General features: G+C 67.5%; 48 protein-coding genes and 1 tRNA gene (1 of these 49 cut by a window edge). 28 read left to right on the top strand and 21 right to left on the bottom strand.

Annotated features, from left to right (window positions below; all coding sequences use genetic code 11):
• A protein-coding gene (locus ACYQ26_RS04880; protein WP_459807590.1) for an FRG domain-containing protein crosses the window boundary here: on the top strand, positions 1 to 485 show its 3' portion. The gene continues 409 nt to the left of window position 1, outside the view; the window shows 485 of its 894 coding nt (coding positions 410–894); the start codon falls outside the window, past its left edge; its stop codon occupies positions 483 to 485.
• Here ACYQ26_RS04880 and ACYQ26_RS04875 read toward each other — a convergent pair whose 3' ends face one another.
• The 4 genes from ACYQ26_RS04875 to ACYQ26_RS04860 all read right to left on the bottom strand — a co-directional run bounded on the left by ACYQ26_RS04875 (position 486) and on the right by ACYQ26_RS04860 (position 4,568).
• The gene (locus ACYQ26_RS04875; RefSeq protein ID WP_459807588.1) at positions 486 to 623 is read right to left on the bottom strand and encodes a hypothetical protein; all 138 of its coding nucleotides are present in this window, start codon (positions 621 to 623) and stop codon (positions 486 to 488) included.
• 217 nt (positions 624 to 840) lie between these two features.
• Entirely contained in the window at positions 841 to 2,760 is a 1,920-nt protein-coding gene (locus tag ACYQ26_RS04870) for an ATP-binding protein (RefSeq protein ID WP_459807586.1), read from the bottom strand.
• 56 nt (positions 2,761 to 2,816) lie between these two features.
• Positions 2,817 to 3,629 carry a cohesin domain-containing protein gene (locus tag ACYQ26_RS04865; protein ID WP_459807584.1) on the bottom strand — a complete coding sequence of 271 codons (813 nt, stop codon included), beginning with the start codon at positions 3,627 to 3,629 and terminating at the stop codon, positions 2,817 to 2,819.
• A 246-nt stretch (positions 3,630 to 3,875) separates the two neighbouring features.
• The gene (locus ACYQ26_RS04860; RefSeq protein WP_459807582.1) at positions 3,876 to 4,568 is read right to left on the bottom strand and encodes a DUF7344 domain-containing protein; all 693 of its coding nucleotides are present in this window, start codon (positions 4,566 to 4,568) and stop codon (positions 3,876 to 3,878) included.
• Between the two features lie 327 nt (positions 4,569 to 4,895).
• On the opposite strand from ACYQ26_RS04860, the gene ACYQ26_RS04855 reads away from it, so the two are divergent.
• Positions 4,896 to 5,237 carry a DUF7113 family protein gene (locus ACYQ26_RS04855; RefSeq protein ID WP_459807580.1) on the top strand — a complete coding sequence of 114 codons (342 nt, stop codon included), beginning with the start codon at positions 4,896 to 4,898 and terminating at the stop codon, positions 5,235 to 5,237.
• Between the two features lie 258 nt (positions 5,238 to 5,495).
• On the opposite strand, the gene ACYQ26_RS04850 is transcribed toward ACYQ26_RS04855, so the two are convergent.
• Both ACYQ26_RS04850 and ACYQ26_RS04845 read right to left on the bottom strand, forming a co-directional pair.
• On the bottom strand, positions 5,496 to 6,776 hold the full coding sequence (locus tag ACYQ26_RS04850) for a DNA double-strand break repair nuclease NurA (RefSeq protein ID WP_459807578.1): 1,281 nt from the start codon (positions 6,774 to 6,776) through the stop codon (positions 5,496 to 5,498).
• 111 nt (positions 6,777 to 6,887) lie between these two features.
• The gene (locus tag ACYQ26_RS04845) at positions 6,888 to 7,304 is read right to left on the bottom strand and encodes a thiol-disulfide oxidoreductase DCC family protein (RefSeq protein WP_459807577.1); all 417 of its coding nucleotides are present in this window, start codon (positions 7,302 to 7,304) and stop codon (positions 6,888 to 6,890) included.
• Between the two features lie 177 nt (positions 7,305 to 7,481).
• Between ACYQ26_RS04845 and ACYQ26_RS04840 the strand changes: the two genes are divergently transcribed.
• Both ACYQ26_RS04840 and gpmI read left to right on the top strand, forming a co-directional pair.
• On the top strand, positions 7,482 to 9,113 hold the full coding sequence (locus ACYQ26_RS04840) for an HTTM domain-containing protein (RefSeq protein ID WP_459807575.1): 1,632 nt from the start codon (positions 7,482 to 7,484) through the stop codon (positions 9,111 to 9,113).
• 65 nt (positions 9,114 to 9,178) lie between these two features.
• A complete protein-coding gene (gene gpmI / locus ACYQ26_RS04835; RefSeq protein WP_459807573.1) occupies positions 9,179 to 10,705 on the top strand; it encodes a 2,3-bisphosphoglycerate-independent phosphoglycerate mutase in 1,527 nt (508 codons plus the stop codon).
• Between the two features lie 26 nt (positions 10,706 to 10,731).
• Here the strand turns inward: gpmI and ACYQ26_RS04830 are convergent, their stop codons facing one another.
• Positions 10,732 to 12,255, bottom strand: a complete 1,524-nt coding sequence (locus ACYQ26_RS04830; RefSeq protein WP_459807765.1) for an NAD(P)H-dependent oxidoreductase — start codon at positions 12,253 to 12,255, stop codon at positions 10,732 to 10,734.
• A gap of 204 nt (positions 12,256 to 12,459) precedes the next feature.
• Here ACYQ26_RS04830 and ACYQ26_RS04825 point away from each other — a divergent pair, with 204 nt between their 5' ends.
• The 5 genes from ACYQ26_RS04825 to ACYQ26_RS04805 all read left to right on the top strand — a co-directional run bounded on the left by ACYQ26_RS04825 (position 12,460) and on the right by ACYQ26_RS04805 (position 18,496).
• Complete coding sequence (locus ACYQ26_RS04825) at positions 12,460 to 12,864, top strand: hypothetical protein (protein WP_459807571.1); 405 nt, start codon at positions 12,460 to 12,462, stop codon at positions 12,862 to 12,864.
• 260 nt (positions 12,865 to 13,124) lie between these two features.
• Positions 13,125 to 15,758, top strand: a complete 2,634-nt coding sequence (locus ACYQ26_RS04820; protein WP_459807569.1) for an alkaline phosphatase PhoX — start codon at positions 13,125 to 13,127, stop codon at positions 15,756 to 15,758.
• 25 nt (positions 15,759 to 15,783) lie between these two features.
• Complete coding sequence (locus tag ACYQ26_RS04815; RefSeq protein WP_459807568.1) at positions 15,784 to 16,593, top strand: hypothetical protein; 810 nt, start codon at positions 15,784 to 15,786, stop codon at positions 16,591 to 16,593.
• 151 nt (positions 16,594 to 16,744) lie between these two features.
• On the top strand, positions 16,745 to 18,031 hold the full coding sequence (locus tag ACYQ26_RS04810; RefSeq protein WP_459807566.1) for an O-acetylhomoserine aminocarboxypropyltransferase/cysteine synthase family protein: 1,287 nt from the start codon (positions 16,745 to 16,747) through the stop codon (positions 18,029 to 18,031).
• Between the two features lie 78 nt (positions 18,032 to 18,109).
• Positions 18,110 to 18,496, top strand: a complete 387-nt coding sequence (locus tag ACYQ26_RS04805) for a DUF7522 family protein (protein WP_459807564.1) — start codon at positions 18,110 to 18,112, stop codon at positions 18,494 to 18,496.
• A gap of 100 nt (positions 18,497 to 18,596) precedes the next feature.
• Here ACYQ26_RS04805 and ACYQ26_RS04800 read toward each other — a convergent pair whose 3' ends face one another.
• Complete coding sequence (locus ACYQ26_RS04800) at positions 18,597 to 18,818, bottom strand: hypothetical protein (RefSeq protein ID WP_459807563.1); 222 nt, start codon at positions 18,816 to 18,818, stop codon at positions 18,597 to 18,599.
• Between the two features lie 187 nt (positions 18,819 to 19,005).
• Here ACYQ26_RS04800 and ACYQ26_RS04795 point away from each other — a divergent pair, with 187 nt between their 5' ends.
• Complete coding sequence (locus ACYQ26_RS04795) at positions 19,006 to 19,557, top strand: DUF5813 family protein (RefSeq protein WP_459807562.1); 552 nt, start codon at positions 19,006 to 19,008, stop codon at positions 19,555 to 19,557.
• 306 nt (positions 19,558 to 19,863) lie between these two features.
• Here ACYQ26_RS04795 and ACYQ26_RS04790 read toward each other — a convergent pair whose 3' ends face one another.
• On the bottom strand, positions 19,864 to 20,094 hold the full coding sequence (locus ACYQ26_RS04790; RefSeq protein WP_459807560.1) for an Lrp/AsnC ligand binding domain-containing protein: 231 nt from the start codon (positions 20,092 to 20,094) through the stop codon (positions 19,864 to 19,866).
• A 208-nt stretch (positions 20,095 to 20,302) separates the two neighbouring features.
• Between ACYQ26_RS04790 and ACYQ26_RS04785 the strand changes: the two genes are divergently transcribed.
• Positions 20,303 to 21,028, top strand: coding sequence for a potassium channel family protein (locus ACYQ26_RS04785; RefSeq protein WP_459807559.1), 726 nt, complete (start codon positions 20,303 to 20,305; stop codon positions 21,026 to 21,028).
• A complete protein-coding gene (locus ACYQ26_RS04780) occupies positions 21,028 to 21,258 on the top strand; it encodes an Lrp/AsnC family transcriptional regulator (RefSeq protein WP_459807558.1) in 231 nt (76 codons plus the stop codon). Before ACYQ26_RS04785 ends, ACYQ26_RS04780 begins: the two co-directional genes overlap by 1 nt.
• Before the next feature lie 263 nt (positions 21,259 to 21,521).
• On the opposite strand, the gene tmk is transcribed toward ACYQ26_RS04780, so the two are convergent.
• Complete coding sequence (gene tmk, locus ACYQ26_RS04775; RefSeq protein ID WP_459807763.1) at positions 21,522 to 22,127, bottom strand: dTMP kinase; 606 nt, start codon at positions 22,125 to 22,127, stop codon at positions 21,522 to 21,524.
• 125 nt (positions 22,128 to 22,252) lie between these two features.
• Here tmk and ACYQ26_RS04770 point away from each other — a divergent pair, with 125 nt between their 5' ends.
• From ACYQ26_RS04770 to cofC, 3 genes are all read left to right on the top strand, one after another.
• On the top strand, positions 22,253 to 23,146 hold the full coding sequence (locus tag ACYQ26_RS04770; RefSeq protein ID WP_459807556.1) for a complex I NDUFA9 subunit family protein: 894 nt from the start codon (positions 22,253 to 22,255) through the stop codon (positions 23,144 to 23,146).
• A gap of 267 nt (positions 23,147 to 23,413) precedes the next feature.
• The gene (locus ACYQ26_RS04765) at positions 23,414 to 24,592 is read left to right on the top strand and encodes a tubulin/FtsZ family protein (protein WP_459807555.1); all 1,179 of its coding nucleotides are present in this window, start codon (positions 23,414 to 23,416) and stop codon (positions 24,590 to 24,592) included.
• A gap of 264 nt (positions 24,593 to 24,856) precedes the next feature.
• On the top strand, positions 24,857 to 25,555 hold the full coding sequence (gene cofC / locus ACYQ26_RS04760; protein WP_459807553.1) for a 2-phospho-L-lactate guanylyltransferase: 699 nt from the start codon (positions 24,857 to 24,859) through the stop codon (positions 25,553 to 25,555).
• Between the two features lie 35 nt (positions 25,556 to 25,590).
• Here the strand turns inward: cofC and ACYQ26_RS04755 are convergent, their stop codons facing one another.
• Positions 25,591 to 25,749 carry a hypothetical protein gene (locus ACYQ26_RS04755; RefSeq protein ID WP_459807552.1) on the bottom strand — a complete coding sequence of 53 codons (159 nt, stop codon included), beginning with the start codon at positions 25,747 to 25,749 and terminating at the stop codon, positions 25,591 to 25,593.
• A 139-nt stretch (positions 25,750 to 25,888) separates the two neighbouring features.
• On the opposite strand from ACYQ26_RS04755, the gene cofG reads away from it, so the two are divergent.
• Both cofG and ACYQ26_RS04745 read left to right on the top strand, forming a co-directional pair.
• A complete protein-coding gene (cofG, locus tag ACYQ26_RS04750; protein ID WP_459807550.1) occupies positions 25,889 to 27,064 on the top strand; it encodes a 7,8-didemethyl-8-hydroxy-5-deazariboflavin synthase subunit CofG in 1,176 nt (391 codons plus the stop codon).
• A 96-nt stretch (positions 27,065 to 27,160) separates the two neighbouring features.
• Positions 27,161 to 28,138 carry an AAA family ATPase gene (locus ACYQ26_RS04745; RefSeq protein ID WP_459807548.1) on the top strand — a complete coding sequence of 326 codons (978 nt, stop codon included), beginning with the start codon at positions 27,161 to 27,163 and terminating at the stop codon, positions 28,136 to 28,138.
• Here ACYQ26_RS04745 and ACYQ26_RS04740 read toward each other — a convergent pair.
• From ACYQ26_RS04740 to ACYQ26_RS04720, 5 genes are read right to left on the bottom strand one after another with little or no spacing between them, the layout of a single operon-like run.
• A complete protein-coding gene (locus ACYQ26_RS04740; protein WP_459807546.1) occupies positions 28,124 to 29,557 on the bottom strand; it encodes a hypothetical protein in 1,434 nt (477 codons plus the stop codon). The genes ACYQ26_RS04745 and ACYQ26_RS04740 overlap by 15 nt on opposite strands.
• Positions 29,554 to 30,942 carry a DUF58 domain-containing protein gene (locus tag ACYQ26_RS04735; protein ID WP_459807544.1) on the bottom strand — a complete coding sequence of 463 codons (1,389 nt, stop codon included), beginning with the start codon at positions 30,940 to 30,942 and terminating at the stop codon, positions 29,554 to 29,556. The genes ACYQ26_RS04740 and ACYQ26_RS04735 overlap by 4 nt, the downstream gene beginning before the upstream one ends.
• Complete coding sequence (locus ACYQ26_RS04730) at positions 30,939 to 31,727, bottom strand: DUF7269 family protein (RefSeq protein WP_459807542.1); 789 nt, start codon at positions 31,725 to 31,727, stop codon at positions 30,939 to 30,941. Before ACYQ26_RS04730 ends, ACYQ26_RS04735 begins: the two co-directional genes overlap by 4 nt.
• The gene (locus tag ACYQ26_RS04725) at positions 31,724 to 33,496 is read right to left on the bottom strand and encodes a DUF4129 domain-containing protein (protein ID WP_459807540.1); all 1,773 of its coding nucleotides are present in this window, start codon (positions 33,494 to 33,496) and stop codon (positions 31,724 to 31,726) included. The genes ACYQ26_RS04730 and ACYQ26_RS04725 overlap by 4 nt, the downstream gene beginning before the upstream one ends.
• The gene (locus ACYQ26_RS04720) at positions 33,493 to 34,596 is read right to left on the bottom strand and encodes a M48 family metalloprotease (RefSeq protein ID WP_459807538.1); all 1,104 of its coding nucleotides are present in this window, start codon (positions 34,594 to 34,596) and stop codon (positions 33,493 to 33,495) included. Before ACYQ26_RS04720 ends, ACYQ26_RS04725 begins: the two co-directional genes overlap by 4 nt.
• 203 nt (positions 34,597 to 34,799) lie before the next feature.
• Here ACYQ26_RS04720 and ACYQ26_RS04715 point away from each other — a divergent pair, with 203 nt between their 5' ends.
• The 3 genes from ACYQ26_RS04715 (at position 34,800) to mptA (ending at position 38,439) form a co-directional block, all read left to right on the top strand.
• Positions 34,800 to 36,053 (top strand): tRNA (N(6)-L-threonylcarbamoyladenosine(37)-C(2))-methylthiotransferase, encoded by a 1,254-nt coding sequence (locus ACYQ26_RS04715; RefSeq protein WP_459807536.1) that lies wholly within the window; start codon positions 34,800 to 34,802, stop codon positions 36,051 to 36,053.
• A gap of 323 nt (positions 36,054 to 36,376) precedes the next feature.
• Complete coding sequence (locus ACYQ26_RS04710; protein WP_459807534.1) at positions 36,377 to 37,108, top strand: LolA-like protein; 732 nt, start codon at positions 36,377 to 36,379, stop codon at positions 37,106 to 37,108.
• Between the two features lie 386 nt (positions 37,109 to 37,494).
• Positions 37,495 to 38,439: a GTP cyclohydrolase MptA gene (gene mptA / locus ACYQ26_RS04705; protein ID WP_459807532.1), complete on the top strand. Its 945-nt coding sequence runs from the start codon at positions 37,495 to 37,497 to the stop codon at positions 38,437 to 38,439.
• Between the two features lie 15 nt (positions 38,440 to 38,454).
• On the opposite strand, the gene ACYQ26_RS04700 is transcribed toward mptA, so the two are convergent.
• The gene (locus ACYQ26_RS04700) at positions 38,455 to 39,258 is read right to left on the bottom strand and encodes a TrmB family transcriptional regulator (protein WP_459807530.1); all 804 of its coding nucleotides are present in this window, start codon (positions 39,256 to 39,258) and stop codon (positions 38,455 to 38,457) included.
• 80 nt (positions 39,259 to 39,338) lie between these two features.
• A complete protein-coding gene (locus tag ACYQ26_RS04695) occupies positions 39,339 to 41,012 on the bottom strand; it encodes a DUF255 domain-containing protein (protein ID WP_459807528.1) in 1,674 nt (557 codons plus the stop codon).
• A gap of 163 nt (positions 41,013 to 41,175) precedes the next feature.
• On the opposite strand from ACYQ26_RS04695, the gene ACYQ26_RS04690 reads away from it, so the two are divergent.
• Positions 41,176 to 41,820, top strand: coding sequence for an FxsA family protein (locus ACYQ26_RS04690; protein ID WP_459807527.1), 645 nt, complete (start codon positions 41,176 to 41,178; stop codon positions 41,818 to 41,820).
• 68 nt (positions 41,821 to 41,888) lie between these two features.
• Positions 41,889 to 41,962 (top strand) — tRNA-Ile (locus ACYQ26_RS04685).
• A gap of 258 nt (positions 41,963 to 42,220) precedes the next feature.
• Here the strand turns inward: ACYQ26_RS04685 and ACYQ26_RS04680 are convergent.
• On the bottom strand, positions 42,221 to 43,288 hold the full coding sequence (locus ACYQ26_RS04680) for an anthranilate phosphoribosyltransferase (protein ID WP_459807525.1): 1,068 nt from the start codon (positions 43,286 to 43,288) through the stop codon (positions 42,221 to 42,223).
• 740 nt (positions 43,289 to 44,028) lie between these two features.
• On the opposite strand from ACYQ26_RS04680, the gene ACYQ26_RS04675 reads away from it, so the two are divergent.
• The gene (locus tag ACYQ26_RS04675; protein WP_459807522.1) at positions 44,029 to 44,751 is read left to right on the top strand and encodes a fumarylacetoacetate hydrolase family protein; all 723 of its coding nucleotides are present in this window, start codon (positions 44,029 to 44,031) and stop codon (positions 44,749 to 44,751) included.
• 193 nt (positions 44,752 to 44,944) lie between these two features.
• Here the strand turns inward: ACYQ26_RS04675 and ACYQ26_RS04670 are convergent, their stop codons facing one another.
• Positions 44,945 to 46,675, bottom strand: a complete 1,731-nt coding sequence (locus ACYQ26_RS04670) for an L-lactate permease (RefSeq protein ID WP_459807520.1) — start codon at positions 46,673 to 46,675, stop codon at positions 44,945 to 44,947.
• A 255-nt stretch (positions 46,676 to 46,930) separates the two neighbouring features.
• Between ACYQ26_RS04670 and ACYQ26_RS04665 the strand changes: the two genes are divergently transcribed.
• Together ACYQ26_RS04665 and ACYQ26_RS04660 are read left to right on the top strand one after the other, a co-directional pair.
• The gene (locus ACYQ26_RS04665; protein ID WP_459807518.1) at positions 46,931 to 47,434 is read left to right on the top strand and encodes a LutC/YkgG family protein; all 504 of its coding nucleotides are present in this window, start codon (positions 46,931 to 46,933) and stop codon (positions 47,432 to 47,434) included.
• Entirely contained in the window at positions 47,427 to 49,652 is a 2,226-nt protein-coding gene (locus ACYQ26_RS04660; protein ID WP_459807516.1) for an LUD domain-containing protein, read from the top strand. The genes ACYQ26_RS04665 and ACYQ26_RS04660 overlap by 8 nt, the downstream gene beginning before the upstream one ends.
• A gap of 77 nt (positions 49,653 to 49,729) precedes the next feature.
• On the opposite strand, the gene ACYQ26_RS04655 is transcribed toward ACYQ26_RS04660, so the two are convergent.
• Complete coding sequence (locus ACYQ26_RS04655) at positions 49,730 to 52,720, bottom strand: FAD-binding and (Fe-S)-binding domain-containing protein (RefSeq protein ID WP_459807514.1); 2,991 nt, start codon at positions 52,718 to 52,720, stop codon at positions 49,730 to 49,732.
• A gap of 482 nt (positions 52,721 to 53,202) precedes the next feature.
• Between ACYQ26_RS04655 and ACYQ26_RS04650 the strand changes: the two genes are divergently transcribed.
• The 3 genes from ACYQ26_RS04650 (at position 53,203) to aceB (ending at position 56,312) form a co-directional block, all read left to right on the top strand.
• The gene (locus ACYQ26_RS04650; protein ID WP_459807512.1) at positions 53,203 to 53,571 is read left to right on the top strand and encodes a VOC family protein; all 369 of its coding nucleotides are present in this window, start codon (positions 53,203 to 53,205) and stop codon (positions 53,569 to 53,571) included.
• A 441-nt stretch (positions 53,572 to 54,012) separates the two neighbouring features.
• Positions 54,013 to 54,780, top strand: coding sequence for an IclR family transcriptional regulator (locus tag ACYQ26_RS04645; RefSeq protein ID WP_459807510.1), 768 nt, complete (start codon positions 54,013 to 54,015; stop codon positions 54,778 to 54,780).
• A gap of 221 nt (positions 54,781 to 55,001) precedes the next feature.
• A complete protein-coding gene (gene aceB / locus ACYQ26_RS04640; RefSeq protein WP_459807508.1) occupies positions 55,002 to 56,312 on the top strand; it encodes a malate synthase AceB in 1,311 nt (436 codons plus the stop codon).
• Positions 56,313 to 56,595 lie beyond the last annotated feature (283 nt).

The following is a 56,595-nucleotide window of genomic DNA, read 5'->3' as shown; positions in this document are numbered from 1 at the left end:
AGCTCCACGAGAGCCTGCCGGATCCGTATCGGCGCGTCCTCGAGCGGACGCCGACGGACGTGCTCGACATCCACCTGCTCTCGAACGCGACGCTCGAGTCCGACGCGGCCGACGCGGCGTCGGATCCGGCGCGGAACCTGAACGACGTCGCCCGACTGGACGAACTCTGGCGCGAGCGCTGGGGCGTCGACGCCGACGCGGACCCCGACGGCCAGTACGTGCTGTTTTTCAGACCGCCGGCGATCGACGACCGCATCGCCAACCAGTCGGCCGTCTTCTCGTTCCAGTCCGACCCACGACTGGCGCTCGATTCGTGGCTCGAGAATCGGCCCGACTGCTACCGGAAGATCATCGTGCCGGGCGACCGCAAGCTCGAGTTCCGCGACAAACTCGACCAGATGAACGTCAACCACCGGACGCTGTTTCCGGGGCTCGAGGGGTTGACGACGTGGCTCAAACAGTACTACCGGCCGACACCTGACTGATCACCGACGCAGCGCGGCGACGGCCAGTTCGAGGAACTCCAGAAACGAGGCGGTCGGCGTCCCGGGCATGTACATCGGCGGTTCGGGTCGCTCGAGTCGAACGCCGGTGATCGGATCTCTGGATTCGGGTGCGTCCATGAACCCGTTTTGCACCGGACGCATTTACGATTTTCCAGATATAGTTTGCAGATACTAAATCAATAATCGTCATTGTGAAAGCGGCGCGCGGAAGTCGGAGTCAGGACGGGTCGCGAAACTCGAGTAAGTACAGCGAAGAAGGACGGACGTGTTCGCGGCAGTGACGACAGCCAGAGTGCGAGCGCGATGATCGGGCTGGTCGCGAGGACAGCGGCGGTCAGTCTCGCCCGTGCCGGGTCAGACACTTCGAGAGGCCGATCAACTCGACGGGCTCGGAGTTGTCCGGCGAGTAGACGACCATCTGCCCCTTCTCCATGTAGGGGACCTTCGACTCGAGGTTGCTCGGGATGTTGACGCTCTTGATGGCGTCCTCGTCGCCCAGGTTCAACACGACGGTCGTGTTGATCTGTTTGAAGACCGCGTCGTCGATGTCCTGGGGATCCTGCGTGATGAGAAAGAGACCGAGCCGCTCCTTGCGGCCCTGTTTGGCGGCTTCGGTGAACTTCGTGATGACCTTTCCCGCCTGCACCGAGTCCGCGTCGGTCAGGAAGTTGTGGGCCTCGTCCATCCCGAGCACGAGCGGCGTCTCCTTGATCCGGTCGTAGGTCGGGTCGTTCGAGAGCTTCTGATCGATCAGCAGCGAGGAGAGCGCGAGAACAACGGTTTCGGCGGCTCGCGTGTCGTTGATGTGGTAGGTCGGGACGACCGAGAGCCCGCCGGGTCGGACGAACTCGTGGACCAGCTCGGTAATCGGCCGGGCGTCCTGATCGAAGACGTGGTCGAATCCCAACACCCGTCGGCGGACGGCGTCGAACGTCGCCTCGTGGACCCGGCCCGACTCGTCTAACTCCTCGCGCAGGGCGGGGTCGTCGAGGAACGTCGTGAACTCCTCGTAGGTCGCGTCCGCGCCGTACTGCTTGCGGAATCGCGGGAGGAGGACACTCACCAGCGCGCCGTACTGGTTGTCGTTCAGGCCGCTCCCGGCCACGAGCCACGGGTTCTCGTGGACCATCTCGAACGGGATGGTGAACTCGACCTGCTCCGCGCGGTGGTGACCCGCCGAGTACGAGGCCGACCCCACCTTCGGCACGAACGCCGTCGTGTCGTCGATCCCGCCGTAGGCGACCCCCTCGCGCTCGAGACGCCGGGCGAACTCGTCGTCCAGCTCGGGGTTGTCGTCGTGCATCTGGGCGTACTCGTCCTGCGGGTCGAACTGGACGACCGCGGGCTGGACGGAGCGGCCGTCCTCCATCGGATACGTCCGTTCTTCGGCGAGGTACTGACGCAGAATGTTCTTCGCGCCGTGGGTCTTCCCCGATCCGGTGCCGCCGGCGATCAGGGTGTGCCGGAAGACGAGCGGATCGCCGGAGTCGTAGTCGTCTTTCAGCCGGTAGTCGATCGTCGGCGGCGAGGCCGCGGTCTTCACTTTCTCGCCGCCGACCGAGAGGTGGCCCAGGAAGACGCCGTTCTCGGGCATCTTCAGCCCCGTCTTGATCTCCTGGGAGTCGGTCGCCTGCTGGACGACGGTCTGGGGTTTGGGGACGCGGTCGGTCATCCGCCGCTTGAGCTCGCCGTCGTCGTCGTAGAGGACAGCTACGGGCTCGAGTTCGGCGACGAACTTGTAGTCGGCCTCCTCGACCCCGTCGGTCCGCATCGCGCGGCGGGCGTGGATCTCGGTCGCGTCGTCAGCGTGGTACTGCTGGGCGTACTCCAGCCCCGTGATCCGGCAGAACAGCGTCTCGCCGTCCGGATAGGGCGCCACGAGGTAGCTCCCGATCCGGATCGAGGAGCGGTTGCCCCGCGTGATGTAGGCCCGCAGCGAGGTCTCGTCGCCGTCCTCGGCGATGCGCAGCCCCTGGGAGACGCAGATCGCGCCGATGCCGACGTCCTCGCCGCGCGGTTCGACGCTGGTCGACTCGAACTCGGCCGTTTCGCCGGCGCCGGCGTCGCCGTTCGTCTCGGCGCTCGAGGGCGACGTCGACGTCGAGTTCGAGGTCGCGGGTGCGTCCGTACGCGTTCCGTCGGAGTCCGGCGCGGACGCCGATGCGCTCGCGTTCGCACCGGTCGTCTCGTCGGCCGCCTCGGGATCGGCGTCCGAATCGGCGTCGAAGTCGCCGAAGTCTCCCAGATCGGTCATATCACTCCCATCCGGCCCATCACTAAAACGCGTTTCCCTCCAGTTCGGCGGACTGTTTACCGTCGCGACCGGTTCCGACGGGCGACGAGCGCGCTCGCGATGAGGAGTGCGACGCCGATACCGACGGTTCCGGCAATCGTGAATCCGGGGATCGTCTCGGTCGCGCCGGTGGTCCCGGCGGATCCGGACCCGGTCGACTCGTTTCCGTCGCCGCCTTCGCCGTCGCCGGCAGTGGAATTACCGTCGTCAGTCGGCTCGAGGTCGAACCGCTCGGGATCCGGGTGGTCGAACGACGACGGCGGTACCCGCTCGCCGCCGCCGTCGATCTCGATCGTCGTCGGCTCGTCGACGACGGGCGTCGGCCACTCGCTCGTGAGGGAGACGTCGGTCGCGTCGAACGCGAGTTCGGTCGTCGCGGCCGGGGCGTCCTCGTCGATCTCGACCGTCACCGTCGCGATCGGTCCGACGCCGCTCGCGCCGCCGGCGGGCGGATCGCGTCGCTGCTCGAGGACGGCCGTGCCGTTCCCGTCGGCGATCGTTTCGGCCGTCCGGACGCTCGTGTCGTTCCCCCCGTCTGCGAGCCACGGGCCGGCCTCGACGTCGACGACCGAGAGGTAGTCGGGGTGGTACTGCGCGACCAGCCGCACGGCCTCGACGCCGGCGTCGTGGCTGCCGGCGCTCTGGAGGACGACCTCGAGTTCGACCGTCTCGCCGGGGGCGGCCTCGATCGTTTCGGGCTCCGACCAGACGATCGCGGTCTGATCGCCCGCGGCGGCGATTCCGACGGCGGTCGTCGCACAGAGGGCGGCGACGACGATGACGAGGCAGGCGAGCGAGGCGAGTCGCCGCCCTCGAGTCGACCCGGTCATCGTCAGGTGGCGGTGGCACGAACGGGGACGGCCGTCGGCCGGGGTCGTGATCGCGGGTACTCGACGCTGCTTTCGATCGACTGCATTCGACGTACCGTTGGCCGACGAGCGGTTTAGCTTCTCGGTGTGACGCGCAGACGTCGGTCGTCTACCCTTCGGGCGCTCGGCTGGCGTTCGGACGCAAAAACGGTTCGGCGACGGCCGACTCGCTCGACGGTGCAATCTCGGTGCCGGCGCCGACGCCGGTTACGGGATGAGCGACACGGCGTCCGTCGTCGGGGTGGCGGTGACTAGGCCGGTGTCGGGGTCGTACTCGAGGACGCCGACCGCGTCGAGGGCGGGCAGGTGGGCGTGGTGGAGTTCGATCTTCGCGGTTTCCGTCTCCGAGGGGCCGGGCGATTCGCGAGCGGCGAGCTCGGCGGCGAGTCGCTCGATCGACAGCGAGCCGTCGTTCTCGTGGACGATCCGGACCAGCTGAAGGCGGACGGGATCGACGACCCGCTGGAGCAGTTCGTCGTCCGCGGGGATGTCGGATTCGCCGTCGGCACCGGCCGCGTCGGTCTCCTCGAGGAGCGACGCGATCGCCGCCGGGCAGAGCTCCGGCTCCGCGACGAGTTCGACGCCCGCGTCGGGATCCCACTCGACGATGCCGCAATCGGCCAGCCGCGGCAGGTGATTGTGGAGCAGGCTGAGCCGAATCTCGTGGCGGGCCTGGCCGGTCGGCGCATCCGGCGCCTCCCGGCGGACCAGTTCGGAGGTGAGTTCGAACAGCGAGTAGCGGTCGTCCTCACCGGCGTCGTCGACGGGGCCATCGCCGCCGGTCAGGATCTCCAGCAGGTACACCCGCCGCGGATGGCTGAACGCCTCGTACTGTTCCGGTGGAACCTCGTCGAGCGGGGCCCGCCCGCTGGTGTCGCCGAGGTGAGCGTCCGAACTCATTACGCCATGCAAGCAGAGCAAGGGGGATAAGCACGTTTCCAAAACGATTTGGGTACGGAATGTGATATTACTTCCGTAACGCCCCCGTAATCGAGCTAACTGCCCGAAACCTCGGGGTAGAGGGTTCGTTCACCGTTCGGCGAACGTATTATCATCAGGATATTGTCTCCTTCCGGATGGGTTCGCGAGCCGTCGGGTCGAACGACCGCGACGCGTAGCATCGTATTACTCCGATCGTGCGGTGCGAGCGGGCGAGCGTCGCGTTCGCGGACCTCTTCGGCGCGTCCGCCCCGCGGTCTTTTTGCGTCCGCGCGTCGTAGGATCGGTATGATCATGGTACGCGGTCGCGCCGGCGGCACTGAGCTCACCGGAACGCTGTACGAGCGGGGTGAGCGGGCGCCGTCGTTCCGCGGCGCGCCCGATCAGGACGCCGCGTACGTCTGGGTGTGCGACGAGTTCTACGAGGTCGACACGGGGGGCTCGATCCAGCGCGTCGACGACCGGGAGGTCAACGTCGCCTTCGAATCGCCGATGCCCCGCGGGTTCGACACGCGGGACCAGGCCCTCGAGAACGCCAAGGAACACGTCCGGACCCAGTTCGCCCGCATCGGCGTCGATCCGGCCGACGTCGACCTCGAGGTCGAGAAGGCGGAGCCGCCGACCGAGTAATCGTCTACTAGGCGGCTAACGAGTCGTTTCGTCGCCGCAAGCCGGTTTTCGTCCTGTCACGCATCGCTTCTCGAGTCCCAACGGGGAGCAGGAACCAACCGGACGCGACGTCGCGCCGACGTCGAACGCGTGGGTGCCGACGCCAGCGGCGACTCCGCTCGAGGCGAACGGCGACTGCTGCACTCGCACTCGAAGCCGTACCCGACGGGCCACCCCGACTCAGGGCCAGGGCCCCGGATCGAAACGTAGACGACGGTGTCAGTACGCGTCCTCGTCCCACCGCTGATCGTCGTAGGTCCGGTCCTGACTCGTGTCGAAGGCCGTCTCGAAGGACTCCCGCAGCGACCGCTTCTCCGAGCGGCTGATCCGCGCGAGTTCGTCCGCCTTCTCGACGATGGTCGGCGGCCCGTGTGCGACCGCGACGTCCTGGAGCACCTGCATCGTCAGCGCCTCGCGAGTTTCGGGGTCGCGCGTGAAGGCGTAGGGCGCTTCGACCCGATAGATCAGATCGTCGCGGGGGTCGTAGACGACGAAGAAGGTCACCTCGTAGTCCTCAAGCGAACGGTGACGCTCGACGCCGAGCGCGTCGCCCTCCGCCGAGAGCGCCTCGTCGACGCCGCCCCGCGAACGGAACCAGTTCGTGTAGGTCAGCGCCGACGTGTCCCGGTCCCAGCGCTTGCCGTCGACGTCGTCGACGTACTCGCCGCGCTCGAGCAGGCGGGTAAAGAGCGCCGAATCGTCCGCCCAGGGGACGCTGATCTCGGCATCGTGTTTCCCCTTCAGCGTCCGCGTAATGACGCGGGTCGCCGGGTTCTTGACGAAGCCGATCAAGGGAACGCCCCGGTCGACGAACTCCTCGACCAGCCGGATGTAGTTCTCCAGCACCGTCGTCGGCCGCGGATCCTCGAGCAGGAAGTCCGCGAGGTCGGGGTGTTGGTCGGCCCAGCGGAGCAGCCCGCGGGGGTAAAGCGGGCCGTCGAGGACGAGCAGGTCGTCGACCTCGTCGGCGTGGTCGCGGGCGTGCGTGCTCTCGGCCAGGTAGAGCGCCAGCGCGTGGACGACGCCCTCGGCGAACCGCGGCAGCGGCGGGATCTTCACGGCTCGAGAGCGGCTGTAGCCCTCGTCGAACTTGCCCCACGTTTCGTCGACGGTCATCGTCTCGTCGTTCGAGTGGACCGTCGCGACGACGGTCCGCGAGCGGTGGAGGTCCAGATCGGAGGGGGTCGCGCTCATGGCCGCCTGCGCGATGTCGATGACGAGTCCGTTTTTGAAGGTCGTCGGGTTGATCGTCCCCGCGTCGAGGCCGTGTTCGGTGGGGAACTCCCGGTCCCGCAGCGCGACGTCCTCGCAGTCGACGAGTCGACGAGCCTGCTCGTCGACCGGTTCGACGATCCGTCGCCCCTCGCGGGAGACGAGGGGATCGAGGAACTCCTCCCAGACCGTCTCGGCGAACGCGCGGCGGTCGTCGGCGTCGGCCCCGTGGTCGATCCGCCCCGCCAGCCGCGCGATGCCGTCGAAGTGGACCGGATCGAGCGTCATGCGAGGGGGCTCCCGCCCCACCGGCAAAAAGCCAGTGGTCGGGACCGTCCGGACGACTGACCGCTCGCTGCGCTGATATCGGCGGGTAACGGACGCGAAGCGGGGGCGTAGCTACTCGAGAAAGCGGGAACGAACGTCGCCAGTCGGCATCATGCACTGGTCTTTCTTGCCGAACAGGCGGTAGCGGTTGGCGGCGACTAGATCGTACGCCAGATCGCGGATCGGGCGCGGCAGGTGCCGGAACGGGCCGAGCAGGGCGTAGACGCCGCCGAGCAACTGCGCGATGCGGAGGACGGCGGCCGACTTCACGTAGCAGTCGTCGCCCTCGATGAGGACGATCGACTCGAGGTCGTCCGTCGGGAGGTCGTGCTCGGCGAGCAGTTCCGTCGCGACGTCGGACTGCAGCGAGGCGAAGTAGAACCGCTCGTCGGTGTCCCGCGGGACGAGAAACTGGACGAAGCCGTTACAGAGGTTGCAGACGCCGTCGAAGAGGACGATGGGGGCTCCGTCGGGAACGTCGGCGCTCATCGGGTACCGACCGTTGGGAGCGGCGACAATTCAGGGTTCCGGTCGCTTCTCATCCGGGTACCGCAGGTCGATACCGAACATGAACGGCACGACCGGTGATGCAGCCTGAAACGCTTCTTTCAGCGTTCAACAAACTTATGCCGATCTACACGAGAGACGGCACAGACGACGTAAGCAATGGCCCGTTACCCCGCCGCCGCGCAAACCTCCCTGTCGGCCGTACTGGACCGCCTCTCGATCGCGATCCAGCGACGTATCGCGATCGATCCGCGCGCGCTCGCCGCGTTCCGGATCGCGGTCGGCGCGCTGTTGATCGCCGATCTGGCGCTCCGGGCGCGAAACCTCGGGACCTTCTACACGGACGCCGGCGTGCTCCCGCTGCGGGCGCTGTTTTCGGACTACGCGCCGGTGTACACCCTGCACGCGATCTCCGGCGCGGCGTGGGTGCAGGCGATGCTGTTCGCGATCGCGGGCGCGTTCGCCCTCGCGCTTCTACTGGGGTATCGGACGCGGGTCGCGACGATCGTCTCGTGGCTGCTCCTGCTGTCCCTGCACGCCCGGAACCCGATGGTGCTCAACTCCGGCGATACCTTGCTGCGGATGCTGCTGTTCTGGGGGATCTTCCTCCCGTTGGGCCGGCAGTGGTCGATCGACGCGCGGCGGCTCGAGCGGACTCGAGACGGGGAAAGCACCGCCGATCGATCCGAAGACGGCGGCGATTCGGGACCGTCGATACCGGGAATCGTGAGCGTCCCAACGATGGCGATCCTGCTGCAGGTCCAGTTGATGTACCTGACCAACGCCGTCCACAAGACGCGAAGCGACAAGTGGATGGGCGGCGACGCGGTCGTCCACATCTTCCAGGCCGACCACCTCACGATCCTGCTCGGGGACGTCCTCGCGGATCAGCACGCGCTGCTGGAACTGTTCACCTACGCCTGGATGGCCGTCATCCTGCTCTCGCCGCTCTTGCTCTTGCTCAGCGGTCTCGGGCGCGCCGCGTTCGCGTCGGTCGTAATGGGCATGCACCTCGGGATGGCCACGACGCTGCAGATCGGCCTGTTCCCCCTGATCTCCGTCGCTGCCCTGCTGCTGTTCCAGCCGCCGATCGTCTGGGACGGTGCCACCGCGCTCGCGACGCGAATCGGCATCGCGGCGCCGCTCCGGCGGGGACTGGATCGACTCCAGCGGACCGCCCCGCGGGTTCCGCTGCCGGACGTGCCGGCGGTTCCGGCGGCGGCCGACCTCCCGTCGGCGACGCGGACGGCGCTCGCGTCGGCGGCGAGTCGCGGCCGCGTCCTGTTCTCGACGGTCATCCCCTGGTTCCTCCTCGTGCTCGTCGTTCTCTCGAACGCCGAGGCGGTCGACTACGCCGAGGTGCCAGACGTAGGCGACGAGGTCCTCGAGACGGTCAACGCCGACCAGAGCTGGCGGATGTTCGCGCCGAACCCGACCTCGACGACGAGGTGGCTCGTCGCCCCGGCCGAACTCGAGAACGGCTCGCGGGTCGACGCGTTCGGCGGGGGCGAGGTCGACTGGGATCGGCCGCCGAGCGCCGACAAGCTCTACGACACCGCCCGCGAGCGCAAGTACGTCTCGAACATGCGCTACGCGGACAACGAGAACCACCGCTCGTACTTCGCGAACTACCTCTGCGAGCGGTGGAACCGCAGCCACGAGACCGGCCTCGAGAACGTGACGGTCTACGGGCTGACCGACAACGCAGGCCCGTACGACGACGAGCCGGATATTTCCAGGTACAAGAAAATCGAGTACGACTGTTCCGGGCCGTTCGTCCAGAACGAATGACCGTTTCCGTCGCCCGATTCGCCGACAACGACAGTTAGTTACGCCGTGCGGCTGATCCGTCGCACATGGACGCTGCACTGATCGTCCTCGACGGCTGGGGGCTCAGCGACGACGAGTCGACCAGGGACGCGGTCGCCGCGGCCGACACGCCGACGTTCGACCGGCTCGCCGAGGCCGGCGCGTACGGCACGCTCGAGGTCGCGGGCCGGCGCGTCGGCCTACCGGACGGCCAGATGGGCAACAGCGAGGTCGGCCACCTGAACATCGGCGCCGGGCGGGTGGTCTACCAGGAGTACACCCGGATCTCCGATTCGATCGCGGACGGCTCCTTCCGCGAGAACGAGGCGATCAACACGGCCTTCGACGAGGCTCTCGAAAACGACGGCAAAATTCACTTCGTCGGGCTGGTCAGCGACGGCGGAGTCCACTCCGATCAGGAGCACCTCCACGCGCTGATCGAACTCGCCGGCGACCGCGACGTCGAGGCAGTCACGCACGCGATCACGGACGGTCGGGACACTTCGCCGACGGGCGGACGCGACTACCTGTCGACGCTCGAGGACGTCATCGACGAGCACGGCACGGGCCACGTCGCGACGGTCACGGGGCGCTACTACGCGATGGACCGCGACCAGAATTGGGACCGGACGAAACGGGCCTACGACGCCATCGTGAACCGCGAGGGCGACTGGACCGCCGAGTCGGCCGTCGAGGCTGTCGAGCAGTCCTACGACCGCGACGTGACCGACGAGTTCGTCGAGCCCACGTTGATAGAGGGCCAGCCCGCCCTCGAGGACGGCGATTCGGTCGTCTGGTTCAACTTCCGCTCGGACCGGGCCCGCCAGCTGACGCGGATGCTCGCGGACATCCGGCCCGGGGACTGGGCCGACGAGTTCGAGACCAGCCCGCCGGACGCGGAGGTCGTGATGATGACTCAGTACGACAAGACGTTCGACCTGCCGGTCGCCTATCCGCCGACCCAGCCCGAGCAGGTGTTAGGCGAGGTGCTTTCCGACGCGGGCAAGACGCAGCTGCGGATCGCCGAATCGGAGAAGTACGCCCACGTCACCTACTTCCTGAACGGCGGCCGCGAGGTCGAGTTCGACGGCGAGATCCGGCAGATCGTCGAGAGTCCGGACGTGCCGACCTACGACGAGCAGCCGGAGATGAGCGCGCCCGAGGTCACGGATACCGCGATCGACGTCATCGAATCCGACGATCCGGACGTGCTCGTGCTCAACTACGCCAACCCCGACATGGTCGGTCACACCGGCGACTACGAGGCCGCCATCGAGGCCGTCGAAGCGGTGGACGAACAACTGGGGCGGCTCGTCGAGACCCTCGAGGAGTACGGCGCCCACGTCCTCGTGACGGCCGATCACGGCAACGCCGATAACATGGGGACCGAAGCCGACCCCCACACCGCGCACACGTACAACGACGTGCCCCTCGTCTATCTGGCTCCCGACGGAAGCGACGGCGGTCGGACGATTCGGCGCGGCGGCACGCTCGCCGACATCGCTCCCACGCTGCTCGAGTTGATCGACGTCGACCAGCCGCCGGAGATGACCGGCGAACCGCTGCTCGAGTAGCCAGCGGGCCGATACCGAGGTCGATCTCACGCCAGATTGAGCAGCGGTACGACGCCGAACCAGACCAGGAAGGTGAGCGAGGCGGCCATCAGGCCGTCGATGCGAGCCGGCTCGAGTCGCTCCCACAGTCGGTTCCGGAGGAGCCAGACGAGCCCGAGCGCGTGGGGAACGCTAAGCGCGACGAGCGGGCCGTAGGCGCCGCCGGCCACGTCCAGCATCGCCCAGCCGACCCCCGTCAGACAGGCGAGGATCGCGATCCCGGTCGCGATCCTCGCGGCCCCGTCGATGCCGAACCGGACCGCGATCGTCTCCTTCCCGGCCGCGCGGTCGGCCTCGCGATCCGGGACGCCCGCCAGCGTGATCGACGGCAGCACCGACAGCAGGAACGGCACCGAGAGCAGCCACGGAAGCGGGTCGTTCGGGGCGCCCCCCAGGAGGACGTAGCCGACCAGCAGGACCCCGGTGCTGTGTGTGACCGCCACGTCGAGTTCGCCGAGCGTCCGGTACGATAACTCGAGCGGCGGAACCGTGTATCCGAGCGCCAACACCCCCAGCGCGATCATGACGACCGCCGTCGAGACGGGCGAGCCCGGACCGACCGCGAGGGCCGCTCCGCCGGCCGCGACGGCCAGCACGAGCGCGACGCCGATCCCGCGCCGGAGGTCGTCGAACTCGAGGGACCCGTCGACGAGCACCCGCGAGCCGCCGGTGAACGGGCCGGCGAACGCGTTCTCGCGGTCGGTCGGGTAATCGAAGTACTCGTTGGACAGCACCGTCCCCGCTTCGAGGAAAAAGAGGAAGGCGAAGCCGAGCCAGTACGCGGTCGACGAGAGCGCCTCGCTCGAGCCGACGGCCGCCAGCGCGCCGATCGTGTACGCCACCCACGCCATCGGGTAGAACTGCAGTCGCAGCGCCTTCAGCCACGACGTCGCCCGCCGACGGATCCGCGTCGCCCGCGAGTCGGGCCCGGTCGCGAGGCGTCGGCCCAGTTCGGCCGCCTCCTCGAGCCACCGCTCGCGTTCCGCGGGCGTCGACTCCGTCACGGGTCCGAGGTTCGTGACCCGCGTCGTCCGAACGCCGGCGTAGCCCAGCGTCGCGCGCTTGACGGCGTTGGTGCCCGGTTGGCGGTAGATCCAGCGGTAGACCCACGGCGGCATGTCCATCGTGACGATCAGTTCGGCGGTCTTGTCGTCCAGCAGTCCCTCGTGTCCCGCGCCCTCCCCCTCGTCGTACTCGACGAACGCGAAGCCGGGGGTGAGAACGCGGTCGAAGAACCCCTTCAGCCGCGCCGGCATCGTCCCCCACCAGTTCGGGTAGACGAAGACGAGGTGGTCCGCCCACTCGATCAGTTCCTGCGCCGCCCGAAGATCCGGCTCGAGGGGCTGATCGGCCGGCGAGACCTCGCGGACGTCGGGATCGAACTCGAGGTCGGCGACGGCGAGTTCCCGGACCTCGCGACCGGCCGCCTCGGCACCGTCGCGGTAGGCGTCGGCCAGCGCGCCACAGAGGCTATCTGTCCGTGGATGACCGAGGACGATCAGGACGTTCATCGGGTCGTGAACGCCCGTGACCACGGCGGCCGTCTAAAAAGCGACGCCTGCCGTCCAACGGGCGGCAACTCGATCGGGTGCGTCGGACCGGGCGGCCGACGCGGAGCGGTCGGGCACACGGTACCGCTACGAACTCCTCGCGAGCACACAATAGCACTCATATCAACGTTCAATATCGTTTGACCGCCGAGTGAGTCCACGGCAATGTCCACGACCGATTCCACTCCCGACGGCTCGGTCGTCGAGGAATACGTCCTCGGCGTGCGCATCCTCGAGACCGACGGCCCCGACGAGCGGTACCGATTCGACGCGCCCGAACACACCGAAATCGCGTTCGACTCCCTCGAGGACGCTCGGCTGTACGCCGACGTCTACTTCGACGTGAACGGATTCGTCGAGGAAAACACGGGCGAACGGGGCGTCCCGCCGGAGGTCGTCCAGGGCGGCAAAGACACGCTCGCCGCGTATCTGGTCACGTGTCCGTGGGCCGACGTCAACTGGGTCGCGTCGTTTTACGGCGTGACGGTCGAGGAGATCGAACGGTACTGCACGTGGGTGTGCGACCGCGCCGACGAGATCCGGACCGCGGCGGCGCGGGATCTCGAGTAGCGTTCGGCCTCGCTTCCGCTCCTTTTCACCGCGGATCGACGGTGATCGACGACGATCGAAGCCGGAGAGCGATACGAAGCGTCCGACGAACGCGTCACTTCGATCGGAACGGCGATCGGCTATACATTCTCAATACTGATATTGACGTCTCCAGACGAATCAGTCGGGTATACTATTCACTGCAGACCTAGCTTGTCTACACAGCCGTAATTCGGTATATTATAAACCGCTATTAGTTAATTGCAGGATTCTCCGCCTGCATGGTCGAATTTACCAGGCGGAAGCTGATGGCGACCTCGGCGGCGGCCGCCGCCGGGATCGGCGCGATCGGTACGGTAACCGGACAGGACGGCGACGGCGATACGCCCGGCGCGCCGCGGATCAACGGCGAGCTCAAGCGGCTCGCGACGACGGCCCACGGGGCCGAGGTGACCGGTCCGTTCGTGTTCGAGAACGGCGAAGTGCTGTTCAGTCTCCAGCACCCGAGCCGCGAGAACCCAGCGCCGTACGACACGGCCGCGGTCGGCGTCCTCGCGGGACACCGGTTCACGTTCAACGGGAAAAACGACTTCTCGGAGCTCGAGCCGCCGCGTTCGAACGAGGCGCAGGGGCGAGTGCAGGTCGCCGGCGGCGAGTACGACATCCTCGTACAGGAGGGCGACGAGATCAACGGCGGCACCGAGCGGTGGGGACACCCGCAGACGCCCGACGGCACCGACGTCGCCGACTTCGTCGGCAGCCGGTACGGCGACGTCGGCTACAACCCCGACATGAACTTCTTCGTCCCCACCGACGAGGACGGGCTCGAGGGCTACCTCTTTACGAACAACGAGACGAGCCCCGGCTGCGTCAGCCGGACCCCGATCGGTCGCGGCGAGGACGGCTGGGAGGCCGACCACGACGGCGCGATGGAACTCGAGAACCTCGAGTCGTTCCGCGAGATCGGCGGCACCCGCATCAACTGTTACGGCGACCTGAGCCCGTGGGCGACGCCGATGTCCTCGGAGGAGGACTACAGCCACCCGCGCGTCTCCGGTTCGGCGACGGTCAGCGACGTCGTCGACGCGGGAAGCGGCGTCGGGATCCGCGGCGCGGCGGCGTTCTGGAACCGCCCCAACCCGACCGATATCGGGGGCGTCCTCGGCGACGACGGCGATCTGTTCGACGAGAGCTGGTACCCGCAGGGAACCTGGGCGCTGGGCGGCGTCGAGATGCAGGCGTACTACCTCGGCGCGGAGCCGGTCGACCAGGACGGCGAGACGAACACGACCGAGCCGATCGGGGACGGTTATCCTAACCGCTACCGCTACGGCCACATCGTCGAGATCACCGAGCCGACGAGCGACGAACCGACGCCGGTCAAACACTACGTCATGGGCCGGGCCGCCTTCGAGTGCCCCGAGTTCCTGCCCGACGAACGGACCGTCTACCTCGCCTCCGACGGCGCGAGCAAGGGCCTCTACAAGTTCGTCGCCGAGGAGCCGATCCCGAGCTACGACGATCGGATGAACGTCCGCGGGACGCTGTACGCCGCCCGCGTCACCAACGACGCGGCGGCGAAGAACGAGCCGCCGGCCGAGGTCGACCTCGAGATCGAGTGGCTCGAACTCGGCACCGCGAGCAACGCCGAGGTCGAGTCCTGGATCGCCGACTACGACGACGTCACGCAGGTCGACTACCTCGAGACCCACGCCGAGACCGACTGGCAGGAGGACCTCGAGACGGCGCTGCGCGAGGCCGACGAAGAAGTCGCGAAAAACGGCAACCGGGACTACATCACCGACGAAGAGATCGTCGAGTGGGCACGGCAGTACGAGGAGAACGGCCCCGACGGCGTCGACGAGGAACTTCGCCGCGTTCCCTTCCTCGAGACGCGCGCCGCGGCCAAGGAGATCGGCGCTACCGTCGAGTTCCGCAAGGCCGAGGGGATCGACTCCCTCGACGACGCCGGACCGGGCGACTACCTCTACATTGGCATCTCGGAGCTCAACGACAGCATGAGCGACACCGAGGGCGACGTTCGCATGGACCGGGTCGACGGGGGCGTCGTCTACCGCGCCGAACTCGACTCGGACTACGACGTCTCGACGCTCGAGCCCGCCGTCGTCGGCCCCGACGCGACCGATTCCCAGTCGGTCCTCGACGCCGCTCCCATCAACGTCGACAACGTGATGGTGCTCGATGACGGGCGAGTCCTCCTCTGCGAGGACAAGGGCAACTTCGGCCGGTCGTACACCAACGACGCGCTGTGGGTCTACGAACCGCCCGCGACCCTGCAGGTCGACTCGCTGGCGGTCAGCCACGACGCGACCGGCGAGGTCGACCTGACCCTCTCCTCGCTGGCCGACGGGATCGCCGGCGGCCGCATCACCGTCACCGTCGAGCACGAGGACGTCGCGAAGATCGTCGACGCCAGCTACCACGACGGCCTCGAGCTGACCGCCGAGCCGACGATCGAGGACGGCGGCTCGACCGTCGAGTTCCGCTTCGCGGACCTCGAGAACGCCATCGACGGCGACGCGGTCGACGTGACGCTGGCGACGCTCGAACTCGAGGCGGTCGGCACTGGAACGACCGACATCACGGTCGAGGTCGACGCGCTGGACGACGATTCGGGGGCGGCCGTCGAACCGCAGCGCCGGCCCGGCGTCGTCGTGACCGGACCGCCGCCGATCGGCGGCGACTCCGGATCGGGCAACGCGCCGACCGATCCCGACGGCGACGGTAAGTTCGAGGACGTCAACGGCAACGGTCGCTTCGACTACGACGACATCGTCGTCCTGTTCGAGCACCTCGAGGACGACGCCGTCCAGCTGAACGAGGCGGCCTACGACTTCAACGAGAACGGCCGCATCGACTACGACGACGTCGTCGAACTGTACGAGGAACAGTGAGCCGACCAGGGGACATCGGGTACATATGACCACGCACTCACAGTCGGCCGCGACGCTGGCCGCGCTCGCGACGGTCGCCGCACTGGTCGCCGCGGCCGCAGTTCCGCTCTCCGCGGGCGCGGTCGCTGCTCCCGAACCGGGTGGCGACGCTGCAGCCGCGCCGGCCCTCGCTTCGACCGGCTCGAACGCCTCGAGCGCGGCGAGCACAGCGAGCGAGCCGACGCTCGTCGTCGACGACGCGACGGTCGATCCCGACGGGACCGCGACCCAGCGAATCGCGCTGACCGACGCCCCCGACGGACTCGCCGGGTTCGAACTCACGCTCGAACTCGAGTCCGACGTCGCGACGGTCGCGGGCGCCAGCTACCCCGACCACTTCGGGATGACGACCGACCCCGTCGTGGGCGCGGACAGCCGGACGGTCACCGTCGAGGCGGTCGATCTCACCGACGAGATCGGGGCCGGCGCGTCCGACGTCACGCTGGCGACGCTCGAACTCGAGGGCGTCGAGGACGGCGCGACGGAACTGCGCGTCACGGAGATGCAGATCGACGCCGACGGCGGCGACGCCGTCGACCCGTCGCTCGAGGCGGGAACGGTGACCGTCGGCGGCGCGGACTCGGCGGCCGGCTCCGGCGACTCGAGCGGCTCGAGCGCGCAGGATGGTACCGGAACGGAGACGGCGTCCGGCGGCAGCGCCACTGACGGCGGTAGCAACGGTACTGACGGCGGCTCGAGTCCCGCCTCCATCGCGGAATCGGTGCCCGGCTTCACGGGCGGCGTCGCGATCGCAGCGATCGCCGTCCTCGCGGCGACGATCGCCCGTCGAACCTGAGTCCGTCTCGCGCCCCGTCCCGAACCGGTTTTCTTCGCCGCGCATCGACTCGAGACGTCCGCTCTCGTCCCGTTCCCCGTTCGCCGACCGAACGACGGCGCGAACGTGATCGGCTAATAATTTTACGTTACTGGAGCGAAACGGACGGGTCATGGGAGACGATAGCGACGATCACGAGTTCGCCACCGACAGCGTTCACGCCGGCCAGGAGCCGGACCCGACGACCGGCGCTCGAGCGCCGCCGCTGTACCAGACGACCTCCTACGAGTTCGATGACACCGAGCACGCCGCCGCGCTGTTCGGCCTCGAGGAGACGGGCAACATCTACTCGCGGATCATGAACCCGACGAACGCGATGCTGGAGGAGCGCATCGCGACGCTCGAGGGCGGGGTCGGGGCGCTCGCGACGTCGTCTGGAATGGCCGCGTTCGACCTCGCGACGTTCATCCTCTGCGACGTCGGGGACAACATCGTCTCCTCGTCGTCGCTGTATGGCGGGACTTACACCTACCTCACTCACACCGTCGCGAAGCGGGGCGTCGAGACGAAGTTCGTCGACACGCTCGACTACGAGGCCTACGAGGAGGCGATCGACGACGACACTGCCTTCGTCCACCTCGAGACGATCGGCAATCCGGCGCTGGTGACGCCCGACATCGAGCGGATCGCCGACATCGCCCACGACCACGACGTGCCGCTGTTCGTCGACAACACGTTCGCGACGCCCTATCTGTGCCGGCCCTTGGAGCACGGCGCGGACCTGGTCTGGAACTCGACGACGAAGTGGCTCCACGGCGCGGGGTCGACGGTCGGCGGCGTGCTGGTCGACGGCGGCTCGTTCCCGTGGCCGGAGGGGGACTACCCCGAGATCACGGAGCCGAACCCGGCCTACCACGGGGTCAACTTCTACGAGACCTTCGGCGAGGCGGCCTTCTCGGTGGTCGCTCGCACCCGCGGGCTGCGCGACCTGGGCAATCAGCAGTCGCCGTTCGACGCCTGGGTCACGCTGCAGAAACTCGAGTCGCTGCCCCTGCGCATGGAGAAACACTGCGAGAACGCGATGGCCGTCGCGGAGTACCTCGAGGATCACCCGGACGTCGAGTGGGTCAACTATCCGGGCCTCGAGAGCCACGAGACCCACGAGGAAGCCAGCGAGTACCTCGAGGGCGGCTACGGCGGGATGATCACCTTCGGCCTCGAGGGCGGTTACGACGCCGCCGAAACCGTCTGCAACGAGGTCGACCTCGCGAGCCTGCTGGCCAACGTCGGCGACGCGAAGACGCTGATCATCCACCCGGCGAGCACGACCCACCAGCAGCTTACGGAGGAGGAGAAACTGGCCAGCGGCGTCACCGACGACCTCGTGCGCCTCTCGGTCGGCATCGAGGACGTCGACGACGTGATCGCGGATCTCGATCGGGCGATCGCACAGGCGTAACCGGCTGCGCGGGCGGGGGTTTGCACCGCGCTACGAGCGGCCCCCGCCGTTAAGACGCGGGCCGTTGAGACGCCGCGTATGGCTACGGGATTGCTTACGCCGGCAGCGGCGGACCGGATCGTCACCACGTGTCGGACGGCCATCGGCGACAGCCTCCGCTCGGTGACCTACTTCACCCGCGACGACTACGAGCAGGTGTACCTGCGCGACGACTTGGAGCGGGACGCGGATCTCTCGACGTTCATCGGCCACGAGTGGCGGGGCTTCAAAACCGCCCGGACGGCCTACGAACGGTCGGAACTGGGCGATTACAACTACACGATCCGAGTGTTCGACAACGGCTTTCTGGTCCGGGTGACCAGCGACAGCGACGGCGTTTTCGTCACCACCGACGGGCTGACCATGAAGGACTTCGAGGAGGTCGCGACGGCGGTCAACGCCTTCCTCGACGAACGCGACGGTTGAAGCGAGAAGGGACCGGCGCCGGCCGAGCGACGCCGACGCTCGTCGTACCCGGACGCGATCGCACGATTGGGCGATCGGCCGAACGGACGGACGAAACGATTCAGGTCGACCCGTCGGTGCCGCTCGAGGGAGCCGGCTCCGGAACCTCGGATTCGGTGTCGACGCCGGTCCCGGAGCCGTCGTCGGCGCCGCGGTCGCGTTCCGTCCGCCCGTCGGCGCCGCGGCTCGCGTCGCCGATCGGCAGGCCGGACCCGAGTTCGCCGTCGACCCCGAGCAGGCGAGCGAACCGGCGTCGTTCCGCGGCGTGTCTATCGAGAGTCATGCCGACTGAAAACGTCGATATCCGTTGTAGTAATGGGGGCCATTTCCGGAAGAAATCGACGGCTTCGGCGTGAAACGATCCGAAACGGTCCGCCGAATTCGGGGGTAGGTGCGGCGAAACCCGACCTCGCGGCCGAATCGGCGAGACAACGTAACGCCCTTTTCCGCGACACCCGTTCGGGACGATAATGACCGACCTTCCAGACCCCGTCGCCCGCGAACTCGAGTCCCACGACGCATTCGAACCGGCCCCGGACGCGGCGGACGCCTACCGACTCACGACGACCGTCTTCGAGACGACCGTCACCGCCGACCCGGCCGAGGGGAAACGAGACGGCGAGTTCGCCGTCACGGTCACCCTCCCCACGCTGGACGCCGCCGTGGCCGACGAGAGCGTCGCCGAGGTCGTCGAGGACGGCTGGTTCGAAACCCTCGAGCGCCGCCTTCAGGACGTCTTCGGCGTCGCCCACACGAGTACGTACGACGAGCCGACCGTCGAACGCGGGGCCGAGGACGTCACCGTCACGCTCGAGTACCTCGCCTGGGACGCCGGCGAAGGCGTCGAGGACGCCAAGGCGCTCATCGAGTTCGTCGAAGGGACGTTCGCCCAGGGGATCATCCCCGGCTACGAGTACCGCGGCCCGGCCGCGACGCTGCTCGAGAACGCCCAGGATCGCGGTCAGCAGGCGGCAGAAGGCGGTCCCGACGACGGAAGCAGCAGCGGCGGCATGCCGATGTGAGGGAGACGAAGCGATCAGAAACCGAGTTCCTTGGCCGAGAGTACGACGCGAGCACTGCGAGTGTCGTACGATTCGGGGAAGGGCAGGCCCCGTACCGCTACCGACCGCGAGCGAACGCAGTGAGCGAGCGGGCCGACGACCGACGTGGAGAGCGCGCCGCGCTCGGAACGGAGGGAGGAGTGCTTTTCAGCCACGTTTTGCTGAGTGCGGTCGCTGCGCAACCGCACGTGGTTCGAGACGCCCAAGGCGTCTCGTCATCACGGAAGACGCTCCGCGCCTTCCGAACGACAGCGCAAAAGTTGGGTCTTAGTCCATCGCGATGTACGTCTTCGTCTCCGTCACCCCGTCGAGGCCCTGCATCTCCGAGGAGACGGTCTCGAGAATGTTGTAGACTTCGTCGGCGTCGACTTCGGCGATGATGTCGTAGTTGCCCGCGACGATGTGGGCGGCGGAAACGCGCTCGAAGTCCCGAATTCGGGAGAGCAGGCCCTCGGATTTCCCGGCGGCGGTCTTCACCATGATGTACGCGTGAACCATCGTGGTGGTGTGGTACTCTGTCACAAGACTAAAGCTTTTGCCCGCCGTCCGGTCGCGGGCGTCGGCGACTGCGGGTGGAGTCGAGCCACGTCGGCGTCGGCGTCTCTTTCGCCGGGTAGCGCCGCATCGCCCGCTCGAGAGCGCGACGGAAGGTATGGTGTGTGACACCGGGGCAAGCTTATTGACGGGGGGCGGCGTACCTCGTGGCATGCGGTTCGTGATCATCGGCGCCGGACGGGTCGGACTGCGCGCGGCGCGGGTCCTCCGCGAGGAGGGCCACGACGTGACGCTCATCGAGCGCGACGAGCCGAAGGTCCGGCGCGCTCGCAACGAGGACTTCCGCGTCGTCGAGGGCGACGGCTCCCGCGAGGACGTCCTCGAGGAGGCCGGCGTCCCCGACGCGGACGCGCTGGGCGCGCTGACCGGCGATCTGAACGTCAACTTCACCGCCTGCATGATCGCCAACCACTACGGCTGTCGGACGATCATGCGGATCGACGAGGCCTACCGCGAGGGGATCTACCGCAAGTACGCCGACGCGGTCGACGAGGTGATCTACCCCGAACGGCTCGGCGCCATCGGCGCAAAAAACGCCCTGCTGGGCGGGACGATCCGCGCGATCGCGGACATCGCGCCGCACCTGCAGGTGGTCGAACTGATGATCACCGACGACGCGCCGGTCAACGGCTACACGATCAGCGAACTCGAGTTGCCCGCCGACGCTCGCGTGCTCGCGTTCGGGAAGCGCGAGCACGCGCTCGCCCTGCCGGACGCGGACGAATCGCTCGAGTCGGGCGACCGGCTCGTCGTGCTGGCCGATTTCGACGTGTTGAGCGAGGTGCGACAGCTGTTGGTCGGCGAGTCCGAACGCGAGGCGATCGCGAACGCAAACGAGGGGACCGATTCGGTCTCCGGCTCAGGAGGTGCGAACTGATGGTTACTGCATTCGTCATGGTCAAAGCGAACACGGGCGAGGCGGATCGACTGCGAGACGAGATTCTGTCGATCGAGGGCGTCGAGTCGACCCACATCGTCGCCGGCGACGTCGACCTCATCGCCAAAGCGCGGGTCGAGACGCCGGCCGCGGTCAAGGAGATCGCGGCGACCCAGATCCAGGGGATCGAGGGGGTCGAGGATACGCAGACGTACATCGCGATGGACTAAGGACGAAATTTTACGCTACGGTCTGCGACGGCGACGGCAGCAGTGCTGCCGCACGCCGTCGCGTCCCTCGGTGAAATTTCGATCAAAAGCACTCCTCCCTCCGTTCCGAACGCGCCGCGTTCTCCACGTCGGTCGTCGGCCCGCTCGCTCACTGCGTTCGCTCGCGGTCGGTAGCGGTACAGCGCCTGCCCTCCCCCGGGTCGCGCGACGCTCGTGATACTCGAGTCACGCTCCCGGCCAGAGAAACGAGTTCGGCCAGCAGCTCACTCGCTATCGATTGTGTCGGCCAACGCGTTCGTCACGTCCTCGAGCACCGCGTCCGGCTCCTGCGTCGCGTCCACGCGAACGAACCGCTCGGGCTCGCGCTCGATCAGTCGCTCGTAGTTCGCCCGGACGTCGGCGAGGTAGTCGGCGTGTTCGAACTTGTTGGTCGCGCCAGCCCGCTCCGCGGCCGTCTCCGGGTCCAGATCGAGGTAGATCGTCAGATCAGGCGTGATCGAAAACGGTTCGTGGACGTCGACGACGTACTCGAGGGGGTCCTCGAGGCCGTAGTCGCGCTCGCTGTCCGCGAGCGTCGCGCCCTGGTAGGCGAAGCGGGAGTCCGAATAGCGGTCCGAAATTACGAGGTCGTCGCGCTCGAGGGCCGGTTCGATCACCCGCGAGAGGTGCGCCGCGTGGTCGGCGGTGTAGAGGAACAGTTCCGCCAGCGAGTCGGCGTCGTCGTCCTCGATCGAGCGGTAGACGGCCTCGCCGTACCAGGAGTCGTCCGTCGGTTCGCGGGTGAAGACGGCCTCAGGGTAGCGCTCCCGGAGGGCCTCCCAGACCGTCGTCTTGCCGCTGCCGTCCAGTCCCTCGAGGGTCACGAGCATGCCCACTGGTCGGTGCGGGCGGTACAAGGGAGTAGCGATGGCTCCGCGTCCGTCCGCGGTTCGATCGCCGACTGGTCGGCCGCTGACCGGTCGGTTATTTGTCGTCTGCGACCGAACGAATCGGTATGAAGGTCCTCGTCGCCGGCGGCACCGGCTTCATCGGCACGAATCTCTGTACGGAACTGGCGGAACGCGGGCACGAGGTGACGGCGCTGTCGCGCGATCCCGACCGGAACGGACTGCCCGAGGACGTCGCCCTCGCGATGGGCGACGTCAGCGCCTTCGACTCGATCGAAAGCGCGGTCGACGGCCACGACGCCGTTGTCAACCTCGTCGCGCTCTCCCCGCTGTTCGAGCCGCGCGGCGAGAACGCCCACGAGCGCGTCCACCTCGACGGCACCGAGAACCTCGTGCAGGCCGCCGAAGAACACGGCGTCGACCGGTTCCTCCAGTTGAGCGCGCTCGGCGCCGACCCCAACGGGCCGACCGACTACATCCGCGCGAAGGGGAAAGCCGAGAACGTCGTCACCGACTCGAGCCTCGCGTGGACGATCGTCCGGTCGTCGATCGTCTTCGGCGACGGCGGCGAGTTCGTCGACTTCACGAAACAGTTGACGACGCCGTACGTCACCGGCCTGCCGGGCGGCGGCGAGACCCGCTTCCAGCCGATCTGGGTCGGCGACCTCGTCCCGATGCTCGCCGACGCGCTCGAGGACGACGCTCACGTCGGCGAGGTGTACGAAATCGGCGGCCCGCAGGTCGTGACGCTCGCGGACGCGACGGAACTGGTCTACGCGGCGGAAGGAAAGGACGTGACGATCGTCCGGATTCCGATGGCGCTGACCAAACTCGGCCTCGCGGCGGTCGACGCCGTCCCCTTCGTCCCCTTCGGCGCGGATCAGGCGCGCTCGCTCGAGTTGGACAACACCGTAGCGGACAACGACGCGACCGCGTTCGGCGTGACCGCGGACGACATGACGACGCTGGGTTCGTACCTCGGGTTGCCCCACGCCGAGTGAGCGTGACCGTCCGTCGCCGAGAACCCCCGTCAGCGGCCGGGTAACGAGTCGTTACGCGCAGCCCTCAAACGAACACGACCGATTGAGAAGTATAAAGCCGCTGTCCACTCTCGGCCAGAAGTGTTTTCAGTGTTCGAAAAAGAGTGCGAAAATCGTCGCTGTCGACTTGTTTCGACGGATACTAGATTATGAGAGAAATTCACATTATGGAAAGACTTATGCCCTTCATCACTCTGGTACCAATTCAACGGAGCCCCCTGACAAACAATGAAGTTGGCGATGATCGGATTCGGACAGGCCGGTGGCAAAATCGTCGATCGATTCCTCGATTACGACGATCGGACTAACAGCGGGATCGTCCGCGCGGCGATCGCTGTCAACTCCGCGAAAGCGGACCTCATCGGTCTCGATAATATTCCACAGGAGAACCGCGTACTCATCGGGCAGGCCCGCGTGAAGGGCCACGGGGTGGGTGCGGACAACGAACTCGGCGCGGAAATCGCCGAGGAGGACATCGACGAGGTCCAGAACGCGATCGACTCGATCCCGACCCACGAGGTCGACGCGTTCCTCGTCGTCGCCGGGATGGGCGGCGGCACGGGCTCGGGCGGCGCGCCCGTCCTCGCGAAACACCTCAAACGGATCTACACGATCCCGGTCTACGGACTGGGCATTCTGCCGGGCACGGACGAAGGCGGGATCTACACGCTGAACGCGGCCCGCTCCTTCCAGACGTTCGTCCGCGAGGTCGACAACCTGATGGTCTTCGACAACGACTCCTGGCGACAGACCGGCGAGTCCGTCGAAGGCGGCTACGAGCAGATCAACGAGGAGATCGTCCGGCGGTTCGGCATCCTCTTCGGCGCCGGCGAGGTCGGCGAAGGTGAAGAGGTCGCAGAGAGCGTCGTCGACTCCTCCGAGATCATCAATACGCTCTCGGGCGGCGGCGTCTCGACCGTCGGCTTCGCCAGCGAGGAAGTCGACCTGAATACGAGCGGCGGCCTCCTCTCTCGGTTCACCGGCGACGACGGCGGCGACGACGACCTCGACGCGGCGAACACGACCAACCGCATCACGAGCCTCGTCCGGAAGGCCGCGCTCGGTCGCCTCACGCTCCCCTGCGAGATCGAGGGCACCGAACGCGCCCTGCTGGTGCTGTCCGGTCCCTCGGAGTATCTCAACCGGAAAGGCATCGAACGCGGGCGGAAGTGGCTCGAAGAGGAAACGGGCAGCATGGAGGTCCGCGGCGGGGACTACCCGCGCGAGGAACCGGAAGTGGCCGCTGCAATCCTGCTCTCGGGAGTCACCAACGTCCCGCGGATCAAGCGCCTGCAGCAGGTCGCGATCGAGGCCCAGGACAACATCGACGACATCCAACAGGAAAGCGAGGAGAACCTCGAGGAACTCGTCGAAGACGACGAAGACGAACTCGAGCCGCTGTTCTAGACGGCTCGAGTTCGAGAGTCCGAGAGACACAGCGCGCGGACGGCGAAATGCGGCACGGTGCAGTTCGATTGCCGTCGACGGGCGGAGCGGCGATCGTGTCGGGGGGCACGAACACGGTGCGATACCGACGGACGTCACGACCATCCGCGGACGGGACGAGAACGGACGGCGGTGAGCGAGCGAACGACGCCGCTCCCGATTGCAGTCCGATTCGTCCCGGAGTTCGACGTTCTTTTAGGCACGTACGGTCAATGCTCGCCGACCATGCGCGTCGTCGTCCCGTTCGCCGCGGAGTCACCCAAGACGCGACTCAGTCCCGTGCTTACCGGGCGCGAGCGTCGATCGCTCGCACGGGCGATGCTCGCGGATGTCCTCGACGCGATCGTCGCGGCGGGCCACGAGCCGACCGTCCTCTCGACGGCGCCGATCGACCTCGAGAACGATTTCGAGTTCGCGCTCGCTGACGAGGTCGTCGCGGCCACCGCGGTCGCGGTCGACGACCGGCCGCTCACCGAGGCGGTTAACGCGCGGCTGCCGGCCGGGACGGGCGACGGGGAGTCGAACGACGACCCCGACCTAGCCCCCGTCGGCGTCGTCATGGCCGACCTCGCGCTGACGACGCCCGCCGCCCTCGAGCGGTTGCTCGCGGGCGAGGCGGACGTCGCGATCGCACCCGGCCGGGGCGGCGGGACGAACGCGCTCGCGGTTCGCCATCCCGAGTTTCGGGTGGACTACCACGGCGCGTCGTACCTCGATCACCGCGAGATCGCGGCCGACTGCGGTGCGACCGTCGAAATCGTCGATTCCTTCCGACTGTCGACCGACATCGACGAGCCGGACGATCTGGTCGAGGTGCTCGTCCACGGGACGGAACACGCGCCGGCCAGGCTCCGATCGTTCGGCTTCGAACTCGCGGAGCGGGACGGGCGCGTCACCGTCGCTCGCGGCGACGATTCGGCGTGAACGGAGCGGAGAACGGAACGGTCAGTCGTCTATCGTCAGTCGGCCGTCGTCTCGCCGTCGGGGCGCGCCCAGCGGCGGAGGCGGTCGGCGTACGTCCGCGCGCCGAGCCCCGCGAGGAACGACAGGAAACTCGGCACCAGGATCCAGAGGAGGTCGGGGTGTTCCGACCCGGTGTGTAGTGCAGCGTCGAGCATACACGTTCGCCAAGGGCCAGCGGTACCATAAAGGGCGGCGATCCGTCGAGAGCGCGACGGCCGGCGTTCGGCAGACCGCGTTGGCGTCCGCCGCCGGGACGGAAAGGCCTTATGTGCGACGCGCCGACACTCGGAGGTAATGATTCCCGGGGCGAGCGAGTACGGCGTCGATATATCGATCGACGAAGACGCCGTCGACGAACTGCTCGAGGTGACGCCGGCTGACGTCGAGGCGCCGTCGGCGCTGACCTTCGCGCGAAACGTGTTCGTGCCGCTGACGACGGCCTGCCGGTACACCTGCACCTACTGTACGTACTTCGATCCGCCGGGACAGGCCTCCCTGCTCTCGCTCGAGGAGGTCCGCGAGATCTGTCGCGAGGGCGCCGCCGCGGGCTGTACGGAGGCGCTGTTTACCTTCGGCGACGACCCGGACGACCGCTACACCGAGATCCACGAGCAACTCGCCGAGTGGGGCCACGACTCCATCCACACGTACCTCCGGGAAGCCTGCCAGGTCGCTCTCGACGAGGGCCTCCTGCCCCACGCTAATCCGGGCGACCAGACCCGCGAGCAGATGGCAGCGGTCGCGGACGTCAACGCCAGCATGGGCGTGATGCTCGAGACGACGGCCGACGTCCGCGCCCACGGCGGCCCGCGAAGCAAGGAACCCGGCCAGCGGCTGCGGACGATGCAGAACGCGGGCGAGCTCGACGTCGCCTTTACCACGGGCATCCTCGTCGGCGTCGGCGAGGACTGGCGCGACCGCGCGGAGAGCCTGCTCGCGATCCGCGAAATGCACGAACGCTACGACCACATTCAGGAGGTGATCGTCCAGCCGGTCGTCGAGAACGAACGCTGGTCCGGCGGCTCGCCCGACCGCGAGACGATGCGCCGCGTGACGGCGATGGCGCGGGCCGCCCTCCCCGAGGAGGTGTCAGTGCAGGTGCCGCCGAACCTCGCGCCCGCCCGCGACCTGATCGACTGCGGCGTCGACGATCTGGGCGGCGTCTCGCCGGTCACCGACGACCACATCAACCCCGACTACAAGTGGCCCGCGCTGCGCGAACTCGAGGAGATCGCCGCGAGCGCCGAACTGCCGCTGGGCGAGCGGCTGCCGGTCTACGAGCGGTTCCTGCCGGCCGACCTCCGAACGGACGGGTTCGACGGCGTACCGGCCGACGGGACCGCGGGTGCCGCGGGCGATCGAAGTCCCGAGGCCGACCGCGAGTGGCTCTCGTCGACGATCCGCGAGGCGCTGTCGGCCGACGACGACGCGGGCCGGCGGTACCGGGCGGTGCTTCGCTCGAGCGCTTGAACCGTCGTGTCGCAACTGTCGAGCCGCCGCCGATGGTCGATCCTGTCGGCCAACGAGAGATATAAGTCCGCGTAGGTTCCGTATCCGGTACGCCACATGTCAGTCCCCGACGCCGCGGCGACCGCGGACCGCGTCATCGACGAAATCCTCTCCGCCGTCGTCGCCGACGAGACCGTCCTGGAAGAGATCACCGCGGGCCTGTTCGCCCGCGGCCACGTCCTCCTCGAGGACGTCCCCGGAACCGGCAAGACCCTCACCGCCCGATCCTTTGCGACCGCGCTCGGCCTCGAGTTCTCGCGGATCCAGTTCACGCCGGACCTGATGCCCTCCGACGTCACCGGCTCGTACGTCTTCGAGGAGGGGACCGGCGAGTTCCACTTCACGGAGGGGCCGGTGTTCGCGAACGTCGTCCTGGCCGACGAGATCAATCGCGCGCCCCCCAAGACCCAATCCGCGCTGCTCGAGGCGATGGCCGAGGACCAGGTGACGGTCGACGGCGAGACCCACGAGCTACCGGACCCGTTCATCGTCATCGCGACGCAAAATCCGGTCGAGCAGGAGGGAACCTTCGAACTCCCGGAGGCCCAGCGCGACCGCTTCATGATCAAGACCTCGCTGGGCTATCCCGACCCCGAGGGCACGCGCGAACTGATCGACCGCCGGGCCGACCGCGATCGGCCCGATCCGACCGTCGATCCGGTGATCGACCGCGAGCGGGTGCGCGAACTCCAGCGGGTCCCCGAGACCGTCACCGTCGACGGGCCGCTCCGCGATTACATCGGCGAGGTCTGTCGCGCCACTCGGCGGGACGGCCGCGTCGACGTCGGCGTCTCGCCGCGGGGCGTCCAGCGGCTGTTCGAAGCGAGCCGCGCCCGCGCCGTTCTCGACGGCCGGGACTACGTCGTCCCGGACGACGTCAAGCAGATCGCGCCGGCCGCGATCGCCCACCGGCTCGTGTTGACGCCGGAAGCGAGCGTCGAGGGCGCCTCCCGGCGCGCCGTCGTCGAGTCGGTGCTGGACCACGTCGAAGTGCCGGCGATGGATCCCGACGCAGCCGGCTCAGCGGAACAGTAACCAAGCGCCGGCGACGACCGCGGCGACGGCCGCGAGGACGGCCGTCGTCGCCGGCACCGACAGCGTCGGCGCGAACAGCGTCGTGACGGCGAGGCCGAGTACGGCGACGACCGAGCCGACGCCCGCGACCAGGGCGCTCCAGCCGATCCGCACGTACTGGGGCCGGGGCGCGGCCTCGGGTTCGACCCCGACGTCTCGAGCCAGCACGCGGCCGTACCGCCCGACGTCGTAGACGAACAGCCCGGCGGCGAGCGCGACGATCGAAACGGCGCCCGTTTTGAGCGCCGCGAGGCCGGCGGCCGTCCGGACCGTCGTACCGACGACGACGGCACCCGCCCCGAGCGCGGCGGCGACGACGATCCAACTCGGGCCGGGGCCGGAGCCGAGGCGGCTCCCGCTGGCCGCCCGCCACTGCGCGTACGCTGCCGCGCCCGTTCCGCCCGCGAGGAGCACGCCGGCGGCGCCGCCGCCCGCCGCGGTGACGACCGCAGTCGGTTCGTCGACCGCGAGCGCCAGCGGCAGCGGGGCGATCGCGCCGAGGATCGACCCGACGAGGACCGAGACGGCGGCGCTCTCGCGCGTGCGTTCCGCCGCGGCGATCCACGCGTACCGAACCGCGATGCCGACGGCTGCGACGGCGACGCTGACGGTCGTCACGACCGCACACGCGCCGCGAACGACGGGGCCGTCAACGAGCGCTGCGACCGCCGCCTCGAGCGCCGGGACGAACCAGGAGAGGACCGTCGCGCCCACGAGGGCGGCGACCGCGACGACGACCGCGACGGCGATCCAGCCGAGCAGCCCCCGCCGGGCGCGGTCGTACGCGTCCCGCGCCGTCGGCGTCGCGAGCGCGGCCGGCGGCAGCGCGACGACGGCGGCGCCCGCGGCGATTCCGGCGACGACCAGCGCGAGTACCGTTTCCCGGAGTCCGCTGACGGTGAGCCACAGCACCGTCTCGAGGATCGTCTCGCGGCCGAGTTGCGAGACGCTGTCCGCGGCCAGCGCGACGGCGCCGCTGGCGATCCCCGCCGTGACCGCGGCGGCTGCAGCCCGTTTGATCGTCGACGGCTCGAGTCCGCCGGCGAGGAGAAGCCCCGCGGCGAGCGCGACGACCGTCCCAAGGAGTACCAGCGCGCCGTCGACCGGTCCGCCGGCAGTTCCGAGCGTGGCGGCCACGCCGAGCGCGGCGACCGGGAGGACCGTGGCCGTCGCGACGATGCGCCGGTTCGAGCCGTCGAACCCCGGCATCGCCGCCGCGAGGACGAGGCCGACGCCGGCGCCGGCGGCGACGCGGAGATCGAACGCGGCCAGGGCGAGCACCCCCACCGCGGCGGCGACCGCGATCGCCCACGCCGTCGTCGACGGCAGGCGTCGGTCTCGAACGGGGTCGACGTCCGTCGTGCGGTCGGCGTCGCTCATCGCCGCCCCACCTCCCCGACGGCGTCGCGAAGCACCAGTCCGAGCGGTCGCTCGAGCGGCCAGTCGACGACGCGGGCACCCCGTGCGCGGGAACGGGCCAGCCGCCGCTTACGGTCGAGCGACTCGAGGTGGAGTGCGGTCTCGTCGAGCTCTGGTTTGTCGTTCACGCTCGCGGTCACGTCGGGCGAGACCACGCGGACGGAATAACCGCGCGTACGGAGCGCCGCGACGAGATCGACCGGCTCATCGTCGACGAACGAGGAGAACAGGTACACCTGCGCTTCGCCCGGCAATGTCGTCGTGAGTTCGGCCGCGAGGTCGTCCGACGACGAGCGCCGAAAGTACGTCGGACCGCGTTCCAGATCCCATACCTCGTCGAGCACGCGCGACACCCGCTCGCGCGTGGCTGGATCAGTATCCGGCTGGACGGCCTTGACGGCCTCCTCGGAAATCGCGACGACGCCGGTCGGATGGCCCTCATCGACGAGCGCCTCGAACGTCCGCTCGGCGGCGTCCGCCGAGAGATCGACCGCGGGGACGTCGGCGGTCGTGGCCGCCCGGAGCTGACTCCGGCGCGCGTCGACGACGCAGACGACCCGCGTCGCCCGCTCGGCGCGGTACTCGACGGTCGAGAGCTCCCGCGTGGCGGCGTAGCGGCGCCAGTCGATCGCGCCGACCGGATCGCCCGGCTCGTAGTCGCGCACGGAGTAGAACTCGACGCCGCTGCCGCCCTCGTCGGTCGGCACCTCGCCCGCGTAGTCGTTGGTCGCGCTCCCGAGGGGCGCGTCCTCGACGGTCGACGAACACCGGACGACGTCGTCTCCCGACACCGGAACCGTCCGCGTCTCGGTTACCGTTCCGGTCGGATTCCGCGTTCTGACCGTCGCGTCGCCGAACGCGTGCTCGCCGCGCCGGACCGCGACCTCGTACTCGAGGCTCGCCGTCTCGAGGGACTCGAGGGTGACGCAGGCCCGCGGGGAGCCGGAGACGACCGACAGCCCCTCGGGAACGGCGTCGACGACCCGCAGATCGGTGACGGTCTCGGCGCCGTCGTTCCGGACTGCCGTTCGGACCGTCACGGTGTCGCCGGGATCGGCGGTAACGGCGCGGTCCCCGTCGCCGCCGGTTCCGTCGAACCCGGTACGGTCGCCGTCGTCAGCGGCGAGACCGCCGTCACCGTCGACCGCGAGCTCGCGCTCGAGGCGAACCGTCGTCGGCTGGTGAGTCCCGAAAACGGCCGCGGCGGCGTACCACAGCGGGACCGTCGCCGCGACGACGAGCACCTGACTCCCGATCACGAGCCCGCTACCGGCGAGCGCCAGCGCTGCGGCGACCGCCCACTCGCCGCGACCGATCCGTTCGACGGTGCGCTCGGACGCGGTCATCGGTCCGTCGTCACCTCCGTCGTCGCGGCGTCGGCCCCGGCGGGCGCTCGGTCGCGCCGCGGGTCGTCCGCCGCCGCTTCGGCCACGGTCGGCGTTCGATCCTCACGACGCGACTCGAGCGGTCGCGAGTCGTCCGCGATCGATTCGATCGCCGTCAGCGTCCGTTCGACGCGCCGGTCGAACGCCCCGCCGGGATCGAGTGCGGTCCGTAGCCGCTCTCCGACGGGCTGGCGGACGTCGTCGGCGTCCGCGAGGAACGCGGCGGCGACGTCGTCGTCGGTCCACGTTCCCGATCGGACCGCCTCGCGGGCCGCGCTCCGCTCGAGCCCGCGTTTCGCCCGCAGCGTTCGAACCGCACCGTCGGCGAGGCGGTCGTGAACCGTCGCGGTCGACGTTCCGTCCCAGCAGCGGTACCACTCGTCCGTCCCGCGCTCGAGGAGTTGCGCCGTCTCGACGGCGACGGTCCGTTCCGCTCGGGAGCGGCCGCGTTCCGGCGGGCGGTCGAGATCCGCGAGCAGCGGCGATTCGCCCGCGCTCGAGCCGACGGCCGCCGCCCACCAGCACGCGCCGAACGCGATGACGACGCCGATCACCGGCAGGAGGATCGCGAACGGGTAGAGCACGTCGGCCAACAGCCCGTACGGAACGAACCCGCCCAGCACGACCGAGGCGAACGCCAGCACGGTGCCGCCGACGATCACGGCGACGGCGAGCCGATCGCGGTCGATCGCCGCGAGCCTCGCGAGCGCGTCGCGCCACGGACTCGCCGACCGGCGGCGGCTCATCGCGAACCCACCCCCTCGTCGGCGTCGTCGGCATCATCGGCATCGTCACCATCGCTGGCGGCCGTAATCAGCGCGCTCGCCGCCTCGCGGGCCTCGATCACCCGCTCCGGGGACGGCTCTCGGCGCCCGTACTCGACGTCGCGGACGATCCCGACGAGTCGCGCGACCAGCGTCGCCGGATACCCGGCGCGGAGCGCCCGCCTGGCGGCCTGCCCCGGCGTCAGCGTCTCGCGGCGGGTCACCTCGAGGCGGTCGAGGAAGGCGTGCCACGCACCGCGGATCTCGGCGCGGGGCCCGCGCGGACCGAGCGGTTCGTCTGCCAGCGGCGGTGCGCCCCCGTCTCCGTCCCCGTTCCCGTCGCCGTCGGAACCGGCGCCGGCCGCGTCAGCGTCCTTGTCGTCCCCGCCGAACAAGTTGCCAAGCGACGGGCGGCCGAAGCTCGAGTCGCCGTCACGGGACGAGCCGAACAGCGGCCCGATCGACAGCGAGCCGAATGCGCGGCCGAACGACGAGAGCGCAGCGCCGACCGAGGGCGACGGAAGCCGTAGGCCAGCGCCGACGGTCAGGTTGGGGAGCGAAAACCGCGGTCGCGGCAGCGACGGCAGCCCCGGTCCCCGCAGGGTAAACAGGCCTGCCAACTGCGACGCGAATTGGGCCGTGCCGTCGATCGCACCCGCTACTGCGGCGGCGACCGCCGAGAGCGCGTCCGCGAGGCCGAGGACGAAGCCAGCCCCGGACAGGTCGGGTCGTTGGCCGTCGGCGCGCGCGACGAATCGGAAGTACGTCACGACCGTGCCGATAGCGAAGCCGGGGCCGAGCACGACGAGCGCCGCCAGCCGGAGGTAGAGGTTCCCCACGGTCGCCGTCGCGGTCTCCTCGCCGACCGTCGCGGTGAGGGTCGCTTCGTCGGCGATGGGCAGCCAGACCCGCGTCCGGCCGTCGTCGCCGGTCGTCGCCGTCCCGCCGCTCTCGAGCGAGACCGTCGCGTTCGGAATCGGGGTCCCGTCGGCCGAGACCTGCACCGGCGTCGGCGACCCGGGGAACAGCAGCGGCGAAACGACCATAACCCGCGGCTCGGCGACCTCGACGGTTCGCTCGCCGACGACCGGCTCGCGCTCGACGCGTAGTTCGGTCGGCCCGGCCTCGTCGGGAAGCGTCACGGTTGCACGTCCCTCCTCGTCGGTCTCGACCGCCGGTTGGCCGTCGACGAAAACGGTCGCGTTGGGAACCGGCGTCGAGTTGACGACGGCGGACACCTCGAACTCGGCAGTCGGGGCCGCCCCGTCGTGGGCCCTGATCGTCGCGTTCGTCTCGACGTCGACGGTCCGCGAGACGTTCGTCTCAGGCACCCTGACGGTCATTTCCTCGGCGTAGGGAACGACGGCATCGACTGATCCCCAGTCCGCTTTCCCGACCTCGTCGCCGTTCACTTCGACGGTCCGCTCGTCGAACGGACTAGTGGAGTCGACCGAGATCGTCACCTCGTTGCCCGGCACGATCGCGCCGTCGATCTCGATTTCGGGATCCGGCGCACCGACGGGATCGTCGTCATCGGCGGTCTCCTCTACGGTCGCGTTGGAAAACGGATCCTCGCCCGTGATCGCGTCCCACTCGCCGGCCGCGGGACCGTCGCTCCCGCCGTCACCCGTCGTCCCCGGGGGTTCGAGCCGCGGATCGGCCGCCGGGAGCGCGCTGGCGATCGCGAGCAGGCAGACGACGCAGCCGAGAACGACCAGCAACCGGCGGACGCCGCCGTCGCTCGCGCTCATACCGATCCCTCCAGTTCCTGGTCGACGGCGATCATCTGTAGTCGCTCGAGTCTCGCCTCGACGGGCGGGTGCGTGCCGGTCCCCGTTGAGGCAGTCGTCGCCGTTGTCGGCGTCGCCCCGTCGAGCCACGCGGCGACGGTCTCGCGGCGCTCCCTCTCGGTCGCAGTCGCCCCCACATCGTCCTCGAGGGTAGACACTGAACCGACCTCGCGACCGGTGACGAGGTCGGTCGGGACGACACACAGCGCGCGCGTTTTCGCCGTTCGGAGATCGGTCGTCGGCGTTTCGGTCGCCTCGGCGAGGGTTACCAGCGCGGTCGCGAGCGCGAGTGGCTTGCCAGTGATCCGCGCGGCGGCGTCGTCGGCGGCGAACTCCCGGGCGTGCGAGAGCGTCCGCGTGGCCCAGTCCGCGACCGTCGGGAAGAGCCACAACAGCGGCGCAACGAAGACGTAGGTCAGCGCGGCCAGCGGGAGGAACCACTGAATCGCGAGCCGCCCCTCGGTCGAGAGCGAGCGCGGGTCGGTCACCGCTCGGCGCACCAGCCGCGCCCAGTGGTACGCTCGATCGGCGATTTCGACGAACAGCGTCGTAATCGTCATCAGCGTCACGTCCCGGTTGGCGATGTGGGCGATCTCGTGGGCCAGCACCGCCTCGAGTTCGTCGGCGTCGAGACGGTCGACGAGTCCGGTCGTGACGACGATCGTCGCGTCGGTGAGCCGGCCGACCGTGTAACAGCTCGGCGCGTCGTCGTCGACGATGCGGACGTTCGGTTCGGGCACGTCGGCGGTCATCGCCAACCGGCGAACGGTACGAGCGATTTCGTGGTCCCCGTCGCCGGCGCGGGTGCCCGAGAGCACGCGGCGGTAGCCGTAGTAGATCTGCGCGAGGAGAAAGCCCCCGATCAAAGCACAGGCCGTCGGCCACGAGACCGGTAGCCGGGCGAAATCCAAGGGGACGGCCCCGTGCTGGAGGAAGACGACGGTGCCGGCGACTACTCCGGGCAGCAAGATCCCGTAGGCCCACAGCAGGACCAGCACGAACAGGGCGTTGATCGCGACGAGCGCGGCGAGGACGCCGCAGATTCGCAAACGGAGGCTCATGCGGGGAGGGCGTTATGAACACGTCTCGAGCACGACAGTAAAAGTCTTCCTGAAAAACAAATCGCGGCGACAGGTGCGTCGGTTCGTCGCTGGGCGAGAATCATTTAGGGGCGGCGCGACCGCGCATGTGCCGCGTTCTCGAACGGCGAGCGACGGATCCGTCGGGCTTTTGGCCTCGCGTTCCCCAGATTGGACAACGACGAATGGCCCGGTACCACATCGAAACGTACGGTTGCACGTCCAATCGCGGCGAGAGCCGCGAGATCGAGCGACGGCTCCGCGATGCCGGCCACTACCGGGTCGACGGCCCCGAGGAGGCCGACGTCGCCATCCTCAACACCTGCACCGTCGTCGAGAAGACCGAGCGGAACATGCTCCGGCGCGCCGAGGAGCTGTCCGAGGAGACCGCCGACCTCTACATCACCGGCTGCATGGCCCTCGCGCAGGGCGAGGAGTTCCGCGACGCCGACATCGACGGCGAGGTGCTCCACTGGGACGAGGTCCCCCAGGCCGTCACGAACGGCGAGTGTCCGACGACGACGCCGGACGCCGAACCGATTCTGGACGGCGTCGTCGGCATTCTCCCCATCGCGCGGGGCTGCATGTCCAACTGCTCGTACTGCATCACGAAGGAAGCGACCGGCAAGATCGACTCGCCGCCGGTCGAAGAAAACGTCGCGAAGGCCCGCGCGCTGATCCATGCCGGCGCCAAGGAGATTCGAATCACGGGACAGGACACCGGCGTCTACGGCTGGGACAAGGGCGAGCGCAAGCTCCACGAGTTGCTCGAGCGCATCTGCGAGCTCGACGGTGACTTCCGGGTTCGCGTGGGGATGGCCAACCCGAAGGGCGTCCACGGCATCCGCGAGGAGCTCGCCGAGGTGTTCGCCGAGTACGACGAACTCTACGACTTCCTGCACGCGCCCGTCCAGTCGGGCAGCGACGACGTGTTAGGCGACATGCGCCGCCAGCACCAGGTCGAGGAGTACGTCGAGGTCGTCGAGACCTTCGACGACCACCTCGAGTACTGGACGCTCTCGACGGACTTCATCGTCGGCTTCCCGACCGAAACCGAGCACGACCACGAGCAGTCGATGGCGCTCCTGCGCGAGACCCGCCCGGAGAAGATCAACGTCACCCGCTTCTCCAAGCGCCCCGGGACCGACGCCGCCGAGATGAAGGGGCTGGGCGGCACGGTCAAGAAGGAACGCTCGAAGGAGATGAGCGAACTCAAGCGCGAGATCGTCGCCGACGCCTACGAGGACATGGTTGGCGAACGGCGCGAGAACTGTCTCGTCGTCGAGGAGGGCACCGCCGACTCCGTGAAGTGTCGCGATTCGGCGTACCGCCAGATCATCGTCCAGAACGCGAGCGACCACGGCATAGAGCCCGGCGACTTCGTCGACCTCGAGGTGACGGCCCACGAGACGATGTACGCGTTCGGCGAGCCGGTGTAGGAAACCGGTGTAACCGACGTCATCGAGTGACGTTCGAGCAGTTCTTCCTTCTCGTAGCGTGTGCTGTTCGACGGATTAGAAATCAGTACCGGAGACGCCACTAAGCGGTTTGGACAGCACCAGTAACGCACCGCCGCGGGAACGGCGGTCTCCCGTCATAGCTCTACCTTGTGACCAGAGGCACTTAAAGAAGCGAGACGGATCGCTCGCAGTTGGTCGGGCCGTCACTGAACGACTCGAGCGGACAACCGCAGTTATTTGTATCGGCTACCGGTAAGCGTACTAACAGTACGATGCGCCGCCCTGCCCTCCGTGCACTTACGGTGAGTCTGATTCTCGTCGTCTCCCTCGCCGGCTGTAGCGCCCTCGGCGACGAGCCGACGAGAGACGAGCGCGCCGTCGAGGCCCTCGAGGACGCCCGGACAGTCCTCGACGAGACGTCGACCTACCGGTACGAAGGCGAGTTGTCCGTCGCCGCCGACCGCCAACGGATCGACGGCTCCGTGTTCGGCGCCGTCGACCTCGCGAACGAGACGCTGTACACGAACGCGACGATCGACGGGACAACCCTCGAGTCGTACCTCGAGGGTGAGACGCGTCGCGAGCAGTGTCCGCCGCCGTGGGACGGCTGGAACGTCGAGTCACTCGACGAGGACGAAGGCGATCCCTGGCCCGACGACACGCCCGCCCACTCGCAGCTTTCGCTGTTCGAAGACGGCGACCTCTACTGGAACGGCACCGAGGCGTACGACGGCCGGGAGGCGATCCGGCTCACCGGTTCGCCCCCGGCGGACGCCTTCGACGACAGTGGCCTCAGCAGCTCCCGGTTCGACTTCGGCGGCCCGAATCTCGAGGACGCGCATACGACGCTCTGGCTCGATGCGGAGACGGGACGCCCACTCGAGACGAGCGTCGAGTTCGACGTCTCCGGCGACGGCGAGACGGCGACCGTATCGATCACGATGCGCTACTCGGCGTACGACGAACCCGTCTCGATCGACGTGCCGACGGTGCCGAGCGACCAGCGGTACGAACTCGGCTGTCCCGGTACGTGATTGAGACGGCAAAAAGCACGCAGGCCGGCAGGCGGTATCGAGAGCGGTAGCTCGCCGGTAGAGTCTTCGAGAACGAGCGTCCTCCCGTCGTAGCTTTACCTTGTGGGCAGAGATACTTAAATCGACGACGGGCTCGGAGCGGATCCAACGATCGACCGAGCCGGAGCTCTCCAGAATAAATGCATCCCGAGAACGGGGAGTCTCTGTCGTATCTTCACCTTGTGACCAGAAGCACTTAAAGAAACTCGAGCAACGGTGCGGTTCGGCCGGACGCTCGAGAGTGACCAAAGCTCGACGTCGCGCCGTATTCAGCGTGTGCGCCGAGAAACCGGCGGCAAACCGTTCGTTCCGAAAGGCATAATCGGTCGCTGGCCCGAGTACGGCCAATGAGTCACCAGCTTCCGGACGTGCAGGCGACGTCGCCCGACGTCACCGTCGGCCTGAGCCAGGTCGGCGTCACCGGCGTCGAAAAGCTCGTCAAGATCGCGCGCGAGGACAAGCGGCCGATCGTCCTCACCGCCGAGTTCGAGGTCTTCGTCGACCTCCCCGCCTGGCGCAAGGGTGCGGACATGAGCCGCAACATGGAGGTCATCGACGAAATTCTGGAGGACGCCACCCGCGAGGAGGCCTACCGCGTCGAGGAGGTCTGCGGCGATGCGGCCGAGCGGCTGCTCGAGAAACACGACTACACCTCGAAGGCGCAGGTCTCGATGGAGGCGGAGTTCATGCGCCGCGAGCAGACGCCCGCCAGCGACCGCGAGACCCAGCACACCGTCGACATCATCGCCGCTGCGACCGCGACCGAGGAGGGGACCCGTGAGGAGATCGGCGCCGAAGTAACGGGGATGACCGTCTGTCCCTGCTCGCAGGGGATGTCCGCCGCGCGCGCGAAGGAGACGCTCGAGGACCTGGGCGTCGACGAGGAGACGATCACGGAGTTCCTCGATGAGGTGCCCCAGCCGGGTCACTCCCAGCGCGGCCACGCGACGCTGACCGTCGAAGCCAACGGCGACCCCGATGTCGATCTGAACGACATCATCGACGTCGCCCGGGACTCGATGAGCGCGCGGATCTACAACCTCGCGAAGCGCCCGGACGAGGACCACATGACCTACGAGGCCCACGCGGACGCGAAGTTCGTCGAGGACTGCGTGCGCTCGATGGCCGAGGGCGTCGTCGAGGAGTTCGACCACCTCGAGGACGACGCGGTCATCACGATGAAACAGTCCAACGACGAGTCGATCCACCAGCACAACGCCCACGCCGAGCGCGTCGTCGAGATGGAGACGCTTCGCGAGGAGGTCAACGGCGAGGGTGACGGCGACGCGTAGAACGAACCGAACGACCTAGAACGTCAGCGGCTCCGCTTCCTCCCACCGTGGAACGAACTCGTCGTGGACGCTCGCGGCGAACTCCGGGTCCTTCAGATCGATCATGCCGAAGGCCTCGCCCGACGAGAGCGGGTTCGGCACCTGAATGCAGACCTCGACGTCGTCGATGAGGTTGAACGTCCCCGTCACGTCGTCGTTCGTCCGGACGTCGAAGTCGTCGCGGGACTGCAGCGACTCGCGGTACCGCTTGCCGACTCGCTCCGAGAGCGAGTCGACCATCCCGCGCGTCATCAGGACGTCCACCGAGACGCCCCGCTCGAGCGCGTCTTCGAGCTGGGCGGTGACGTTCTCGCTCAACGCCTGCACGTCCCGGCCGGGCGCCGGGTTCGCGACGACCATCACGATGTGGTCGTCCGCCGCCGCCAGCCGCTCGAGCAGGAGATCCGTCGTCTCCTCGGGGCCGACGGCGGCGGTCCAGAACTGCTCCTCGACGGGTTCGGCCGCGTCGAGTTCCTCCGAGAGGTCGTCGACGATCGACTCGTACTGCTCGGCCTTCTCCTCGAGTTCGCGCTTCTTGTCGTCGAGGAGACGATCGAGCGCGGTCGAGGGTTCGACGGCGACGTACTTCTTCGGCCGGCTAGCGGTCTGGCTCCGGACGAGGTTGTACTGCTCGATGCTGTTGAGAACGTCGTAGATCCGGCCCATGGGGACGTCGCTCGCCCGCGACAACTCCTTGGCGGTTGTCGGGCCCGTGTTCAACAGCGCTCGATACGCTCGCGCTTCGTACTCGGAGAGCCCGAGGTCCCGGAGACTGGCCATGTCCGAAGCGATTCACCGCCGGAACATAAACGCTGTGGTGGTTTGAACCGGCGGCGCTCGCGGCCGATTCCGGCCCGCTCTCAGTCGAGAATAGCTCGGACGCGCTCGCTCAACTCGTCCGGCGTTTCGGCCGGGTCGGAGACGCGGTCGCCGCGTTCGACGCGCGCCGTGCCGGCCTCGAGGGTCGTCGCGTCCGGCACGACGACCTTCTCGTGATCCGCCATGCGGAGCGCCGCGCGGTGGAGATCGGAGCCGGGTTCGGCGGCGACGCGGATGGCGAGCGGCCCTTCGAGCAGCCGCGAGACCGCCGTCGCGTACCGGGCGATCTGAACGCCGAAGCGGTCGCTCGCGCCGGCGAAGGCCTCGAGCGTCTCACGGGCGTACTCGCGGTAGCGATCGGCGTCCGCGTCGTCGTCCTCGGCGGTCCCGGCGACCAGTTCCGCGAGGTCGATCAGCGCGTCCGCGAAGGCGACGTTGGCGTCTAACGGTCGGAGCGGGCGGTCGAGCAGGCCGACCCCCTCCGCGGGCCCGTCGACGAACGAATCCTCGTCGTGGAGATGGTCGATCGTCGCGTCGGCGACCCGCCGGGCGTCTGCGAGGAACTCGGTATCGAGGACGCTCGCGGCGGTCGTCAGCGCCTCGAGAGCGCGGGCCTGGTTGGTCAGCAGCGGCGTCGGCGCGTCGTTTCCGTCTGCGTCGTACTGGTGGGCGACGACGCCGTCCGCGAGCAGGTCTTCGCACAGCCGCTCGAGCGCGCGCTCGGCGTAGCGGCGGGCGCGCTCGTCGTCGGTGTAGGCGTAGTAGGTGAGCAGTCCGTCGATCGCCAAGGCGTTCGGGCCGGCGAAGACGCCGTCGTCGACCGGCGGTTCCGCAGCGGTCGCCCGGTCGGTCGCGTCGAGGCTGTGGGCCGCGTCCTCGCCGGGGGCCTGGCTGTTGGCGAAGGCGTCGACGTCGCCGTTCCACAGCGTCGTCGTCAGGAACTCGATCGTGCGCTCTGCGGGCTCGCGGTACTCGTCCTTGCCGGTGTGCAGGTAGGCGTTCGCGAACGCCCGGACGAGCGCGCCGTTCGAATCCAGTAGCTTCTCCCGCTGGACGCCGCCCCAGTCGCGGTCGCTGGCGAACCGGTAGAAACCGCCGTCGTACTCGTCTAACAGGTTCGCGCTGACCGCATCGTAGGAGCGAAGCGCCATCTCGCGGTCGCGCTTGAGGGCGAACTCGAGGGCGTCGGGCAGCGGGAACTTCGGGCTCTGGCCCCAGCCGCCGGCGACCTCGTCGTAGGTCTCGGTCAGTTGGCCGACCATTGCGGCCTCGACGTCGTGGGTGAGCTCGCCGGCCGGCGAGTTGTCCTCTCGGAGCGGCCGGGGGACGCGGGCGGCGCCGCTGCCTTTGGTCTGCCACATGGTCCGGACGCTATCTAACACCTGGCGCATCCCGTCGGCGCCGAGGTAGCCCGCGCCCGTCAGGACGTTCCCGTCGGGCGCGAGAAAGACCGTCGAGGGGAAGCCGCCCATGTTATACCGATCGCGCACGCGCGGGTGCCGATCGACGTCGACCCGAATCGGCACGAAGCTGTCGTTGATGTTCGCCGCGATTCGGGGCTCGGCGTAGGTCTCCGCGTCCATTTCGTGGCAGTGATCGCACCACGTCGCGGTGAGCGAGAGCAAGACGGGAGCGTCGGCCGCCTCGGCCTCGTCGAAGGCGTCCTGACCCCACTCGCGCCACTCGACGCGGGTTGCGTCGTCGTCTACGTCCATACCGAATGGTGGTGAGTCGCACGCGTAAGGCCTTCGTTCGCGGCACGGCGGCGATTCGGACGCACACTCGAGAGCCGGACGACGGGCGCGTTCGCCGAACAGCAAATTCGTGCACCGAAACTGAGAGTAAAGGGTTTTCACGCTTCGCCGGCTAGAGTTGGGCATGCTCCGGTGGATCTTGGCGCTGTTGCTCATCCCGTTCCTCGACGCGGTGTTGCTCGGGTTCCTCGTCACCCAGTTCTCAGGGTTCACCTGGGTCGGGATGGTGCTGCTCGTCGTCCTGACCGGTCTCGTCGGCATGCTTCTGGTCCGCGCGGAAGGCCGGCGCACGATCGGAAAGATGCAACGCTCGCTGGCACAGGGGAAGCCGCCGACGAACGAACTGCTCGACGGCGGGCTCCTGATCGCCGCCGGAGCGTTCCTGCTGACCCCCGGCCTGGTGACCGACATCATCGGGTTCCTGCTCGCGGTTCCGGTGACTCGAGTGCCAATCCGCGCCGTGCTCAAGCGCTACGTGATCGTCCCCTACGCGGACAAGAAGACGGGCGGGTTCGCGAGCGGCTCGGTCTGGACCTTCGGGTTCCCGGACGACGGACAGGGGCAGGGAACTCCCGGCCAAGGCTCGAGCACCGGCGGCCCCGGAACCGGCGGTTCGACAGCCGACGGCACCTACGACCTCGGGAGCGACTCCTATACCGTCGACACCGACGACCCCTCGAACTCGCGCTCGAGCGGGGACGGCACCCGGATCGATATCGAGGGCGACGAGGACGAGGAATCGGACGACGGCGCCGGGTTTTCTCGGTAGCAGTTCCCATAGCAGGTTCGGAAAGAAACGCTTAAACATATGACCCGGCAATGAACGAGTGCGGACGCGGGCCGGTAGCTCAATTAGGTTGAGCGCCACTCTGATAAGGTGGAGGTTCTCGGTTCAAATCCGAGCCGGCCCATCTTCTTGCCGCGAACAAATCCGTGAGCCGTAACTCCGATCGACGAGGGTTTGACCGACGGCAGACGCACGCTCACGAGCACGGCGAGTGAGACCGCCCTCGAGTGGTTTCCGACACTTCTGGGCGAGCAAACTCGAGGAACTCGACTTTTGAGACGGATACGTCCCACCGGACGCTGCGTTACGGTGGACCGACGATCGCCGCCCGCCGCGACACCGACTCGAGCGAACCGAGAAAGAGGAGACCGATCGCGGCCGGTCAGAACTCCCGCAGGTCCTCGAGGACCGCTTCGGCGCTTCCGTCCGCGATGACTTCGCGAGCGCGCTCGAGACCCGCCTCGAGGCTGTCGACGTCCTCGCGGGCGTACATGCGGAACGCACCGTTGAGGGCGATGGCGTCGGCGAAGTCGTCCTCGCGCTCGCCGGCCACCACCTCCTCGGTGATCGTCGCCGAATCGGCGGCCACGTCCTCGACCTCGAGGTCCTCGTTTTCCATCGCCATCCCGTACTCGGCGGTTTCGATCTCGTAGTCCTCGAGGGCCGCGCCCTCGTTCCATTCGGCGACCTTGGTGTAGCCGGGCCGGATGTCGTCGTAGCCTTCCATCCCCTGGAAGAAGATGGCTCGCGAGTACTCGAGTTCGTCGCTCTCCCGGATGAGGTCGGTCAGCTTCTTCGCGAACGAGAGGTGGTAGAACGAGCCCAGGTGGACGTCGGCGTTCGCGGGATTGGCGACGGTCTCGATCGTGTTGATGAACGTGCGCACGCCCATCTGCTCCCGGCGGTCGTGCAGGTCGTGGACCGCGGGGTTGAACGCCGGCTGGTAGTAGAAGCCGAAGCCGGTCTCGTCGACCATGGCGGCGCTTTCGGCGGGTTCGATCTCGGTCCGAACGCCGAGCTCGTCGAGGACGTGCTTGTATGCCGTGGCCTTCTGCGTGGGGACGCGGTCGCCCGAGTGGACGACGATCGGCGTCCCCGCGGCCGCAGCGACGATGCCGGCGCCGACGCCCAGCAGGGCGGAGGTGTGCTTACCGTCGTAGTTCGCCCCGCAGTCGACCGGATCGGCGTCCGGTTCGGCTGTGACGACCGACACCTCACGCATGACGTCGGTGTAAGCCGCCAGCTCCTCGGCGTTGTTTCGCTTCCAGCGGTTTGCCAACCAGAACGCACCGAGGGTCGTTTCGTCCGGTTCGCCGGCGAAGATCCGCTGCAGGGCCTCGCGGGCCTGGTCGCGGGTCATGTCCTCCGCTGACTTCGGACCGGAGCCGACGACCTCGGTCATCAGCCGCTTGAGCGGCCACTCGCCGAACTCCTGGGAAGCCTGTGCCATATCGTCCGAACGTTCAGCCGGACGTCGCAAAAACCTCCCGCTTCGGATGAATTCGACCGGGATACCGGTTCTCGGTCGGTCTCGTCGGTCGACGTTCGACGTCTATCGGCGGCCGTTGAAATGACTGAAAGTACCAGATTCATATAATAGTATGGATACGTATACATTTGGAACCGAGCCGGACGCTATCGAGATCGCGATCCGCCCGGTGAATGACTCGGCCGAGAGAGCCGTCGGCCGTAATAGCGGGGCCGGTGTACGGCTATATCCGCCGGTACTGGACGATATAGGCGGTGAAGCTAACTCAATCAGGAATCGGTCGCGGCTCGCGCAGAAACGGGTTCGATCGCACTCCCCCTATCGACAGTACCGAGGTTTTTGGAGATACGAGATCTCTCGAGCACCGTTTCGCTCAAGGCACCCTCTCGAGACTGTGTGAGTCGTCAACCGAAACGCGGCGGTACCGTCAGTGGCGAATCACCGGTGAATGACGTATGCCCTACAGAGATCGTTTCATATACTTTCTAGTACTTCTCGTAGTATACCAAAATTCGTAGACAAACTCAGTGGCGATCAGACGGGCTGGAACGGGCACGAGGTGGGCGCGTCGCTCGGCGCTTGAGGGCAGAATCGGAATCGCGTCTGCGGGCGTCCCGCGGACGACGAACCGATCGACGTGCGGGCTATAAGTGCGAACTCGAATCGGTAGACCTACCGGCCTGGACTCGAGACGCCCGGTAATGCGACTCGCACGGATCGACACTCCCGACGGACCAGTCACCGGACGATACGAAGACGGCCTCGTCCACGCGGACGACGGCACCTACGAGGTCGGAACGGACGGGGACCTGCTCCCGCCCTGCGATCCCTCGGCCATGTACTGCGTCGGTCGCAACTACGCGGCGACGCTGGATCAGATGGAGTACGAGCGGCCCGAGGAGCCCGATTTCTTCATCAAGCCGCCCGCTTCCCTGCTGAGCCACGAAACACCTATCTCCTATCCCGAGTTCACCGAGGAGTTGACCTACGCCGGTGAACTCGCGGCGGTCATCGACGAGCGCTGTCACGACGTCTCGGAAGACGAGGTCCCCGAGGTCGTCCGCGGCTACACCATCATGAACGACGTGGACGCGCTCGATCAGCAGGGTCGCACCGCGCGGAAGGCCTTCGACGGCTCCGGCCCGCTCGGCCCGTGGATCGAGACCGACGTCGATCCGACCGGCATCGACATGTGGACCGACGTGAGCGGCGAGCGGCGACAGGAAGCGAACACGGAACTGATGCTGTTCGATCCCTACGAGATCGTCTCGTACCTCTCGAGGCGGTTCACGTTCCGCCCCGGCGACGTCGTCGCGTTCGGGAGTCCCGCGAACCCCGGACTCATCGAACCCGGTGATACCGTCGAGATCACCTACGAGGGCGTCGGAACGCTGCGGAATTCGGTCGTCAGTTCCGACGACTGAGCGAGAACCGAGCGACGATTCCCGGCGCCGGACGTCCCGGCGACCGGTGACGTCGAAACGGAACTACGAGTCTCGCGCCGGCAGTGCGTAAGCGTCTCGTAGCGTCGGAAAAATCGAATCGTAGCGTCGTCCGGGCTGGGAGTTCGTCCAGCCCGTGGTTTTCGGTGTGGTCGTCGCGACGGGCGACCGGCGTTCAGAACGCCCCCGGGAAGAGGACGTAACTGAACAGTAGCGCCAGCAGCCCGGTAAACGTCGCGTAGTACACCAGCGGGATGAGCTCGAGTCGGATGACCCGTCCCTCCTGTCCGACGAGTCCGACGACTGCGAGGGCGGCGACGACGTTGTGGACGGCGATGAGGTTGCCGATAGCGCCCCCGACCGCCTGTGCGCCCAGCATGACCGTCTTCGACGTGCCGATGTTGTCGGCGACGCCGTACTGGAAGGTGCCAAAGAGGATGTCCGAGACGGTGTTCGATCCGGCGAGGAACGCGCCGAGCGCGCCGACCCACGGCGCCAGGAACGGGTACGCTCCGCCGGTGACGTCGGCCATCGTCTCCGAGAGGACGATGAGCATTCCGTCGGACCCGGTCGCCGTGCCGGACTGGAGCATGATCTGCACGGTCGCGACGGCGAACAGGAGCGCGACGACCGCGGGAGCGACCTTTTCGAGGGTCTCGGCCCACGCGGCTTTGATGTCGCCGCCGTCCATGCCGTGAAGCGGAATCGTGACGAGGTGGACCGCGAGGAACATCGCACCCGGCAGGTAGAGCAGTTGAATGCTGTCGCCGAGGCTCGTTCCGAGGATGTTGCTCCACTCGAGGACGAGGGTCGTCGTCAGGAAGTTCACCAGCGGATCCCAGACGCGGGTGATCACGAGGAGCGCGGCCAGGAGCGCGTACGGCGCCCACGCCTTCACGAGCGACATCTCCTGCGTGCGGTTCGCCGACTGCGGGATCCCACCGTCGGCCGCGACGGCCACGTCGCGGTCCTGCGATTCACCGGGTTCGATGTCGCCGACCCAGTGGTCCGGCCACGCCTCTCGGGGGCCGAAGTCCCACTCGTCGTCGGGGTGGAAGTAGCCGGCTTTCAACGCGCCGATGGTGATCGCGAGGCCGACCATCGAGCCGATGAGGCCGGGGAACGTCGGGCCGAGGGCGTACGCCGTCAGCCAGTACGGAACGGAGAACGACGCCCACGCGAACAGCGTGAGCGGCAGCACTTCCAGCGCCGGACGGATCGAGCGCTCCTCGCCGAAGAAGCGCGTCATCATCGCCACGCCGATGAACGGAAGGGCGATGCCGACGAGCACGTGGTACGTCGCCGCGAAGGTGGCGATGTCGCCGACCCACGCGGCGATCGTCATGCCCTGGGACTCGACGGCGCTGTTGACGTAGTCGACGCTCTCGAAGACGTCTATCATTCCGATGATCAGCGGCGTCCCGACGGCGCCGAAGGTGATGGCCATCAGGTTCCCCGTCAGCGCCACCACGACGGCGGCCAGCGGCGGGAAGCCGAGACCGACCAGTAGCGGTCCGACGATGGCGGCCGGCGTCCCGAATCCGGCGGCCCCCTCGATGAACGATCCCATCAGGAACACCAACAGGACGACCTGGACGCGCCGGTCGTCGCTGATGTCGGCGAAGCCGCGGTTTATCGCCTCGAACGCCCCCGTCTGCTTCAGCGTGTACAGCAGCAGGATGGCGCCGAAGACGATGTAGATGATGTTCGATGCGGTGATGAAGCCGACGATGCTCGAGGCGGCGATCCACGTCGGGGACATCCCCCACCCGACGTATCCGGCGACGATCGCGACGAGCCACGCCATCGGCATCGCCCGCGTCGCGGGCCAGTAGAAGCCGACCATCAGGATGGCGATGGTGGCAAGCGGAAGCACCGCGAGCAAGAGTTCCGTCGGCGTCGCCATCAGTGACCACCCCCGCTCGGTCCGCCGCTCAGTTCGCTGTCCGGTCCTGTCTGCCCCATGGCTATACCAGGCTCACGCCTGTGGTTGGATAGCATGGGTGTATATGATAGTAGTTAATTATAAAATACTGTCGCTATTCGTTACGTCTCTAACATTAATCGATACGACTGCCTTCGCTCTCGGCTCCAGACCAACGGACGGCTCGGTGTCGAACGGACCCGAAGAAACAATTATCCGGATTTCGTACCTATCCCCATGGCAACTGACACGGCTGCGACGTTCGAAGAGTCCCTCGAGCGGCTCGACGTCGAGTGGACTCACACATCCGCCGCGAACTTCCACGGCGTTCTCGAAGCGGTGTGTACGACTCCGACCGTAGGTAGCTCCCTTCCGTTCGACGGGGTCTCGCTCCCGGAGTGGGTCGACGACGCCCCGACTCCGGCGGCCCTCCGCGACGCGAAGACCGGGATCTCCGCCGCCAACATTGGTATCGCGGACTACGGGAGCGTCGTCCTCCCCGCACGGCCCGACGGGTCGGAACCGGTGAGCCTCTTCCCCGACACGCACGTCGCCGTCCTCCGAACGTCGGACATCGTCCCCGGGATACCGGAGGCCTTCGCCCGACTGGGCGACGAGTTCCGGGCCGGAAACGACACCGCGATCATCGCCACCGGACCGAGCGCGACCGCGGACATGGGATCGCTCGTCACGGGCGCTCACGGTCCGAAGGACGTCCACGTGGTGATGCTCGATGAGTAGCGACCGGTCCCGCGAGGCGAAAGCGGCGCACATCCGACGGTTGCTCGAGACCGAGGGCGCAGCCGTCGCGGAGAACACGCGCGGGTTCAACGCCGGTCGGTACGACTCCGTCTCGCGACTCGAGGACTACGAGGCGCTGAAAGACGAGGCCCGCTCGATCAAAGAGGACGCCATCGAACGCCTCCCCGAACTCGTCGAGCAGTTAACGCAGGCTGTCGAGGAAAACGGCGGGACGGTGTACGTCGCCGACGACGCCGCCGATGCGAACCGCTACATCACCGAGGTCTGCGACGAGAACGCCGCCGAACGGGTCGTGAAGTCGAAGTCGATGACCACCGAGGAGCTCGAGGTCAACGAGGCGCTCGAGGCCGACGGCGTCGACGTGGTGGAGACCGACCTCGGCGAGTGGGTCCTCCAGGTCGCGGACGAGGCGCCCTCCCACATCGTCGCACCCGCCCTCCACAAGTCGCGGGAGGGAATCGCGGATCTCATCAACGAGACGTTCGATCCCGAGGAACCGCTCGAGACCGCCGAGGAGCTGACGATGTTCGCCCGCGAGCACCTCGGCGAACTCATCGAAGACGCGGACGTGGGTATGACGGGCGCGAACTTCATCACCGCCGATACGGGCACCATCGCGCTCGTCACGAGCGAGGGCAACGCCCGCAAGACCGTTTCCGCGACGGACACGCACGTCGCCGTCGCGGGCGTCGAGAAAATCATCCCGTCCGTCGAGGATCTCGCCCCCTTCATCGAGCTGATCGGTCGATCGGGGACCGGCCAGGACATCACGTCCTATATCTCGTTGCTGACGCCCCCGATCGAGTCGCCGGTCGTCGACTTCGACGAGCCGGACGTCGCCGTCGGGGACGCCGACGATGATCGCGATTTCCACCTCGTACTGATCGACAACGGCCGCATGGAGATGCGCGAGGACGACCAGCTCCGAGAGACGCTGTACTGCATCCGATGTTCCGCGTGTGCGAACTCGTGTGCGAACTTCCAGTCGGTCGGCGGCCACGCCTTCGGCGGCGAGACCTACTCCGGCGGGATCGCGACCGGGTGGGAAGCCGGCATCGAGGGGCTGGACGTCGCCGGCGAGTTCAACGATCTCTGTACCGGCTGTTCGCGCTGCGTCGACGCCTGCCCCGTCGGAATCGACATCCCGTGGATCAACACCGTCGTTCGCGATCGGCTCAACCGCGAGGGCGACGACGGCCAGTTCGACTTCCTCTACGACGAACTCGTTCCCGACGAAGAACCGGGGGGACTCGACCTGCAGAAGCGGCTGTTCGGCAACTACGAGACCCTCGCGAAACTCGGGAGCGCCACCGCGCCCGTCTCCAACTGGATCGCGTCTTCCGGACCGGCCAGGGCGGTGCTCGAGCGGGTCGCCGGCGTCGACAGTCGGCGTGAGCTCCCTGTGTTCCAGCGCGAGACGCTTCGAGACTGGTACGCGAGCCGGGGTCCGCGGATCGACGCGGCCGACGCGGACCGGGAGGTCGTCCTCTATCCCGACACCTACACCAACCACGTCGACGTCGACCGCGGGAAGGCGGCCGTACGCGTCCTCGAAACGCTGAACGTTCACGTCCGCATCCCCGACGTCAGCGAGAGCGGCCGCGCGCCGCTCTCGCAAGGGATGATCGACACCGCGGACGAGCGCGCCAGTCGCGTCTACGGGACCCTCGCGGAACACCTCGACGCGGGCCGTGACGTCGTCGTCGTCGAGCCCTCGGACCTCGCGATGTTCCACCGGGAGTACGAAAAGTTGTTGCCCGAGCGGTCCTTCGAGCGACTGCGAGACGGAAGCTACGAGATACTCGAGTACGTCTACGGCTGTCTCGAGAACGGCGCCGACGCGGATCAGCTCCCCGCGGGCGACGCCGAAATCGCCTACCACTCCCACTGTCAGCAGCGGACCCTCGGTGTCGAACGGTACACGACGGCGGTCCTCGAGGAGCTCGGGTACGACGTCCTCGAGAGCGACGTCGAGTGCTGCGGGATGGCCGGCAGCTTCGGCTACAAGTCCGAGTATTACGACCTGAGCATGGACGTCGGCGATCGGCTGCGAGAGCAGTTCACCGAGCCGGCGGCCGCGGACCGGATCGTCGTCGCCAGCGGCACGTCCTGCGAGGACCAGCTCGGGTCGCTGCTCGAGCGCGACGCCGTGCACCCGGTGGAGCTACTCGATCCGCGACAGCGGATCGGTCGCTGACGACGGCGCCGGCGCTTCTCACGGATAGAATTGCAGTAGCCGTCCGCGGTCGCGAAAACGCGACGGACCGCTCGCGGTTACGATGCCGTGAGCAGTTCGTTCACTTTCTCGATCGGATGCGGCGGCTTCTCGTCTCGCGTCTCCCGATCGTTGATCTGGCTCCGGCAGGACGCACCGGGTGCGACCGGGTTCCCGTCGCTCTCGTCGAGCTTCTCGTAGAGCCGCTCGCCGATCGACTTCGAGAGGTCGTAGTGTTCTGCCTCGTAGCCGAACGAGCCGGCCATGCCACAGCAGCTGGACTCGATCGGATCGACCGCGTAGCCGGCGCGTCGGAGCACGCCAACGGCGTGGTGATCCTTGCCGGTCGCCTTCTGGTGACAGTGGCCGTGGTACGCGAGCGTTTCGTCCGTTTCGTCGAGCGGCAGGTCCTCGACGAGGCGGTACTTGTCCATGTACTCGCTGACGCCGTAGGCGTGCGCGGCGACCGTTTCCGCCGCCGGCGTGTTCACCAGGTCGAGGTACTCGTCCTGGAACACCACCGCGTCGGACGGTTCGACGGTGACGATCTCGTACCCGTTCTCGATGTACTCGGTGAACAGGTCAATGTTCCGTCGGGCGCGCTCCTCGGCGGTGTCGAGCATGCCGACCGAGAAGGCCGCGCGACCGCTTGGGGCGACGTCGTCGGGGATGTCGACGTGGACGCCCGCCGACTCGAGGACGCGCACGGCGGCTTTCCCTGGCCGGGTGTGGTTGTAGTTCGTGTAGGTGTCGGGGAACAGCAACACCTTCCGGTCGGCCTCGGCCGCCGGAACCCGCGGGCCACGCTCGGCGAACCATTCCTGCAGCGACTGGCTCTCGAACGTTGGCAACGTTCGCTCGGAGGCGATGCCGGCGACCTTCTCCATCACGAGGCGGCTCCCCGGCAGCTTCTGTCCGGCGTTCGCAAGCGGCGCGAGTTTGCTCCCGATCTTCGAGACCGTATCGATGTTGCCGAACAGCCGCTCTCGTAGTCCGATTCCTTCGCGGTCGTGATACTGATGCTTGGTTTCCGCTTTGAGCTTCGCCAGGTCGACGCCGGTCGGACAGTCGCTCTTACAGCCCTTGCAGCCGACGCAGAGATCGAGCACCTCCTTCTGGAAGCGCTCGGAGTACATCTCTTCCTCGTCGATCTCGCCGGAGATCGCCGCCCGGAGCATGTTCGCGCGGCCGCGGGTCGTCGCGATCTCGTCTTTCATCCCCCGGTAGGTCGGACACATCACGTCGTCCGTCTGCCGACAGGTGCCACAGCCGTTGCACAGTTCCACGAGGTGGGAGAAGCCGCCCTCGTCGGAGAAGTCGAGCTTCGTCTGGGGCTCGATCGAACTGTAGCTCGCCCCGTACCGGAGGTCCTCGCGCATGTCGGTCGGATCCTCGTCGGTGTAGACGACCTTCCCGGGGTTCATCCGCCAGTCGGGATCGAAGACCGACTTGACCTCCTGGAACGCCTCCCAGAGGTCCTCGCCGTACATCTTCGGGTTAAAGGCCGTCCGCGCGAGCCCGTCGCCGTGCTCGCCGGAGAACGAGCCGTGGTGCTCGAGGACGAGGTCGGTCACGTCCTCGGTGATCGACTGCATCGTCTGGATGCCCTCGTCCTCCTTGAGGTTGAGGATGGGCCGGATGTGGAGCGTCCCACTTCCGGCGTGGGCGAAGTACGCGGCGGACGTGCCGTGGTCCTCGAGGATGTCCATGAACTTCTGGACGTACTCGGCGAGTTCGGCCGGGGGCACCGTCGCGTCCTCGATGAACGGGTACGGCTTCGGATCGCCCTCGAGGCTCATCAGCAGGGGAATCGCCGCCTTCCGGAGCTTCCAGAGATCCGCCTGGTCCTCGTCGGAGTAGGCCTCGATGGCGTCGAAGGCGTCGCCCTCGTCGACGAAGTGGGCGTTGGTCCGGCCGATCGCCTCCTCGAAGTCGTCGTGGAGCTCGGAGTCGTACTCGAGCATCAGCGCCGCCTCCGTCTCGTCGGGGATCGGCTCCTCGTAGCGGGAGAACTGCTCGGACTCGCGGGCGAGCCGGAACAGCTCGTCGTCCATCAGTTCGACGGCGCTGGGATCGAACTCGAGGGCTTCGGGGACCGCCTTGAGCGCGTCGATGAGATCATCGAAACAGTAGAGGACGAGCGCCGTCTCCTCGGGGAGCGAGACGAGGCTGATCTCCGCCTCGACGACCACGCCGAGCGTGGACTCCGCGCCGACGAGCAGCTTCGAGAGGTTGATGACCTCCTCGCCGTCCTCGTTCTCGTAAATGACCCTGTCGAGGTTGTAGCCGGAGACGTTGCGCTTGAGATCCGGGTAGCGGGCCTCGATCTCGGCCTCGTTCTCCTCGACGAGTCCGCGGACGGTCCGATAGATCGCCGCTTCGCGGTCGTCCTTCGAGACGATCTCGTCCCACTCGTCCGAGTCGAGCACGACCTCTCGAGTGTGGATCAGATCGCCGTTAGCGAGCACGACCTTCAGTTCCTCGGTGTAGGCGTCGGTGATCCCGTACCGGACGGAGTGGGCGCCGGTCGAGTTGTTCCCGATCCCGCCGCCGATCGTCGCCCGGTTCGACGAGGCGGGGTCGGGCGCGAACTTGAGGCCGTACTGGGCGGCCGCTTCGTCGAAGTGGTCCTGAACGACCCCCGGCTGGACCCGGGCGCGCCGTTCCTCGGGGTCGATCTCGAGGATGTCGTCCATGTACGTCGTCATGTCGAGGACGACGCAGCCGGGGCCCACCGTCTGGCCGCCGAGCGAGGATCCGGCCCCTCGCGCGATCACCGGAACGTCGTGCTCGGCCGCCACGCGAACGGCGTTTTGCACGTCTTCGATGTCGCGGGGGAGGACGGCGCCCGCAGGGCGCGCCTGATAGATACTCCCGTCAGTCGCGTACAGCACCTGCGCGTACTCGTCGAATCTGACTTCGCCCTTGACGACCGACCGGAGATCGCTCGCGAGCTCGGCGTATTCGCTCACGTCGCCATAGTCGTGTCCGAGCGAATCTCGAAACTCCTCGTAGTTGCTGAGATCATCCTGCGGCTTTTCAACAGCCATCGTATTAGTCCTGCGGAATCAATCATTATAAACTCTACTATTAGAACGGTTATAGGTGACGTTGTAATTATTTCACACGGAACGGAATACGTCCGTCGACAGTGTGTCCGTCCGTCCGCCGTCCCGGGGATCGCATCCGACCGATCAGAATCCAGCGGGAGCGACGACTCTGGTTCGGAACAGTGAGATTACCGTCCCTCTCGGAGGAAAAGACCGGAAGCGGCTCGCCGAAGGCTCGTTCGGAACCCGCCGGTAGCGGGCGGTTTAGCTCCGCTCGAGCCGGGAGAGCGGGGAAACCGGAGATTTCGCCCAAGAACGCTGGTATGACGAGGGGTTGGCGGCGGCCGATTCGCCCTGCCCGGCCGGTCGCATCTCGCGGTCGGCGCCGGCGAGCGACGATCCGATCGCAGACCCGTCTCGAGCCCCGTCACGGGGTTCGTCGGACCGGTGAATTTAATAGGGTCGTCGTACGGACGGTGGGTATGGAACTCATCCACGTGAACATCAACGTCGCCGACGCCGACGAGACGATCGAGTTCTACGAACAGTTCGGCTTCGAGGAGAGCTGGTCGTTCGAAACGTCGGACGGAGAAACGGAGAACCGCTACATCGCGGACGAGAACGGAATCGAACTCCAACTCTCGGACACCGACGGCGTCGACGACGTCAAGCAGGGAACGGCGTGGGACCACCTCGCGATCGGCGTCGACGACGTCGACGCGGTGTTCGAAGAAATCGACCACTACGGCGTCGTCGAGGAACCGGGCGATCAACCGGAAGCCGGCGCGCGAACAGCGTTCGTCCGCGATCCCGACGGCCGGAAAGTCGAACTCGTCGAACCGCTGGACTGACGCCCGTGCGACCGGGGCGTTCGAATCGGCCGTCTGCGAGCGGTCCGATGTCGGCCCGGTCGTTCTCTATCTCAGAATCTCGAGCTGCCGGAACCGTATCCCACCCCCGAATTACAATAGTATGTATGTAATCCAACGTACGTGCGCATCGATGGCACGGTAGCTGAAAGCGAAGTCGTGGGATCGCCGTTCTCTATTTCAGAACCGATGAGCCGGGAACGTCGCCGCTCGGGCACGGCTCTCCGCGAAGTCGCCCACGCCCTACACTCGAGGAGTCGATCGAGTATCGGCGCCGAATCGGGCCCGATTGCGACTCGAACGGTCGCCGTCGCGAACTCCCGCCGGTCCGCCGGCGAGGGCGAACCGACGGACGGCGACCGGAATACCATTGTTTTCTATGATAGAACAATATTTATGATCGGCGCCACAGATGCGATAGGTATGACCAAACGGGCCAAACACCCGGTTCGGACGACCGAGAAATCGCTGGAGATCATCGAGGAACTCAATCGAGCGGGGGAGGCGCGGGTGACGACGCTGGCGAACGAACTCGACATGGGGAAAAGCGCGGTCCACAACCACCTCAGCACGCTCGAGAAACACGGCTACGTCGTCAAGAACGAGGAGACCAAGACCTATCGGCTCAGCCTCAAGTTCCTCGACATCGGCGGCCAGATCCGCAGCGAGATAGACGTCTACAAAGTCGCCGAACCGAAGGTCGAGGAGTTGGCGGAGACATCCGGGGAACTGGTCCACCTGGTCGTCGAGGAGGACGGAAAGGGGGTCTACCTCTGTCGATCGAAGGGGGAGCAGGCGGTCGATCTCGACACGTACATCGGCTGCCGACACCACATGCACAGCACGGCGTTCGGAAAGGCGATCCTCTCGCACCTCCCGCAGGAACGGGTCGACGAGATCGTCGACCGGCACGGACTGCCGGCGGTGACCCCTCAGACGATCACGTCCCGCGACGAGCTCGACGCGGAACTCGAGCGGACGCGGGAGCGCGGCTTCGCGGTCGACGACGAGGAGCGACTCGAGGGGCTGCGCTGTATCGCCGCGCCGATCAGATTCGACTCGGACGTCATCGGCGCGATCAGCGTCTCGGGGCCGACGGCCCGGATCGACGACGACTGGGAGTCAAACGAGTTCGTCTCCGACCTCCGGCGGGCGGTGAACGTGATCGAGCTGAACAAGTACAAGGTCTAAGGCGCCACTTCCGTCCGCAGCCCGCGTCGGCGGTTCTCGTCGGGAGCCGCGAACGGCCGACGGCCGCCGTCCGCATCAGGGCGCGTTCGACGAATTCCCGCGGACGGGAGCCGAACTCGGTCGATCTGCCGGTCGCTCCCGGGAAACGATCCGATCGGAGCGACGGCGAACGGTCACCCAAACAATTATGATATTAGAAAGGGGAAGTATCACTCGGACCCATGAGTACGCATACCGACTACCTTCACGATCGGGAATTCGTTCGAACGTTCTTTACGACCCCTACTGCGGTGGAGGGCGAGGACGACTCCGCGAAGATGCTGAAGCGCGCCGTCCAGCTTCGCGGCATGGAAGCGCCGGACGTCTGGGTGCCCGACAACGAGGACGCGACGGCCCCCTCGATGCGCGACGAGGGAATCGAGAACATCATCGAGGTGCTCTCGGAGAGCGGCGCCGACTTCCCCGGTGAGATCCACCCGCGCGTCGTCTGGCACCGCGACAGCCCCGAGACTCGATACCAGGGCTTCCAGCAGATCCTCGAGCTCGCCGACCCCGAGAACGGGGCCGTCGAACACCTCGACGGCGTCGTGATTCCGGAAGTCGGCGACATCGACGACTGGAAGAAGGCCGACGAGTTCATCACCATCGTCGAGAACGAGCACGGGCTCGAGGAGGGAAGCCTCGCCATGTCGGTCATCGTCGAGAGCGGCGAGGCCGAACTGGCGCTGGCCGACCTCCGCGAGGAGATGGGCAAGCCCTCGAACAACCTGGAGCGGCTGTTCCTCCTCGTCGACGGCGAGGTCGACTACACTAAGGACATGCGCGCGATCACGCCGACCGGCGAGCTGCCGCCGTGGCCCGAGCTGCGACACAACACCTCTCGCGGCGCGAGCGCGGCCGGACTGATCGCCATCGACGGGCCGTACGACGACATTCGCGACGTCGAGGGCTACCACGAGCGCATGACCGACAACCAGTCGAAGGGCATGCTCGGCATCTGGTCGCTGACCCCCGGGCAGGTCGTGGAAGCGAACAAGTCGCCGCTCCCGCCGAAGGAGGGGAGCTGGCAGATCGAGGTCAAGGGCCGCGAGATCGAACTCGAGGCGGAGGACGGCCGCCACGTCTACGACGGTGACGAGATCGAACTCGAGGAAGCGGGCGAGGATCAGTACGTGCTCCGCGTCAGCGGCGACGAGCGCGAACTCGACGGGGAAGAACTCTCTCAGGAGCTGCTCGACATGACCTCCTACATCCCGAGTCTGGACGACATCGTCGACTCGATGGAGGAGTTCGAAGCCGCCAAGGAAGCCGGGAAGGGTGCCATCGCCATGGAGCGGTCGGCGACGCTCGTCATCGACGGCGTCGAGGTCGAGATCAGCAACGATCGCATGTGGGACGAGGCCACCTACCAGGCGGCCCAGACGCCGATCACCCTCTTCCAGGACGTCTACGAGAACCGGCCGGATCAGCACGAGGACCTCGAGGAGATCTACGGCGAGGACCTCGTCGAGCGCGCGCTGGTCGTCGGGTAAGACGGAGACGGGCCGGCATCGATACGCGGTCCGCGTCGACCGCGCTCACGGCGGGAACGGGGCACCGACTCGAGCCGCCTCGCGGCCGCCCATCGCGGGCTTTGCGGATTCGTCTCCGATCTGAATTTCGAATTCTCACTTTCATACTTTAATCTAGTATCAGACATAAGTTAGCGTACGAATCCTCGTCGGGATCAGACCGGGGCCCCGACGGAGAACCGAGCTCGGCGGGACGACGGGACTGTGATCTCGCTTCTGTCCGCACGATCCGCCAGCACCGATG

It is taken from the genome of Halopiger thermotolerans, from assembly GCF_054654555.1.
Note: the sequence above shows the minus strand (reverse complement) of the source record. Positions and strands in the feature narration are given on the sequence as shown.

Bases quoted from the DNA above. Each gene is read 5' to 3' on its own strand.
- cofG (WP_459807550.1), top strand. From the start codon at position 25,889: ATGATTCCCGGGGCGAGCGAGTACGGCGTCGATATATCGATCGACGAA.
- cofC (WP_459807553.1), top strand. From the start codon at position 24,857: ATGCGCGTCGTCGTCCCGTTCGCCGCGGAGTCACCCAAGACGCGACTC.
- ACYQ26_RS04670 (WP_459807520.1), bottom strand. From the start codon at position 46,675: ATGGCGACGCCGACGGAACTCTTGCTCGCGGTGCTTCCGCTTGCCACC.
- ACYQ26_RS04725 (WP_459807540.1), bottom strand. From the start codon at position 33,496: ATGAGCGCGAGCGACGGCGGCGTCCGCCGGTTGCTGGTCGTTCTCGGC.
- ACYQ26_RS04740 (WP_459807546.1), bottom strand. From the start codon at position 29,557: ATGAGCGACGCCGACCGCACGACGGACGTCGACCCCGTTCGAGACCGA.
- gpmI (WP_459807573.1), top strand. From the start codon at position 9,179: ATGGACGCTGCACTGATCGTCCTCGACGGCTGGGGGCTCAGCGACGAC.
- tmk (WP_459807763.1), bottom strand. From the start codon at position 22,127: ATGCTCGTGACCCTCGAGGGACTGGACGGCAGCGGCAAGACGACGGTC.
- ACYQ26_RS04855 (WP_459807580.1), top strand. From the start codon at position 4,896: ATGATCATGGTACGCGGTCGCGCCGGCGGCACTGAGCTCACCGGAACG.
- ACYQ26_RS04650 (WP_459807512.1), top strand. From the start codon at position 53,203: ATGGAACTCATCCACGTGAACATCAACGTCGCCGACGCCGACGAGACG.
- ACYQ26_RS04800 (WP_459807563.1), bottom strand. From the start codon at position 18,818: ATGACTCTCGATAGACACGCCGCGGAACGACGCCGGTTCGCTCGCCTG.
- mptA (WP_459807532.1), top strand. From the start codon at position 37,495: ATGAGTCACCAGCTTCCGGACGTGCAGGCGACGTCGCCCGACGTCACC.
- ACYQ26_RS04660 (WP_459807516.1), top strand. From the start codon at position 47,427: ATGAGTAGCGACCGGTCCCGCGAGGCGAAAGCGGCGCACATCCGACGG.
- ACYQ26_RS04730 (WP_459807542.1), bottom strand. From the start codon at position 31,727: ATGAGCCGCCGCCGGTCGGCGAGTCCGTGGCGCGACGCGCTCGCGAGG.
- ACYQ26_RS04810 (WP_459807566.1), top strand. From the start codon at position 16,745: ATGGGAGACGATAGCGACGATCACGAGTTCGCCACCGACAGCGTTCAC.
- ACYQ26_RS04735 (WP_459807544.1), bottom strand. From the start codon at position 30,942: ATGACCGCGTCCGAGCGCACCGTCGAACGGATCGGTCGCGGCGAGTGG.
- ACYQ26_RS04785 (WP_459807559.1), top strand. From the start codon at position 20,303: ATGCGGTTCGTGATCATCGGCGCCGGACGGGTCGGACTGCGCGCGGCG.
- ACYQ26_RS04815 (WP_459807568.1), top strand. From the start codon at position 15,784: ATGACCACGCACTCACAGTCGGCCGCGACGCTGGCCGCGCTCGCGACG.
- ACYQ26_RS04790 (WP_459807560.1), bottom strand. From the start codon at position 20,094: ATGGTTCACGCGTACATCATGGTGAAGACCGCCGCCGGGAAATCCGAG.
- ACYQ26_RS04680 (WP_459807525.1), bottom strand. From the start codon at position 43,288: ATGGCACAGGCTTCCCAGGAGTTCGGCGAGTGGCCGCTCAAGCGGCTG.
- ACYQ26_RS04665 (WP_459807518.1), top strand. From the start codon at position 46,931: ATGGCAACTGACACGGCTGCGACGTTCGAAGAGTCCCTCGAGCGGCTC.
- ACYQ26_RS04825 (WP_459807571.1), top strand. From the start codon at position 12,460: ATGTCCACGACCGATTCCACTCCCGACGGCTCGGTCGTCGAGGAATAC.
- ACYQ26_RS04770 (WP_459807556.1), top strand. From the start codon at position 22,253: ATGAAGGTCCTCGTCGCCGGCGGCACCGGCTTCATCGGCACGAATCTC.
- ACYQ26_RS04695 (WP_459807528.1), bottom strand. From the start codon at position 41,012: ATGGACGTAGACGACGACGCAACCCGCGTCGAGTGGCGCGAGTGGGGT.
- ACYQ26_RS04870 (WP_459807586.1), bottom strand. From the start codon at position 2,760: ATGACCGATCTGGGAGACTTCGGCGACTTCGACGCCGATTCGGACGCC.
- ACYQ26_RS04830 (WP_459807765.1), bottom strand. From the start codon at position 12,255: ATGAACGTCCTGATCGTCCTCGGTCATCCACGGACAGATAGCCTCTGT.
- ACYQ26_RS04840 (WP_459807575.1), top strand. From the start codon at position 7,482: ATGGCCCGTTACCCCGCCGCCGCGCAAACCTCCCTGTCGGCCGTACTG.
- ACYQ26_RS04700 (WP_459807530.1), bottom strand. From the start codon at position 39,258: ATGGCCAGTCTCCGGGACCTCGGGCTCTCCGAGTACGAAGCGCGAGCG.
- ACYQ26_RS04655 (WP_459807514.1), bottom strand. From the start codon at position 52,720: ATGGCTGTTGAAAAGCCGCAGGATGATCTCAGCAACTACGAGGAGTTT.
- ACYQ26_RS04745 (WP_459807548.1), top strand. From the start codon at position 27,161: ATGTCAGTCCCCGACGCCGCGGCGACCGCGGACCGCGTCATCGACGAA.
- ACYQ26_RS04865 (WP_459807584.1), bottom strand. From the start codon at position 3,629: ATGACCGGGTCGACTCGAGGGCGGCGACTCGCCTCGCTCGCCTGCCTC.
- ACYQ26_RS04690 (WP_459807527.1), top strand. From the start codon at position 41,176: ATGCTCCGGTGGATCTTGGCGCTGTTGCTCATCCCGTTCCTCGACGCG.
- ACYQ26_RS04850 (WP_459807578.1), bottom strand. From the start codon at position 6,776: ATGACGCTCGATCCGGTCCACTTCGACGGCATCGCGCGGCTGGCGGGG.
- ACYQ26_RS04795 (WP_459807562.1), top strand. From the start codon at position 19,006: ATGACCGACCTTCCAGACCCCGTCGCCCGCGAACTCGAGTCCCACGAC.
- ACYQ26_RS04875 (WP_459807588.1), bottom strand. From the start codon at position 623: ATGGACGCACCCGAATCCAGAGATCCGATCACCGGCGTTCGACTCGAG.
- ACYQ26_RS04755 (WP_459807552.1), bottom strand. From the start codon at position 25,749: ATGCTCGACGCTGCACTACACACCGGGTCGGAACACCCCGACCTCCTC.
- aceB (WP_459807508.1), top strand. From the start codon at position 55,002: ATGAGTACGCATACCGACTACCTTCACGATCGGGAATTCGTTCGAACG.
- ACYQ26_RS04645 (WP_459807510.1), top strand. From the start codon at position 54,013: ATGACCAAACGGGCCAAACACCCGGTTCGGACGACCGAGAAATCGCTG.
- ACYQ26_RS04820 (WP_459807569.1), top strand. From the start codon at position 13,125: ATGGTCGAATTTACCAGGCGGAAGCTGATGGCGACCTCGGCGGCGGCC.
- ACYQ26_RS04845 (WP_459807577.1), bottom strand. From the start codon at position 7,304: ATGAGCGCCGACGTTCCCGACGGAGCCCCCATCGTCCTCTTCGACGGC.
- ACYQ26_RS04860 (WP_459807582.1), bottom strand. From the start codon at position 4,568: ATGAGTTCGGACGCTCACCTCGGCGACACCAGCGGGCGGGCCCCGCTC.
- ACYQ26_RS04765 (WP_459807555.1), top strand. From the start codon at position 23,414: ATGAAGTTGGCGATGATCGGATTCGGACAGGCCGGTGGCAAAATCGTC.
- ACYQ26_RS04720 (WP_459807538.1), bottom strand. From the start codon at position 34,596: ATGAGCCTCCGTTTGCGAATCTGCGGCGTCCTCGCCGCGCTCGTCGCG.
- ACYQ26_RS04805 (WP_459807564.1), top strand. From the start codon at position 18,110: ATGGCTACGGGATTGCTTACGCCGGCAGCGGCGGACCGGATCGTCACC.
- ACYQ26_RS04715 (WP_459807536.1), top strand. From the start codon at position 34,800: ATGGCCCGGTACCACATCGAAACGTACGGTTGCACGTCCAATCGCGGC.
- ACYQ26_RS04780 (WP_459807558.1), top strand. From the start codon at position 21,028: ATGGTTACTGCATTCGTCATGGTCAAAGCGAACACGGGCGAGGCGGAT.
- ACYQ26_RS04675 (WP_459807522.1), top strand. From the start codon at position 44,029: ATGCGACTCGCACGGATCGACACTCCCGACGGACCAGTCACCGGACGA.